This window comes from Macellibacteroides fermentans (genome assembly GCF_013409575.1).
Lineage (GTDB): Bacteria > Bacteroidota > Bacteroidia > Bacteroidales > Tannerellaceae > Macellibacteroides > Macellibacteroides fermentans.
The window spans coordinates 1-57671 of sequence record NZ_JACCCY010000002.1; the positions used below are offsets into that span (position 1 = coordinate 1).

48 protein-coding genes (1 of these 48 running past the window's edge) are annotated in these 57671 nt (G+C 43.6%); 29 read left to right on the forward strand and 19 right to left on the reverse strand.

The window, feature by feature from the left end:
* Positions 1–96: 96 nt before the first annotated feature.
* Positions 97–981 (reverse strand): TIM barrel protein, encoded by an 885-nt coding sequence (locus F5613_RS05095; RefSeq protein WP_179398966.1) that lies wholly within the window; start codon positions 979–981, stop codon positions 97–99.
* An 80-nt stretch (positions 982–1061) separates the two neighbouring features.
* Here F5613_RS05095 and F5613_RS05100 point away from each other — a divergent pair, with 80 nt between their 5' ends.
* Positions 1062–2411, forward strand: a complete 1350-nt coding sequence (locus tag F5613_RS05100; protein WP_179398967.1) for an MATE family efflux transporter — start codon at positions 1062–1064, stop codon at positions 2409–2411.
* On the opposite strand, the gene F5613_RS05105 is transcribed toward F5613_RS05100, so the two are convergent.
* From F5613_RS05105 to F5613_RS05115, 3 genes are all read right to left on the reverse strand, one after another.
* Positions 2389–3543 (reverse strand): glycosyltransferase family protein, encoded by a 1155-nt coding sequence (locus F5613_RS05105; RefSeq protein ID WP_179398968.1) that lies wholly within the window; start codon positions 3541–3543, stop codon positions 2389–2391. The genes F5613_RS05100 and F5613_RS05105 overlap by 23 nt on opposite strands.
* Positions 3540–4340 carry a UDP-2,3-diacylglucosamine diphosphatase gene (locus F5613_RS05110; protein WP_068182719.1) on the reverse strand — a complete coding sequence of 267 codons (801 nt, stop codon included), beginning with the start codon at positions 4338–4340 and terminating at the stop codon, positions 3540–3542. The genes F5613_RS05105 and F5613_RS05110 overlap by 4 nt, the downstream gene beginning before the upstream one ends.
* 149 nt (positions 4341–4489) lie before the next feature.
* On the reverse strand, positions 4490–6646 hold the full coding sequence (locus F5613_RS05115) for an elongation factor G (protein WP_179398969.1): 2157 nt from the start codon (positions 6644–6646) through the stop codon (positions 4490–4492).
* Positions 6647–6822: 176 nt separating this feature from the next.
* Here F5613_RS05115 and hemW point away from each other — a divergent pair, with 176 nt between their 5' ends.
* Positions 6823–7950 (forward strand): radical SAM family heme chaperone HemW, encoded by a 1128-nt coding sequence (gene hemW, locus F5613_RS05120; protein ID WP_179398970.1) that lies wholly within the window; start codon positions 6823–6825, stop codon positions 7948–7950.
* Positions 7951–7952: 2 nt separating this feature from the next.
* On the opposite strand, the gene F5613_RS05125 is transcribed toward hemW, so the two are convergent.
* Genes F5613_RS05125 through F5613_RS05135 form a run of 3 tightly spaced genes read right to left on the reverse strand, consistent with a single transcriptional unit; the run spans position 7953 to position 11678 of the window.
* Positions 7953–10112, reverse strand: a complete 2160-nt coding sequence (locus F5613_RS05125; RefSeq protein ID WP_179398971.1) for a S46 family peptidase — start codon at positions 10110–10112, stop codon at positions 7953–7955.
* Between the two features lie 27 nt (positions 10113–10139).
* Positions 10140–10619, reverse strand: a complete 480-nt coding sequence (locus F5613_RS05130; protein WP_179398972.1) for a CYTH domain-containing protein — start codon at positions 10617–10619, stop codon at positions 10140–10142.
* Positions 10620–10631: 12 nt separating this feature from the next.
* On the reverse strand, positions 10632–11678 hold the full coding sequence (locus F5613_RS05135) for a DUF2027 domain-containing protein (RefSeq protein WP_179398973.1): 1047 nt from the start codon (positions 11676–11678) through the stop codon (positions 10632–10634).
* A 62-nt stretch (positions 11679–11740) separates the two neighbouring features.
* Here F5613_RS05135 and F5613_RS05140 point away from each other — a divergent pair, with 62 nt between their 5' ends.
* The 10 genes from F5613_RS05140 to groL all read left to right on the forward strand — a co-directional run bounded on the left by F5613_RS05140 (position 11741) and on the right by groL (position 24256).
* Complete coding sequence (locus F5613_RS05140) at positions 11741–12958, forward strand: S-adenosylmethionine:tRNA ribosyltransferase-isomerase (RefSeq protein ID WP_179398974.1); 1218 nt, start codon at positions 11741–11743, stop codon at positions 12956–12958.
* Between the two features lie 753 nt (positions 12959–13711).
* Positions 13712–15763, forward strand: a complete 2052-nt coding sequence (locus F5613_RS05145) for a dipeptidyl-peptidase 3 family protein (RefSeq protein WP_179398975.1) — start codon at positions 13712–13714, stop codon at positions 15761–15763.
* Positions 15764–15769: 6 nt separating this feature from the next.
* A complete protein-coding gene (locus tag F5613_RS05150) occupies positions 15770–16432 on the forward strand; it encodes a DNA alkylation repair protein (RefSeq protein ID WP_179398976.1) in 663 nt (220 codons plus the stop codon).
* A 59-nt stretch (positions 16433–16491) separates the two neighbouring features.
* Positions 16492–16962 (forward strand): Fur family transcriptional regulator, encoded by a 471-nt coding sequence (locus F5613_RS05155; protein WP_179398977.1) that lies wholly within the window; start codon positions 16492–16494, stop codon positions 16960–16962.
* Positions 16963–17072: 110 nt separating this feature from the next.
* Entirely contained in the window at positions 17073–18344 is a 1272-nt protein-coding gene (locus F5613_RS05160) for an adenylosuccinate synthase (protein WP_179398978.1), read from the forward strand.
* Positions 18345–18433: 89 nt separating this feature from the next.
* Entirely contained in the window at positions 18434–19120 is a 687-nt protein-coding gene (locus F5613_RS05165) for a zinc metallopeptidase (protein ID WP_179399531.1), read from the forward strand.
* Positions 19121–19237: 117 nt separating this feature from the next.
* Entirely contained in the window at positions 19238–20596 is a 1359-nt protein-coding gene (gene hisS / locus F5613_RS05170; protein ID WP_179398979.1) for a histidine--tRNA ligase, read from the forward strand.
* An 81-nt stretch (positions 20597–20677) separates the two neighbouring features.
* Entirely contained in the window at positions 20678–22111 is a 1434-nt protein-coding gene (locus tag F5613_RS05175; RefSeq protein WP_179398980.1) for a glycoside hydrolase family 30 protein, read from the forward strand.
* 198 nt (positions 22112–22309) lie between these two features.
* A complete protein-coding gene (locus F5613_RS05180) occupies positions 22310–22579 on the forward strand; it encodes a co-chaperone GroES (RefSeq protein ID WP_068180424.1) in 270 nt (89 codons plus the stop codon).
* Between the two features lie 36 nt (positions 22580–22615).
* The gene (gene groL, locus F5613_RS05185; protein ID WP_179398981.1) at positions 22616–24256 is read left to right on the forward strand and encodes a chaperonin GroEL; all 1641 of its coding nucleotides are present in this window, start codon (positions 22616–22618) and stop codon (positions 24254–24256) included.
* A gap of 76 nt (positions 24257–24332) precedes the next feature.
* Here groL and zupT read toward each other — a convergent pair whose 3' ends face one another.
* Positions 24333–25130, reverse strand: a complete 798-nt coding sequence (gene zupT, locus F5613_RS05190) for a zinc transporter ZupT (protein WP_068180428.1) — start codon at positions 25128–25130, stop codon at positions 24333–24335.
* Between the two features lie 64 nt (positions 25131–25194).
* Here zupT and F5613_RS05195 point away from each other — a divergent pair, with 64 nt between their 5' ends.
* The 3 genes from F5613_RS05195 to F5613_RS05205 all read left to right on the forward strand — a co-directional run bounded on the left by F5613_RS05195 (position 25195) and on the right by F5613_RS05205 (position 26716).
* Complete coding sequence (locus tag F5613_RS05195) at positions 25195–25746, forward strand: RNA polymerase sigma factor (RefSeq protein ID WP_179398982.1); 552 nt, start codon at positions 25195–25197, stop codon at positions 25744–25746.
* A 78-nt stretch (positions 25747–25824) separates the two neighbouring features.
* Entirely contained in the window at positions 25825–26217 is a 393-nt protein-coding gene (locus F5613_RS05200; protein WP_179398983.1) for a hypothetical protein, read from the forward strand.
* A gap of 40 nt (positions 26218–26257) precedes the next feature.
* Positions 26258–26716, forward strand: coding sequence for a hypothetical protein (locus F5613_RS05205; RefSeq protein WP_079683726.1), 459 nt, complete (start codon positions 26258–26260; stop codon positions 26714–26716).
* Between the two features lie 217 nt (positions 26717–26933).
* Here F5613_RS05205 and F5613_RS05210 read toward each other — a convergent pair whose 3' ends face one another.
* Positions 26934–29612, reverse strand: a complete 2679-nt coding sequence (locus tag F5613_RS05210; RefSeq protein ID WP_179398984.1) for a calcium-translocating P-type ATPase, PMCA-type — start codon at positions 29610–29612, stop codon at positions 26934–26936.
* 199 nt (positions 29613–29811) lie between these two features.
* Between F5613_RS05210 and F5613_RS05215 the strand changes: the two genes are divergently transcribed.
* A complete protein-coding gene (locus F5613_RS05215; protein ID WP_179398985.1) occupies positions 29812–30309 on the forward strand; it encodes a DUF4251 domain-containing protein in 498 nt (165 codons plus the stop codon).
* Here F5613_RS05215 and F5613_RS05220 read toward each other — a convergent pair.
* Positions 30293–31249: a TIGR01212 family radical SAM protein gene (locus tag F5613_RS05220; protein WP_218858883.1), complete on the reverse strand. Its 957-nt coding sequence runs from the start codon at positions 31247–31249 to the stop codon at positions 30293–30295. The two genes, F5613_RS05215 and F5613_RS05220, sit on opposite strands and share 17 nt — an antisense overlap.
* 57 nt (positions 31250–31306) lie before the next feature.
* On the opposite strand from F5613_RS05220, the gene F5613_RS05225 reads away from it, so the two are divergent.
* From F5613_RS05225 to F5613_RS05235, 3 genes are all read left to right on the forward strand, one after another.
* Positions 31307–33481 (forward strand): S9 family peptidase, encoded by a 2175-nt coding sequence (locus F5613_RS05225; RefSeq protein ID WP_179398987.1) that lies wholly within the window; start codon positions 31307–31309, stop codon positions 33479–33481.
* Positions 33482–33485: 4 nt separating this feature from the next.
* The gene (gene lipA, locus F5613_RS05230) at positions 33486–34331 is read left to right on the forward strand and encodes a lipoyl synthase (protein ID WP_179398988.1); all 846 of its coding nucleotides are present in this window, start codon (positions 33486–33488) and stop codon (positions 34329–34331) included.
* Positions 34332–34482: 151 nt separating this feature from the next.
* Positions 34483–35667 (forward strand): hypothetical protein, encoded by a 1185-nt coding sequence (locus F5613_RS05235; RefSeq protein WP_246303358.1) that lies wholly within the window; start codon positions 34483–34485, stop codon positions 35665–35667.
* Between the two features lie 21 nt (positions 35668–35688).
* Here F5613_RS05235 and F5613_RS05240 read toward each other — a convergent pair whose 3' ends face one another.
* Positions 35689–36393 carry an SAM-dependent methyltransferase gene (locus tag F5613_RS05240; RefSeq protein WP_068180449.1) on the reverse strand — a complete coding sequence of 235 codons (705 nt, stop codon included), beginning with the start codon at positions 36391–36393 and terminating at the stop codon, positions 35689–35691.
* A gap of 49 nt (positions 36394–36442) precedes the next feature.
* Here F5613_RS05240 and F5613_RS05245 point away from each other — a divergent pair, with 49 nt between their 5' ends.
* On the forward strand, positions 36443–37822 hold the full coding sequence (locus F5613_RS05245) for a methyltransferase RsmF C-terminal domain-like protein (RefSeq protein ID WP_179398989.1): 1380 nt from the start codon (positions 36443–36445) through the stop codon (positions 37820–37822).
* Here F5613_RS05245 and F5613_RS05250 read toward each other — a convergent pair whose 3' ends face one another.
* A complete protein-coding gene (locus tag F5613_RS05250) occupies positions 37823–39913 on the reverse strand; it encodes an RNA degradosome polyphosphate kinase (protein ID WP_179398990.1) in 2091 nt (696 codons plus the stop codon).
* A 57-nt stretch (positions 39914–39970) separates the two neighbouring features.
* Here F5613_RS05250 and F5613_RS05255 point away from each other — a divergent pair, with 57 nt between their 5' ends.
* The 4 genes from F5613_RS05255 to F5613_RS05270 all read left to right on the forward strand — a co-directional run bounded on the left by F5613_RS05255 (position 39971) and on the right by F5613_RS05270 (position 44226).
* Entirely contained in the window at positions 39971–40465 is a 495-nt protein-coding gene (locus F5613_RS05255) for a metallophosphoesterase family protein (protein ID WP_068180460.1), read from the forward strand.
* 4 nt (positions 40466–40469) lie between these two features.
* Entirely contained in the window at positions 40470–41045 is a 576-nt protein-coding gene (locus F5613_RS05260) for an acyltransferase (protein ID WP_079683733.1), read from the forward strand.
* Positions 41046–41513: 468 nt separating this feature from the next.
* Positions 41514–43385 (forward strand): S41 family peptidase, encoded by a 1872-nt coding sequence (locus F5613_RS05265; protein WP_179398991.1) that lies wholly within the window; start codon positions 41514–41516, stop codon positions 43383–43385.
* Between the two features lie 226 nt (positions 43386–43611).
* Positions 43612–44226: a hypothetical protein gene (locus F5613_RS05270; protein WP_179398992.1), complete on the forward strand. Its 615-nt coding sequence runs from the start codon at positions 43612–43614 to the stop codon at positions 44224–44226.
* Positions 44227–44263: 37 nt separating this feature from the next.
* Here F5613_RS05270 and F5613_RS05275 read toward each other — a convergent pair whose 3' ends face one another.
* A complete protein-coding gene (locus tag F5613_RS05275) occupies positions 44264–45304 on the reverse strand; it encodes a glycoside hydrolase family 53 protein (RefSeq protein ID WP_246303359.1) in 1041 nt (346 codons plus the stop codon).
* A complete protein-coding gene (locus F5613_RS05280) occupies positions 45301–47481 on the reverse strand; it encodes a TlpA family protein disulfide reductase (RefSeq protein WP_179398993.1) in 2181 nt (726 codons plus the stop codon). The genes F5613_RS05275 and F5613_RS05280 overlap by 4 nt, the downstream gene beginning before the upstream one ends.
* 254 nt (positions 47482–47735) lie before the next feature.
* Between F5613_RS05280 and F5613_RS05285 the strand changes: the two genes are divergently transcribed.
* Positions 47736–48371, forward strand: a complete 636-nt coding sequence (locus F5613_RS05285) for a hypothetical protein (RefSeq protein ID WP_179398994.1) — start codon at positions 47736–47738, stop codon at positions 48369–48371.
* A 115-nt stretch (positions 48372–48486) separates the two neighbouring features.
* Here the strand turns inward: F5613_RS05285 and nadC are convergent, their stop codons facing one another.
* Both nadC and F5613_RS05295 read right to left on the reverse strand, forming a co-directional pair.
* Positions 48487–49326, reverse strand: coding sequence for a carboxylating nicotinate-nucleotide diphosphorylase (nadC, locus tag F5613_RS05290; RefSeq protein ID WP_068180470.1), 840 nt, complete (start codon positions 49324–49326; stop codon positions 48487–48489).
* Between the two features lie 5 nt (positions 49327–49331).
* Positions 49332–49703: a DUF4783 domain-containing protein gene (locus tag F5613_RS05295; protein ID WP_068180472.1), complete on the reverse strand. Its 372-nt coding sequence runs from the start codon at positions 49701–49703 to the stop codon at positions 49332–49334.
* A gap of 86 nt (positions 49704–49789) precedes the next feature.
* Between F5613_RS05295 and rlmH the strand changes: the two genes are divergently transcribed.
* Entirely contained in the window at positions 49790–50263 is a 474-nt protein-coding gene (gene rlmH, locus F5613_RS05300) for a 23S rRNA (pseudouridine(1915)-N(3))-methyltransferase RlmH (RefSeq protein ID WP_068180476.1), read from the forward strand.
* Positions 50264–50344: 81 nt separating this feature from the next.
* On the opposite strand, the gene aroC is transcribed toward rlmH, so the two are convergent.
* The 3 genes from aroC to F5613_RS05315 all read right to left on the reverse strand — a co-directional run bounded on the left by aroC (position 50345) and on the right by F5613_RS05315 (position 53309).
* On the reverse strand, positions 50345–51415 hold the full coding sequence (aroC, locus tag F5613_RS05305; RefSeq protein ID WP_179399533.1) for a chorismate synthase: 1071 nt from the start codon (positions 51413–51415) through the stop codon (positions 50345–50347).
* Positions 51416–51481: 66 nt separating this feature from the next.
* On the reverse strand, positions 51482–52087 hold the full coding sequence (locus tag F5613_RS05310; protein ID WP_179398995.1) for an FKBP-type peptidyl-prolyl cis-trans isomerase: 606 nt from the start codon (positions 52085–52087) through the stop codon (positions 51482–51484).
* Between the two features lie 49 nt (positions 52088–52136).
* Complete coding sequence (locus tag F5613_RS05315) at positions 52137–53309, reverse strand: MalY/PatB family protein (RefSeq protein WP_179398996.1); 1173 nt, start codon at positions 53307–53309, stop codon at positions 52137–52139.
* Positions 53310–53791: 482 nt separating this feature from the next.
* Here F5613_RS05315 and ilvD point away from each other — a divergent pair, with 482 nt between their 5' ends.
* The 3 genes in view from ilvD to ilvN are tightly spaced (at most 28 nt apart) and all read left to right on the forward strand, a layout consistent with a single transcriptional unit that may run on beyond the window.
* Positions 53792–55624, forward strand: coding sequence for a dihydroxy-acid dehydratase (gene ilvD / locus F5613_RS05320; RefSeq protein WP_068180484.1), 1833 nt, complete (start codon positions 53792–53794; stop codon positions 55622–55624).
* A 28-nt stretch (positions 55625–55652) separates the two neighbouring features.
* A complete protein-coding gene (gene ilvB / locus F5613_RS05325; RefSeq protein ID WP_079683741.1) occupies positions 55653–57356 on the forward strand; it encodes a biosynthetic-type acetolactate synthase large subunit in 1704 nt (567 codons plus the stop codon).
* A gap of 15 nt (positions 57357–57371) precedes the next feature.
* Positions 57372–57671, forward strand: partial view of an acetolactate synthase small subunit gene (ilvN, locus tag F5613_RS05330; protein WP_068180490.1) — the 5' portion only. The gene runs 267 nt beyond the window's last position; the window shows 300 of its 567 coding nt (coding positions 1–300); its start codon is at positions 57372–57374; its stop codon lies beyond the right edge, outside the window.

Below are 57671 nucleotides of genomic sequence, written 5' to 3' on the forward strand. Positions count from 1 at the left end.
GACAATCAGATGTGGCCTTTACCTAAATACAGAGAGTTATTGTTTATCCGATAATAAAGAAAGGGGAGTCTCAATATTACCGGACTCCCCTTTTATTTACCATTTAATATATTTTGCTTTCATGATAAAATCGTAATCGTACTTTATCGCTTCCAGGGGAGTCATATTGTATTTCTCCTGTTCTACATAATAATCTTCCAAACCTGCTTTCTTTGCAACAGCAAACAATGCTTTGAAATCAACTTTTCCTTTACCCATCTCTGTACTACCATCGCCATCCAGGTTTGCATCTTTCAAATGCCAGTTAGCGAAACGACCGGGGTATTTCTTGACATACTCATGGCACTGAAAACCGCCATGAACCATCTGGGCCGTGTCGATCTGGAAAGTAACCAGCTTGTTCTCAGTGTAATCCAGCAATACATCATATGGAATCTTACCCTCAAGCATTTTAAACTCCTCGATATGATTATGGAAAGCAAAGCGTAGTCCGTTGTTGCGTGCAATTTCTCCCACTTTGTTAAACTGATCGGCCAGCCTTTTTACATCATCAATTGTTTTTATATCTTTTGCAGGATATCCTGCCTGAACAATCCACTTACATCCTGCTTCGGCTGTATCGGCCGCATTCTGTTTCCAAAAATCCCATCCTTTGGTATCACCCATTGGAAGCAGTCTGCTTCCGGTGTGCGATCCGGTTAAGGAAGCGCCTAAATCAGAAAGGTATTTCTTAAATTCGGAAGGAGTTTTTCCATAAAACTTACCGTTACGATATCCTGCTGCTTCCAGCCGCTTATATCCGATTTCAATTACTTTGCGGATTGTTCCGTCAAAATCCTTTTGCAAATCATCCCGTACGCTATACAATTGTAAACCGATGGCTTTTTCTTTAGGTGCCGATGCAGCCATAAGATCGTTCGGTAAAACACTCAGGGCAGTTAGCGCCACACCTGTTTTTAAAAAATCTCTTCGTGTAATCATATTAAATTTATTTCAGTTAAGTCGGAAGCCATAAAGGTAGAAAATATATTCTACTTTTGCATGAAAAATTATCATATAGAATGCAAGGGACTAAAAATCTGACAAGCGGACCCATTCACCGGCAACTTTTTAATTTGGCTGTACCTATTATGGGTACCTCCTTTGTGCAAATGGCATACAGCCTCACGGATATGGCCTGGGTGGGACGTCTTGGAAGCGAATCGGTTGCCGCTATCGGATCGGTAGGTATCCTTACATGGATGACAAACTCTATTTCGTTATTAAACAAGGTAGGATCTGAGGTGAGTGTCGGACAAAGTATCGGTGCTCAGAATGCCCCGGATGCCCGCAGCTATGCATCTCATAACCTCACTTTGTCTCTTATTATCTCAATTTGCTGGGGTCTGATCCTTTTTGTCTTCGCAGAGCCTGTCATGCAGATTTACAAATTGGAACCGGCTATCACAGCAAAGGCTGTCAACTACCTGCGTATTGTTGCTACGGCCTTTCCTTTTATATTTTTATCAGCTTCTTTTACAGGAATCTACAACGCATCCGGACAGAGTAAGATTCCCTTTATGATTAGCGGAATAGGCCTTTTGCTGAATATGATACTGGATCCGCTTTTTATCTTCGGGTTCGGGTGGAATACGGAAGGAGCAGCTATTGCCACTTGGGTTTCTCAAGCAACAGTGCTTGGATTATTTATCTACCGGCTTAAGAAAAGAAAAGAGGTGCTGGGTGGTTTTGCTTTCTTTACGAAGCTGGAAAGTCGTTTTGTAAAACGCATCTTCAAATTAGGATTGCCGGTAGCCATATTGAATACACTATTTTCAATAATAAACCTTTTTATGGCTAGAACCGCCTCATTATATGGCGGACATATCGGCTTGATGACTTTAACGGCGGGTGGACAGCTGGAGGCCATTGCCTGGAATACGTCGCAAGGATTCAGTACGGCACTCAGTGCCTTTGTGGCGCAGAACTATGCCGCGGGAAAGAACGACCGGGTTTTAGGTGCTTATGCGACTACTCTTAAGATGACAGCTGTCTTCGGAACATTTTGCACGTTGTTGTTTGTGTTTTGGGGCAGCGAACTTTTCTCATTGATTGTTCCCGATCCTCAAGCCTATAAAGCCGGAGGTGTCTTTTTACGGATTGATGGTTATTCCATGTTGTTCATGATGCTGGAAATCACCACACAAGGGCTTTTCTACGGAACCGGCAGAACCATCCCTCCTGCAGTAATAAGCATTGGATTCAATACGCTACGTATTCCGCTGGCCATGCTGCTGGCTTCCATAGGTATGGAGATTACAGGAGTTTGGTGGGCAATTAGTTTAACAAGCATTGCAAAGGGAATAACCTCGGCAGCTTGGTTTGCTGTATTAAAAAGGCGGATACTCGTTACAAAGGGAGACGATGACTAATCCGGTATACCCAGTTGGTGGCAAAACGACGGAAGTTAGTCTTTACATAAGGCTCCATCAATAAATCACTTCTGAATTCTCTCATGATAAGCCAGGAGGACTGATTTACCCAATGCCGGAAAGTTTCGTTTGAACGGTGTGTGTCTGATAACGTGAGCAACTTATCCAGATCAAAGGTGCTGTTTGCCACTCCCGCGCCCGAAATCATCGCATCATGGGCATTACATACCTGCTCAATGTGAGTCGGCACCATTAATACCGGTTTGTTCAGGTACATAGCCTCACATACAGATTCAAACCCGGCTGTTGTGGCATATGCCTTGGCGCCAGCCATATATTGTACAAACTTTGCATCGTCCAATTGATGGAAACACAGTTTCTCATCTATTTCCACTGTTTGAGGGGCTCCCTTTTTATCCCAAAAAAAGTGCATGCAAACCTGTGGATGAGTTGTATGCCAAGCCTTCACCTCTTCACTGAATCCACTGTTCAGTATATATCCATGCAGATAATCACCCTGGGTGACTTTTGCTTCAATCACTTCATTCCTCAGGAGAGGCGGTACAACAACAATCCCTTTACGAGGAACTTCCCTCATTTTACGAAAAGAAAGTGCCAGCTTTTTTCTTGAGCCGATGGCTGTAACTTTGGTGAAGAATTTTAAAGAAGCCAGCGATATTTTGTTTAATTCAGGAAATTCAAACTCGGGATGCAGGAACATATATTGGTGAGCAATGCAAATCATAATTGCCTTTGGGCGAAACAATAAGTACGTGAGTCCCGTCAGCATCTCATAAAAATTGACAACAACATCCGCTTTCGTTTCTTTGATCATCTCATTGATATAGGCGATGCTACGTAAATACTTATGACCGCGGCACACGTTGTATCCCACGCTTCTTAGAATAGTAACCTGTTTGTTTTTGGCCGAAGGAAGAAAGTTGGGACTTTCAAACGGAAAAACAGGCACGCCAATCTTATCACAAAAGAAACCTGGAAGCTGGCGGGAAGGACTTTTGCCTACTAAAACGCCAACAACTTCGTGCCCCTCATTATGGAGCATCTGCTTTAAAGAAAGAGCCTGTGTAAGGTGACCTCTTCCTTCTCCCTGAATCACAAAGAGAACCTTCATATTACTTCGGGATAAAGTATTTTATTACTCCAGGTATCTTCCGATACTTGTTGCCTGCTATTATACTTAACAATCTTCCAGTCGCCAAGTTCATTTTGAACCAATGCTGTCATACTTTCCACCCAATCGCCCGAATTCAGGTACCGGATATCACCATACCATCTGTCGGCTGCCTGATGGATATGTCCGCATATTATGGCATCTGCCTTTTTCGATACGGCTAAAGCAACCAGTTCCTTCTCGAAATCCGAAATATAAGAAACCGCACTTTTCACCTTGCTCTTTATCCGTTGCGAGAGAGAGAAATAGGGCTTTCCCGATTTTTCCCTCTGCCTGTTATAAATCTTATTTACCCACAAAAGAAAAGTATAACCGATATCTCCAAGTCGGGCAAGCCATCTCATGTGTGTGGTAACCGAGTCAAATATATCTCCGTGCGTCACGTAGTATTTTTTACCGAAACTATGGAAAAGATACTCTTTTACAATGGAAACATTGTAAAAAGTCATCGGAGCCAGATGATCCAGAAAATCGTCGTGATTACCGCGCACATAGATTATCTCCGTACCTTGTTTTTCCATCATTTTCATCAGAACTTTAAAAAAATCGGTATGTTTGTTTTTCCAGCGCTTCCCTTGTTTCTGTAACTGCCAGCCATCAATGATATCTCCGTTCAGAATCAACCGGTCGCAGTTTACATGTTTCAGAAAATTGGTGACCTCTTCTGTTTTTGAATGTTCGGAGCCTATGTGGATATCCGATAAGACAATGGTAGGATAGTAAGTTCTTAATTCCATAGTGTATTTATTAGCTACACAAAAGAAACAGATCTTTATTACAGGCGCATATCAACCGGATGAAAATAAGATTAAGCTTAAGAAAAAGGAGAGACACTCTCCGCGTGTCTCTCCTTTTATGGCAGGATATCCGAAGTCCCTGATAGTTGTTAATCTTCGGCCTGACTTGCTTCGTAAGCTTTCAGCAACTTATCCTGTACATCGGCAGGAACAAGTTCGTAGCTGGCAAACTTCATTGTAAACGAGGCTCGTCCACCGGTAATGGAACTTAAGGACGTAGAATACGAAGACATCTCTTTCAAAGGTACGCGTGCAGATAATTTTTCGTAACTCTTTTCACTGCTCATACCCATAATCATGGCACGTCTTCCTTGCAAATCGCCCATTACATCACCTAAATAATCGGCAGGCACCGAAACTTCCACATCATAAACAGGTTCCAGAATTTTAGGACCGGCTTCTTTAAATGCGGTACTGAAAGCATTTCGTCCTGCAAGCATGAAGGAAATTTCATTACTGTCAACCGGGTGCATCTTGCCGTCGTAAACCAAAACTCTTACATCGCGGGCATACGAACCGGTAAGCGGACCTTGTTCCATACGGGCCATAATTCCCTTCAGGATTGCCGGAAGGAAACGGGTTTCAATTGCACCACCCACGATACAGTTCACAAATACAAGCTTTCCACCCCAATCGAGATCTATAACCTGTGTATCGCGAACGTTCATTTTAAACTCCTGACCGTTGAATCTATAGGTGTCCGGAGCCGGCATGCCTTCAAAATACGGTTCAACAATCAGATGAACTTCACCAAACTGTCCGGCACCGCCCGATTGTTTTTTATGACGATAGTCGGCTCGCGACGATTTGGTAATGGTTTCACGATAAGGAATTTTGGGTTCCAGAAATTCGATAGGAAGTTTATCATTGTTTTCGATACGCCATTTGAGTGTACGAAGGTGGAATTCTCCCTGACCCGAAACGAGCAGCTGTTTCAGCTCCTTGCTTTGTTCAACAATCCAAGTAGGATCCTCGGCTTTCATGCGAGTCAGAATCTCACTTAGCTTTTCTGTGTCAGCTTCATTTACGGCCTTGATAGCTCTCTTATATTTGGGGTTCGGGTATTTTATGAAGTCGAATCGATAATCGCAGCCTTTACCATTCAATGTATTTCCGGTACGCACATCCTTCAGCTTAACGGTGGCACCTATGTCACCCGCTACCATTTCCTCTACTTTATTACGTGTTTGTCCGGCTACTGAGAAAATTTGTGCAATTCTTTCCTTAGAACCACGGTTGGCATTCACCAAGTCGTCAGACTCCTTCACCTTTCCGGACATAACCTTGAAATAGGAAACCTCGCCAATATGGGGCTCAACAGTCGTCTTAAAGAAGAACAAGCTGGCAGGACCATTTACTTCGGGCGCCACTTCGTCGCCATCCGTTGTAACCATCTTGGGCATTTTATCTACGCAAGGAACCACATTGCCTAAAAACTCGAGTGTACGACGTACGCACATATCACGTCCGGCACACACACAGAATACTGGAAACATCCCACGGGATAATAATCCCTGTCGGATTCCTTCCCTCATTTCGTCTTCAGTCAGCGTTCCCTGTTCGAAGAATTTCTCCATCAAACTCTCATCATTTTCAGCCGAGGCCTCTACCAATGCCTGATGGAATTCCATGGCTTTATCCATTTCCTCATCCGGTATATCAAGAACTTCCGGAACGCCCCCTTCGGGCTTCCAGCGATATAATTTCATTTTCAGCACATCCACAACCTGATTGAATCCCGATCCGCATACCACAGGATACTGGATAGGAACAACCTTGTTTCCGTAACGGTCTTTCAGCTGAGCCAGCACATTGTCGTAATCTGCTTTTTCCTGATCAAGCTGGTTTACCACGAAGATTACCGGTTTAGACAGCTTCTCCGTATAGCGGAAATGGTTGATTGTACCTACCTCAACCCCGTATTGTGCATTCAGTACAATTACGGCTGTATCGGTAACGCTGAGAGCCGAAACTGCACCACCGATAAAGTCGTCCGAACCCGGACAATCGATAAAATTCAGTTTCCTACCTTGCCATTCAACACTGAAAACGGTCGAGAAAACAGAGTAACCATACTCTTTCTCAACCGGAAAATAATCTGATACGGTATTTTTCGCATCAACTGTACCGCGACGTTTTATTACCCCACCCTCGAAAAGCATTGCTTCTGCGAGAGTGGTTTTCCCAGAGCCCGAACTTCCCAGAATTGAGATGTTCTTAATTTCGTTTGTTTGGTATACTTTCATGCTATAAGGTATTAATTAGGTTTAACAATAAATCCTCTAAACAAGTATTTTCTAACGAGTCCGCAAATTATTAAAAGCAAGTGGGATAACCAATTATTATTAGCTGTTTGAGAACATAGTTATTCAGCACAAGTTTCTTTTTTTTGTTATATTTGCAAGGAAACAATACATTGAAAATGGCAGGCATTTATATACATGTTCCATTCTGCAGCAAACGTTGTACGTACTGCGATTTTTTTTCCAGCACCAACATGCAAAACAAGGAGACCTATGTAGACTCGGTTGTAAAGGAGCTGGAGCTTCGCAAGGAGTATCTTTCAGGCGAGGGGATAGGAACAATCTATTTTGGGGGAGGAACTCCCTCGCAACTGGACATACGGGCGTTCGAACGTATCTTTGAAACAATATCCCGGCTGTATCAGATCGATGACGATGCCGAAATTACACTTGAAGCAAACCCCGACGACATGACTCCGGGTTACGTAGAGGGTATCGCCACGCTTCCTTTCAACCGGGTGAGTATGGGGGTACAAAGTTTCAAGGACGAGGATTTGCACTTTTTAAACCGTCGGCACGACAGCAGACAGGCATTTAAAGCCATTGCATTATGTAAGGAGAACGGCTTTACCAATCTCAGTATTGATCTGATATACGGACTGCCCGGTCAGTCGATGGAGGATTGGCAGTTCAACCTTGCGGAAGCCATCCGGCTGGATATTCCGCACTTGTCATCCTACCACCTGATTTACGAAGAGGGAACGCCTCTGTTCAGGCAGCTTCACGCCGGAAAGGTAAAGCCGGTAATGGAAGAGCTGAGCGTGGCGATGTTTACCGAGCTGATCGATACATTGGCAGACGCCGGTTACGAACAGTACGAGATATCCAATTTTGCTAAAAATAAACTTTATTCCCGCCACAACAGCTCCTATTGGAAAGGTATCAAATATCTGGGAGTAGGGCCCTCCGCCCACTCATTCGACGGCAAGACCCGTCAGTGGAACGTGTCGTCGATGACTAAATACTTTAAAGGGATCGCGGCCGGATTTCCCGATGTGGAAATGGAGGAGCTTGACACGAAAACCAGTTACAACGATTTTATCATCACCGGATTACGAACCATGTGGGGCGTTGATCTGCATGAACTTCAAAAACTATATGGCGAAGAGCTGCTTACCTACTGTATGAAACAAGCCGCTCCTCATTTGAAGAACGGCTTGCTGGTAAATGCGGATTCTGTATTGAAGCTAACCCGCCAGGGTATTTTTATTTCCGATGGAATAATGAGTGACCTGTTGTATGTATAGATCTATTTCTGCAGATCCATTTCATCAATCAGGTACCCGGCATCCCCGTATTTGTCAATCAGGAACAATACATAGCGAATATCAACGATAATACTTCGTTGGTATTCGGGCAGGTATTGGATATCACCACCAACTCCTTCCCAGTTACGGTCGAAGTTTAATCCGATAAGCTCGCCCCGGCCGTTCAAAACCGGACTTCCGGAATTTCCTCCCGTGGTGTGGGTGTTGGCCGTAAAGGCAACAGGCATACCCTCTTCCTGAGAGCCGTAAGGGGCGTAGTTCTTCGCTTCATAAAGCTGTTTCAATTTATCCGGAACCACAAACTCCCAGTTGGTGGGATCTTCTTTTTCCATCACACCTTCCAGCGTGGTCTTGTAACCATAGTTAACAGCATCCCTTGCGTTGTAGCCACGAACCTGTCCGTAGGCCAGACGAAGTGTGGAGTTGGCATCCGGAAACAGGTTCTTTTCTCCCTGCATCTCCATAATACCCTTAACGAATGTCTTGTGCGCAGCAGCATAGCTGTCGTCAAAACCATCCAGGGCAGCCTTTAATGCAATCTTTTCAGCTTTTACAGATTTGGCAAATTTAATCATCGGATCTGCCTCAAGCGCTTTAACCGTAGGGTTGTTCATAAAGCGGTTGAAGTTCCTGTCGCTTCCAAAGATAGATTCTGCAAACAGGTAGTCTATAAACATGTCTGTATTACCCTCGAATTTTTTCTCGCAATCGATCAGACATGCCGGTTGCATAATCAAAGGAATTTCGGCAGCATAGGCCTTAAGCAAAGCTTTGGCTATCTTTTTATCCACCGCAGCCGAGTAATCCTTGTTGTTGAAGCGCTTGTATGCCATGTTCAGCAAGGTGAGCTGTTCCTTGATTGCCTTCTGGTCTTTCTTTTTCAGCGCATCGATAATCGGATCCACTTCGGTTGGAATACCGGTGAACTCGATACCCCGTATCAAAGCCTCATCCAGCATCCAGCTTCTGAAACGTAAATCCTTCCGGTCGGTTACAATCTGCTTCAGGGCCTGCATGGCTTCAATATATTCGGGTTTGTTGTTCTGCTTCGACCAAGCCGTCAGCTTGTCCTGTACATCCAGCTTCACCTTTTCAAAATTACGCTTGTTGATGGCCCAGTTGCTGCCGATGGCATTCTTATGCGCATTGGTGGAGCTGGCGTATTTGCTGGCATACTGAATCCGTACCTGCGGGTCGCGCATCATCTCTTCCAGCATTACTTTCTGACGGATGTCGCGTATTTTGATACGTACGGAATTGTCTATATCCCTTCTTTCGGCCACTTCCCACGACGTATAGAACTTGTTTGTACGTCCGGGAAATCCCAGAATCATGGCAAAGTCGTTCTCCTTTACACCGTTAAGGGAAATTTTCAGCCACTTTTTAGGCTTGAGCGGAACGTTGCTGGGTTTGTATTCCGAAGGATTGCCGCTGGCATCCGCATACACCCTGAATACAGAGAAATCGCCCGTGTGGCGCGGCCACATCCAGTTGTCGGTATCCGCTCCAAACTTTCCGATGGAAGAGGGAGGAGCACCCACCAGACGTACATCGCTGTACTTCTTGGTTGTAAACATATAATATTTGTTGCCGCCGTAGAAAGGTTTGATCTCCACGCCGGTTCCGGGATTATCTTGCAAGAACTTTCCACCCACCTTCTTTTCCGCCAGTTTGTTCAGATACGATGGCGAAAGATAATTCATCCCATTTGGGTCAGGATCGGCTTCCAGCGCTTTGGTAACGTATTCTGTAACATCGTCAATCTTATCGATCAAGGTGACTGTAAGTCCCGGATTGGGAAGCTCCTTCTCTTTGGAAGAGGCCCAGAATCCGTTGGTAAGGTAATCGTTCTCGAGCGAACTGTGTTGTTGTATCTGGCTGTACCCGCAATGGTGATTGGTTAGCAATAAACCCTGATCCGAAACAAATTCGCCGGTACATCCGCTGCCAAAGATAACAACCGCATCTTTCAGCGAAGACGAATCGGGATTGTAGATGTCATAGTCCTCTACCTGCAATCCCAGTTTTTTCATCTCTTCCAGCTTTTGCTGCCTAAGTAACGGAAGCAACCACATCCCTTCGTCTGCAACAACCGGCAGCGAAAGAGTTGTAATCGCCAAGAGCAAGAGGATTTTCTTCATATAACAAGTCAGTTTAAATTATTTATTTTATTTCTTATTTTCCCATGTACTATACGGATGTCTGGATAACATCGAGTTGTAATAACGCACATCACCTGTAACCTCCTCGCCAAGCCAGTCGGGACGGATAAAAACTTCCGAAGCCTCCTTCAGTTCTATCTCCGCCACTACCAATCCCTGGTTTTCGCCGTCAAACACATCCACTTCAAAGATATGATCGCCCGCTTTTACAAGGTGCCTTACCTTACTTATCGTACCCGGCTCACAAAGCGCCAACAGCTGGTATGCCTCCTCTTCCGTAATCTTCTTTTCAAATTCGTATCGGGTGGTTCCATCCACGTTGGATGCCCCTTTTATGGTAAGATAGCCCTCATCTCCGCGGATGCGTACCCTTACGGATCGTTCCGGCGAAGAGCAGATATATCCCTGTACGATGCGTTTGGAATCGTATACTTCAGGAAAGAAGTCGCCCCTGACCAAAAATTTACGTTCTATCTCTGTGGCCATATCCGATCCGGATTATTTAATTGTTACCATCGTGGCTCCAAATCCATATTCGCGAAAAGAAGCATCCTGGTAAAAATACTGTTTATATTTTGTTTTGAGTTCATTTTCAATCGCTTTTCGCAGTACGCCTTCTCCTTTTCCATGGATAAAAACAATTTTCTGACCTTTTACGCCGGCATATTCCTTTAAGACTTCATGGAATTTATCCAGTTGATAGTTCAGAATGGCAGTACTGTCCATACCCGCAGTGGTATCCAGTAACTGTTCGGTATGCAAATCGACCTCGATGATGGGAGCTTCTGCCTTTTTCTTTACCACAGTAGGCGTAACCTTTTCTTCCCGTACCTTTTGCTGCATGGCTTCCTGTATAGCGGCGGCCGAGATAAGCATCTGCCGTTCGGGAATATCTTGTCTGACAATGGGCGCCAGGATAGCCGGCTCATCAAAATAATCGTTATCAAGGAAACAATGCAATTTATAGAATTTTACTGTATCCAAACGCAATTCGACCGACACGGAGTTTTTCATAGCGTAGGGTTTATCCTTTTTAAATGCGATAAACTGAACACAAATCCGTTCAAGCTCGTTCAGGTCTTCTTTGCCGAACTCTTCCATGAATATCTTGGTGTTGGGTTCGATCAGGCCCTGGCTACGGCTCATCCAGCTGTTGTTTTGGCGGCTCATATAGTTGTAGAACAGGAAATAGTTGCTCTCATTCACAAAATATGCTTCGTAGCGGGTCTGCTGCATCGATTTGGGATCTATAGGCAGGTAGGCAAGAAAAACGTTGAGCCTTTCGCCTTCGGCTGTCTCTTCAACCTTCTCTGGCTGAGGTGCGGGAGCGGTTACCTGTACCTGAGGAGCCGGAGCCGACGGTCTGCCTGCACTGCTTCTGGTCATCATATTGTCGCCTACAACCACACATTCACGAATAAGAACCGGAATGTCAAATCCATCCTCATCTTCTACTATTACCTGGTCGTTTCCCTTGAATCTGCGTACAATTCCACCACCCACGCTGTTCAGGAACCGTACCTTATCGCCTATTTTAACATTCATACATTCGCGTTGTTAGTTATTATCTGGACAAAGTTCACTAATTTTGCGCAGATATTAAAGTAATGACTGCAAAAACTGAACAAATACGTATTGAGGAATTTAATTATCCTCTGCCCGACGAACGGATTGCAAAATTTCCGTTAACCAAACGAGACGAATCCAAATTGCTGGTCTACCGTAACGGTAAAATAGATGAGGCTGTTTTTAAGCAATTGTCTGATTACCTGCCGCAGGGAAGTATGCTGGTATATAATAATACCCGTGTGATACAGGCCCGCATGCTGTTTCAGAAGGAGACCGGAGCCCAGATCGAGGTGTTTTGTCTGGAACCGGTTATCCCGCACGACTATGCCCTGGTGTTTCAGCAGACCGAATCCTGCAGCTGGCTTTGTCTTGTGGGCAACCTGAAGAAATGGAAAGAGGGAGCATTGCATAAAACCATCCGGATGGATGATAAGGAAGTTGTGCTATCTGCCGAGCGGATTAAGACGACCGGCGACAGCCACCTGGTCCGCTTCTCGTGGAATAATCCGCAGGTAACCTTTGCCGAACTGCTGGATGCAGCAGGTATCCTGCCTATTCCGCCCTATCTGCACCGTGAAACCCGCGAAAGCGATCTGCAGACCTATCAAACGGTCTACTCCAAAATAAAAGGTTCGGTGGCCGCTCCAACGGCGGGACTCCATTTCACGCCCGAAGTACTGGCCGGTCTGGATGCAAAAGGCTTTACCCGCGAAGAGGTTACTTTGCACGTGGGGGCCGGAACCTTTAAACCGGTAAAGAGTGAAGTAATTGGCGATCATGAGATGCATACGGAATTTATTTCGGTACGCCGTTCTGCCATCGAAAACATACGGACCAATTTAGGACGGGTTATCGCGGTTGGAACCACTTCTGTCCGCACACTCGAAAGTCTCTATTACATGGGAAGGACGTTAGTCAACAACCCCGATGCAACATCCGAAGAGCTGGTAGTTACTCAATGGACGCCATACCACGATACCGAAGAGGTTACTGCCCATGAGGCACTTACGGCCCTGTTGGATTACCTGGATCGTAACCAGACCGATACGTTGCTTTCTGCAACGCAGATCATGATTGCGCCGGGTTACGAATTCAAGATCGTGAAGGGAATTATAACAAACTTTCATCAGCCCAAGAGCACCCTGCTGTTGCTTATTTCGGCCTTTGTAAACGGCAACTGGAAATCCATTTACAACTATGCCCTCGATAACGACTTCCGGTTCTTAAGCTACGGAGACAGCTCCTTGCTGCTATAGTTTCAAGAAAGAATGAAATAAAAATATCTGAAATTTTTCAGTACGGGTCATAAAACGAATTAAACGCGAAATCATCTGTCATCTCTCATTTATTGCCTTCAAACCCTTTGGTGGTCTGGGTTGTTGAGGATGACAGATGCGGATGACGGATGCGGTTTATCTGTCATCTCTCACAGGATATTTCCGACTCCCTGCTTTTGAACTTTCCTGATTCCCCAGCCCTGCTGCTGCAGCACATAATAGAATTATTCCTTCCCCGGTAGTCTTTTAACCTTTTCCCTTAATATATCTAGCCCGAATCCTTAAGGCACTTATTCGTTTGACAGCTGTTAAACGCAAAGTCAACAGTTGGATAACTTGCATTCAACAATTGTCAAACGCAAAGTAGACAGTTGTTAAACGAATACTTCTATTAAGGGAAAAAATTAGAAGGTTACCGGAAACAAATTACTTTCTCGGGGGATTGAACATTACTTCCTAAGATGCTTTTATTGCTTTACAGGAGATTGCTTCGCCTCCAATAACCTATCGAAATTTCAGCTTGACTGCCTTTGGATTAGAAGGCTAAACCAAATGGTTTGAAAACGATTCACACGCAATGTAAAATGAGTTTTGCCAAGCAGGCTTTTTTGTTGTAAATGTCATCGCTTTCAATATAAATATGTAAATTTGCAGTTGGTTTGCCCTTTTTTGAAACAAAGGAGCCTTGCCGCTTGTATGTTTATGTAAGATAGATAGATAAATAAGATAGATATGAAGAAAATAATGTTATCCGTTATGACAGCAATCGCTTTTACAGCTTGTACGGGAAACAAAACGGCCAGTCCCGAAAAGGCACAGTCGTTTTCCTACGAAGTAGACAAGTTCGCCGACCTGCAGATACTGCGTTACCAGGTTCCCGGATTTGAATCCCTCACATTAAATCAAAAACAGCTCTTATATCACCTCTCACTGGCAGCCATCATGGGGCGCGACATCCTGTTCGATCAGAACTGCAGATACAACCTGGCTGTTCGTCGCACGTTGGAGGCAATTACCGAAAACTATAAAGGCGACCGCTCGTCGGCCGACTATAAGGCGATGGAGGTATATCTGAAGCGGGTGTGGTTCTCTAACGGTATCCACCATCACTACGGTGAGGAAAAATTTGTACCGGGCTTCTCGGAAGAATTTTTTGTATCAGCTGTAAAAGGGCTGGACCCTAATGCTGTTCCTGTACGCGACGGACAAACAGTAGATCAGTTCCTTGCCGAATTGGTTCCGGTTATTTTCGATCCATTGGTACTAAGCAAACGGACGGTGCAAAGCGGAGATCAGGACCTCATTCTTGCTTCGGCCAACAACTATTACGGGGGTGGTATAACCCAGCACGAGGTTGAGGCCTTTTACGATAAGATGAAGGATCCGAAAGACGAAACTCCTATTTCTTACGGATTGAACAGCCGTTTGGTGAAAGAGGATGGCAAAATAGTGGAGAAGGTTTGGAAAGTAGGCGGCCTTTACACCCAGGCCATCGAGAAGATTGTGGCTGAATTACAGTTGGCTGTACCTTTTGCCGAAAACGAAAATCAGAAGAAGGTGATCGAAACATTGATCTCTTATTATAAAACCGGCGACCTGAAGGAGTTTGATGCCTATGCCGTATTGTGGGTGAAGGATACCGTTTCGGAAGTCGACTTTATCAACGGATTTACAGAAACCTACGGCGATCCGCTGGGCATGAAGGCCAGCTGGGAGTCAACCGTCAACTTCGTAAACAAGGAAGCTACCAAACGTACGATTGTTATAAGCAACAACGCGCAATGGTTTGAAGACAATTCGCCGGTGGACAGCCGCTTCAAGAAGAAAGAGGTAAAGGGTGTTTCTGCCAAAGTGATTACCGTGGCGATGCTGGGTGGCGATTGCTATCCTGCAACTCCTATCGGAATCAACCTGCCTAATGCCGACTGGATCAGAAAGGATCATGGTTCCAAATCGGTTACCATCGAAAATATTACCGAAGCATACGATAAAGCTTCGCAGGGAAGCGGTTTCAACGAAGAGTTTGTTTGGAGCGACAAGGAGCGTGAGGCGATCAAGACTTACGGATTCCTGACAGACAACCTGCATACCGACCTGCACGAATGTCTGGGTCACGGTTCGGGTCAGCTGCTGCCGGGTGTTGCTTCGGATGCACTTAAGGCGTACAGTTCTACACTGGAAGAAACCCGTGCCGACCTGTTCGGATTGTATTACATAGCCGATCCTAAATTGGTGGAACTGGGACTTGTTCCCGATGCTGAGGCATACAAGGCGGAGTACTACAAATATATTATGAACGGACTGATGTCGCAGCTGGTTCGCATCGAACTTGGCAAGAACGTGGAAGAGGCGCATATGCGTAACCGCCAGCTTATTGCCAAATGGGCGTTCGAACAGGGTAAGGCAGACAATGTAATTGAGCTGAAGAAAAAAGAGGGTAAAACCTATGTAGTGGTGAACGATTATGCCAAACTGCGTGAACTCTTTGGAAAGCTGTTGGCCGAAGTACAACGTATCAAGAGCGAAGGCGACTTTGCCGCCGGAAAGCAACTGGTGGAAGATTATGCCGTAAAGGTGGATCCCGAATTACATGCCGAGGTATTGAAGCGTTACGCTGCACTTAACCTGGCTCCTTACAAAGGATTTGTAAATCCGGTGATGAAACTGGTTAAGAACGAAAAAGGGGAGGTAACCGATGTTACGCTCGACTATACCGAAGGGTATACCCAACAGATGGTGCGCTACGGAAAGGAATATTCTTTCCTTCCTACTTACAACGACTAATTTTTTATGCAGGAAACAATTCAACAGATACGAAAACAACTCCGTTTGGCAATGAACGGAGTTGTTTCTTCCAGTATGCGTGACAAGGGAATGGACTACAAGATGAATTTCGGTGTGTCTGTTCCTAAGATAAAGGAGATTGCGTCTCAATACGAACCCAGCGAAGCGCTTGCCTCGTTGTTGTGGGAACAGGATGTACGCGAGCTGAAAATTATGGCAACACTGCTTTATCCTGCCGACGCCTTTACTGCCGAAGCAGCCAACCGGTGGGTAAGCGAGCTGAAACACCTGGAGATTGCAGAGCAACTTGTTGCCAACTTATTGCCTAAACTTCCGTTTGCCGAAGTATTGGCAACGCAATGGATTACCGATACCCGCGAATTTGTATCGGTTACGGGCTATCTTTTATTGGCACGTTTATGTACCCTGGGCAACCAGCTTACAGATTCTACTGCCGGTTTGATGGTGAATGCTGCGGCAAGTGTAGTGGAGGAGGGGCTTTCGCGCAGGCAGCGTGCCGCCAGTCTTGCACTGAAACGCTATGGTAGACAGTCGCAAACGCAGGCTGCATCGGTTTTGCGTGCGATAGAAGGGCTGCAAGCGAGCGGAGAAGCCGGCAAACTAGAAATATATAATGATATTAAATTTGAATTTGAATATTACGCCTAAGCTTTTTGCTTTTAAAATAAATGCACTAACTTTGCGATTGCGTGATGAATAAGCACTAAATGGATAAAATCTCAGCGTTACAAAAACGAGAACTGTTTACCGAATATCTTACGAGGAAAGGCCACCGAAAAACACCCGAAAGGTATGCTATTCTGGATCATGTCTGTGCAATAAACGGACATTTTGATGTAGAAATGCTTTACCAGAGTCTGGAAGGAGCCAATTTCCACGTAAGCAGGGCTACGTTATATAATACGATTGAGTTGTTGGTGGATGCACGCTTGTTGGTAAGACACCAGTTTGGTACGCAGGGAGTGCAGTATGAGTGTGCCGAGAAGGCGGCGGGCCATTTTCATCTGGTTTGTTCGCACTGCGGAAGGATTCAGGAATATAAAGACCTGGCCTTAAAGGCTTCGGTGCTTTCAAAGAAATTTACCAAGTTTACACCGGAATATTTTTCGATGTATATATTTGGCCTCTGCAGTAAGTGTAAGTATGCACTTAAAAGGAAAGAAAAGAAAGAATATTAACGACTATATTATAGTAAGGTGAAACGAGCATGTAAACAACTTTCTACGCCAAAAGCGGTGAATAAAACAGTTAGCGAGTTCCATGCCTACATATTAAAAATTTTATTCGTATGAAAGTAGATGTTTTATTAGGATTGCAATGGGGAGACGAAGGCAAAGGTAAAGTTGTCGATGTGCTTACTCCGCGATATGATGTGGTAACACGTTTTCAGGGAGGTCCCAATGCAGGACATACATTGGAGTTCAATGGTGAAAAGTATGTCCTCCGGTCCATTCCTTCCGGGATATTCCAGGGAGGAAAAGTAAACATTATAGGAAACGGGGTTGTTCTGGATCCTCTATTGTTCAAACAGGAGGCAGAGGCACTTGCTGCCAGTGGCCACAACCTGAAGGAAAGACTCTATATCTCTAAAAAAGCTCATCTTATTCTGCCTACCCACCGCATGCTGGATGCCGCTTACGAAGCAGCCAAAGGCGCCGGTAAAATCGGTACCACAGGAAAAGGGATTGGACCTACCTATACCGACAAGGTAAGCCGTAACGGTGTACGTGTGGGAGATGTGTTGCATAATTTCCAGGAGAAATATGCTGCAGCCAAGGCTAAGCACGACGCTATTCTACGTTCATTAAATTATGAATATAATATTACAGACCTCGAAAAAGAGTGGTTCGACGCGGTTGAGTATCTCAAATCCTTTACGTTGATCGACAGCGAGCATGTAATCAACAATTACCTGATCGAAGGAAAATCCGTATTGGCCGAAGGTGCCCAGGGTACCATGCTGGATATCGATTTCGGATCGTATCCCTTCGTAACCTCTTCCAATACCATTTGTGCCGGTGCATGTACCGGAATGGGTGTTGCTCCGGGCAATATCGGCGAGGTATACGGTATCTTCAAGGCTTACTGTACCCGCGTGGGCAGTGGTCCGTTCCCCACCGAACTGTTTGACGAAACCGGCGAAGAGCTTTGCGTAAAAGGTCACGAATTCGGCTCCGTTACCGGACGTAAGCGTCGTTGCGGCTGGATAGATTTGGTTGCCCTCAAATACGCCGTGATGATTAACGGTGTTACCAAGCTTATCATGATGAAAAGTGATGTAATGGATGAGTTTGAAACAATCAAGGCTTGTGTGGCTTACGATATGAATGGCGAAGAGGTTACCGGTTTCCCCTTCGAAATCGATGAAGCAGTAAAACCTGTATATGTTGAACTGCCGGGCTGGAAGACGGATATGACAAAAATGCAAAGTGAAGACGAATTCCCCGAAGAGTTCAATGCTTACCTGTCATTCCTCGAAGACGAGCTGGGTGTGCCCATCAAGATTGTTTCGGTTGGTCCGGACAGAGACCAGACAATCGAGCGATACACAGAAGACTGATATATAGCAAAATGGCAGACGTATTTCTTGCGCCTGCCATTTTTTACTTTGGCAGACTTTTTGCAGTATGGTTAGAAACATAAAATTGAATTAACATGTATTGGATTATATTTATTGGTTTTGCTCTGCTGAGCTGGCTGGTTTCCCATCGTTTGAAAAGTAAATTCGAGGCCTATTCCAAAGTGGCTCTGCCAAATGGAATGACGGGTAAGGATGTAGCCGAAAAGATGCTGCGGGATAATGGTATATATGATGTAAAGGTGATTTCTACACCCGGACATCTTACCGACCATTACAATCCGGGAAATCATACGGTGAACCTGAGTGAGAATGTGTATTACAGTAACAGTGTAGCCGCTGCTGCAGTTGCTGCCCACGAATGTGGTCACGCCGTGCAACATGCAACCGCCTATGCTCCGCTCAAAATGCGTTCGGCCCTGGTTCCGGTGGTTAGTTTTGCTTCCAACATCGTACAATGGGTATTACTGGGTGGTATCATCATGGTACAGAGTTTCCCGCAATTGCTGCTGTTCGGAATCATCTTGTTTGCTGCCACTACGCTTTTCAGCTTTATAACATTGCCGGTAGAGATAAACGCAAGCAGCAGGGCTTTAGTCTGGTTAAGCAGCGCAGGTATAACCAATGTGGCTACCCACGATAAGGCCGAAGACGCACTGCGTTCTGCCGCTTATACCTATGTGGTGGCAGCTTTGGGGTCGCTGGCTACCTTGCTGTATTACATTATGATATTTCTTGGAAGCCGCAGCCGCGACTAACAAGTTTGTTGTTGAAAATAATAAGAGGGGTTGTCCGCAAAGTCGGAACAACCCTTTTGTTTTTTTAGGCAGAAATGTACTACCTTTGCAATCAGAATAAAAAAAAGAAAAGAAATCATGCAGAAACCGTCCATTCCAAAAGGAACCCGTGATTTTTCGCCTGTAGAGATGGCGAAACGGAACTATATATTCAACACCATACGCGATGTTTACCATCTGTATGGTTTCCAGCAGATAGAAACACCGGCCATGGAGAACTTATCTACATTAATGGGTAAGTATGGCGACGAGGGTGATAAACTGTTGTTTAAGATACTGAATTCGGGCGACAGCCTTGCCGGGATAACAGACGAAGAGCTGCTTGAACGTAACCCGTTGAAGTTTGCTGCGCGTGTTTGCGAGAAAGGCCTGCGTTACGACCTTACCGTTCCTTTTGCCCGCTTTGTGGTGCAGCACCGCAATGAGCTGAGTTTTCCGTTTAAACGATACCAGATACAGCCGGTATGGCGTGCAGACCGTCCCCAAAAAGGACGTTACCGCGAGTTTTACCAATGCGACGGAGATGTGGTGGGGTCTGATTCGTTGTTGAACGAAGTGGAACTTATCCAGATAATGGACGAAGTATATCAGCGTTTTGGGATCCGCGTCTCCATAAAGATGAACAACCGTAAGATTTTGTCGGGTATTGCCGAGATTATCGGCGAGGCGGATAAGATTGTGGATATTACCGTTGCCATTGATAAGCTGGATAAGATCGGTTTGGAGAATGTAAATGCCGAACTCCGCAGCAAGGAACTGAGCGAAGAGGCGATTGCCAAATTACAGCCTATCATTCAGCTAAGTGGTACAAACCGCGAGAAGATTGCCGTATTGAAAGAGGTGCTTGCAGGTTCGGAAACCGGACTAAAGGGGGTTGCCGAACTGGAATTTATTTTCGACCGGGTGGATCTTCTGACGGTTAAGGCTGAGCTGGAGCTGGATCTTACATTGGCACGGGGACTTAACTACTATACCGGTGCCATTTTCGAGGTTAAGGCCCTGGATGTACAAATTGGCAGTATCACCGGAGGGGGACGTTACGACAACCTTACGGGTGTGTTCGGTATGGATGGAGTGTCGGGCGTTGGTATCTCTTTTGGTGCCGATCGTATATTCGACGTACTCAACCAGTTAGAGCTATACCCCGAAGATTCCCTGCTTACTACGCAGCTGATGTTTGTAAACTTCGGCGAAAAGGAGGAGGCTTACCTGCTTCCATTGGTTGCTTCGGTACGGGCGGCAGGAATCCGGACCGAGATTTATCCCGAACCGGTGAAGATGAAGAAGCAGATGGGATATGCCGACGCGAAGAAAATTCCTTTTGTAGCCCTGGTAGGTGAATCGGAGATGACCGAGGGTAAAATAAACCTGAAGAATATGATAACCGGCGAACAAAAACCGGTAACAGTACAAGAACTGATCGAAGCATTTAAATAAAATGGGAAGGCGCACTTGTTGCGCCTTTTTTTTATTTCCTTTGTTGACTTGAAATTAATTTCCCCTAAACGAATTATGAATATGAAGACCTGGATTTCTTTGTTTGTCGGACTTGCTGTCCTTTCTTCCTGTAAATTTCAGCGGAGTGCCGACTGGGTTACCTCTACAGAGAAGGCTCCCTGGGAAGTGCAGCCCGATTTGAGGGCGCTGTCTCTCGATTCTGTTGCATCGGTGGATGCGGTGATCGATCTTGACGGGAAGCAACAAAAGATGGAGGGCTTTGGAGCCTGCTTCAACGAATTGGGCTGGATTTCGCTAAGCCGCCTCGATCCGTCGCAACGAGAGGATATCATGGAGGAGCTGTTTTTTCCCGACTATGGAGCGAACTTTACGTTGTGCAGAATGCCGATCGGGGCTAACGACTTTTCCCGCGACTGGTACTCGTACAATGAAACGGACAGCGATTTTGTGATGAACAATTTTACCATTGCCAACGACTTGCAGACGTTGATTCCATTTATCAAGAATGCTCAGAAGTATAATTCCCAACTGGCATTGTGGGCCTCGCCCTGGTGTCCGCCTTCGTGGATGAAGTATAACAAGCATTATGCCTGTGCATTTACAGGTGCGGAGGTAGATACCCTGTACCGGAATGGTTTGCCTGCCGACAAGGTGGGGTATCAGGGGTTGGATATGTTTGTACAGGATTCGGCTTACCTGGAGGCTTATGCCTTGTATTTTACCAAATTTATCGAGGCTTACAGGTCTCATGGTATCGAAATATCGGCCGTAATGCCGCAAAATGAATTCAATTCTGCTCAGATTTTTCCAAGCTGCTGCTGGACGGCAACCTCGCTGGCTCATTTTATAGGTAATTACTTAGGTCCGGCTATGAAAGACCTGGATGTGGATGTGCTGTTCGGTACAATGGAACGTGCCGATGAATCGATGGTGGATACGGTGCTCACGGATCCGCTTGCCGGCGAATATATAAAAGGGGTGGGTTTCCAGTGGGCCGGTAAAGGGGCCATCAAGGGAATTCACGAACGTTATCCGGACCTTACGTTGTATCAGACCGAACAGGAATGCGGTGATGGGAAAAACGATTGGAAAGGGGCTGTGTATTCGTGGAAGTTAATGAAACATTATCTCGATAACGGAGCTTCTGCCTATATGTATTGGAACATCTCCCTCGAAAAAGGGGGAATCAGCCGCTGGGGATGGGCTCAAAACTCTTTAGTCGTTGTAGATCCGTTATCTAAAACCTATACATATACTCCGGAATATTACGTACTGAAACATGTGAGTCATTATGTACAACCCGATGCACGCAAACTTACGGTGTCTGGCAGCTACGGCAATATAATGGCTTTCCGTAATCCCGACCGGAGTCTGGTTATTGTGGCAGCCAATGAAGAAGATACGGATAAAACCGTCTCTATCCAGGTGCAAGACATGGTTTTTATGCCAACACTTAAGGCACACTCCTTCTCGACGATACAGATAAAGCAGTAAAACAGGTCGGAGGACAGGATGTGAGTCAGCCGTAACCGTCAACCTGTCAGCTTTCGTATGTGCCGTTTTTGTCGGCAGACGAAAAAATGGCAGAAAGCATCCTTAAAATTGTTTTGGCACATTATTCGCATAGATAAAGGTGTGAACGCAAAGTTTACAATACCAAATAAAATTATTAACGATTAAAATATCAAGATTATGAACATTAGACCATTAGCAGACAGAGTGCTTATTCAGCCTGCTGCAGCAGAAGAAAAGACAGTAAGCGGAATTATCATTCCAGATTCGGCAAAGGAAAAACCTTTGAAAGGTGAAGTTATTGCAATCGGTAACGGTACAAAAGACGAAGAAATGGTAGTGAAGGTGGGTGATACTGTTCTTTACGGAAAGTATGCAGGTACTGAACTTGAACTTGAAGGAGGTAAATATCTTATCATGCGTCAATCAGATATTCTGGCTATTATCTAATCATATTTATTTATACTATAAAATAGAATACATATCATGGCTAAAGAAATTAAATTTAATATGGATGCCCGCGACCTTTTGAAGAAGGGTGTGGACGAATTGGCAAATGCAGTTAAGGTAACATTAGGCCCAAAAGGTCGTAATGTAATTATCGAAAAGAAATTTGGTGCACCTCATATCACAAAAGACGGTGTTACAGTTGCTAAAGAGGTAGAACTGGCGTGTCCTTACGAAAATATGGGTGCTCAGCTGGTTAAGGAAGTTGCTTCGAAGACTAACGACGATGCCGGCGACGGTACAACTACTGCAACCGTTTTGGCTCAGTCTATCATCGGTGTTGGTTTGAAGAACGTTACTGCAGGTGCCAATCCTATGGATTTAAAACGTGGTATCGACAAAGCTGTTAAAGTAGTGGTTGACAACATTGCCGGTCAGGCTCAGGAAATTGGCGACGACTTCGAGAAAATCGAAAACGTAGCTAAGATTTCTGCCAACGGCGACGAGACCATCGGTGCTTTGATTGCAGAAGCTATGAGAAAAGTGAAGAAAGAGGGTGTTATTACAGTGGAAGAAGCTAAGGGTATCGAAACAACTGTAGATGTTGTTGAAGGTATGCAGTTCGACCGTGGTTACATCTCTCCATACTTCGTAACCGATACTGAGAAGATGGAAGCTCAGATGGAGAATCCATACATCTTGATTTACGACAAGAAGATTTCTGTATTGAAGGAATTGCTTCCTGTACTTGAGCAGACTGTACAAACAGGTCGCCCGATGTTGATCATCGCAGAAGATATCGACAGCGAAGCTTTGGCAACTCTTGTAGTAAACCGTTTGAGAGGTAACCTGAAGATATGTGCTGTAAAGGCTCCTGGATTCGGCGACCGCAGAAAGGCTATGTTGGAAGACATCGCTATCCTTACAGGTGGAACAGTAATCTCTGAAGAAAAGGGATTGAAACTGGAAGGTGCTACCATCGATATGTTGGGTACTGCCGAAAAGGTTACTGTAAACAAAGACAATACAGTGATTGTTAACGGTGCAGGCGATAAGGATGCCATCCACTCAAGAGTATCTCAGATCAAGGTTCAGATTGAAAATACAACATCTGATTATGATAAGGAAAAACTTCAGGAACGTCTGGCTAAATTGGCTGGTGGTGTAGCTGTTCTTTATGTAGGTGCTGCATCTGAAGTTGAGATGAAAGAAAAGAAAGACCGTGTGGATGATGCATTAAGTGCAACCCGTGCTGCTATCGAAGAAGGTGTTGTTCCTGGTGGTGGTATCGCTTACATCCGTGCTATCAGTTCTTTGGAAGGTTTGAAAGGCGAGAACGAAGACGAAACTACTGGTATCGAAATCGTAAAACGTGCTATCGAAGAGCCTCTTCGTCAGATTGTGGCAAATGCCGGAAAAGAAGGTGCCGTAGTTGTACAGAAAGTGAAAGAAGGTACAGGCGACTTTGGTTACAATGCACGTAAGGATATCTACGAAAATCTGTACGCTGCCGGTGTAATCGACCCAGCTAAGGTAACACGTGTTGCTTTGGAAAATGCAGCATCTATCGCAGGTATGTTCCTTACAACCGAAGCTGTTATTGCAGAAGTAAAAGAAAATAATCCTGCTATGCCTCCGATGAACCCAGGTATGGGTGGCGGAATGGGTGGTATGATGTAATTTCAGACTCCTATATAAAAAAAGAGAGGTTGTCCGTTTGGATAACCTCTCTTTTTTTGTCCTATAAAGTTTACTGCTATATAAATAGAAAGAGACTCAGTGCCATAATCACCATACCACCTACCAATCCGGAGATGGATAAGTGATGCTCTCCGTATTTCTGAGCGCTGGGCAGAAGTTCGTCTATGGAAATAAAAACCATGATTCCCGACACGGCTGCAAGTATAAAACCATTGATGGCCGGAGTCCAGAAAGGCAATAAAATAAGAAATCCGAAAAGGGCCCCTACAGGTTCTGCCATACCCGACAGGAAAGAGAGCCAAAAGGCCTTCTTTTTATTCCCTGTGGCCTGATAAATAGGTACTGATACAGCGATTCCTTCCGGAATGTTGTGTATCGCGATAGCAGCCGTGATAGGGAGTGCTATTTCCATGCTGTTTAGAGCCGACGTAAAGGTGGCGATCCCCTCCGGAAAGTTGTGTATACCGATGGATAATGCAACCAGCATACCCGTTTTTTTAAGTCCGGTTTGTTTTTTGGATAATTCTTCCACATTGTGCATCTCATGCGGGTTTTTGTCTTCGGGAATCAGGAAGTCTATTATAGTAATCATCCCCATCCCCCCGAAAAATGCAAGCAGCAGATAAAATGTACCGATGCGGTCGCCAAAACTCTCAATCAAGTTTAGTTTGGCCTGGGGCATCATCTCCATAAAAGAGACATAAATCATCACACCCGCCGAAAATCCCAAAGAGGTGGCCAGAAATTTAGTGTTTGTACGCTTTGTGAAAAAGGCAAGCATACTACCGATGCCGGTCGACAAACCTGCAACTAACGTTAAACCAAATGCTATTAAGATTGTCTCTGTACTCATAATGAATCAATATTATGCAAAGTTAAGAAGATTATTTTATATATTTACTGCCAAAATGAACAGTATGCAACAATATAATGAGGAGGAAATAGTGCTGCAACTTCGTGATCCCGCCACGCAACGAAATGCTTTTTCGAAGGTGGTTGGGTATTATGGAGAAAAATTGTATTGGCATATTCGAAGGTTGGTGCTGAACCATGAGGATGCAAATGATCTATTGCAAAATACATTTCTGAAGGCGTGGACCAACATTGATTATTTCAGAGGAGAGGCCCGGCTTTCCACCTGGCTCTACAAGATTGCCTTCAACGAATGCATAACATTTCTGAACAAGCAGCGGATGCAGAATAATGTGTCGATCGACAGTGAAGATGTTTTCTTGCTTGAACGCTTAAAAGGGGATATCTATTTTGATGGTGATGCAGTGCAGTTAAAATTGCAAGAGGCAATTTTAACTCTCCCCGAAAAACAAAGAGCGGTATTTACGCTCCGATACTACGATGAGATGAAATATGAAGATATGTCAGAGATATTCGGAACCTCTGTTGGAGCCTTGAAAGCCTCCTATCATCATGCTTTAAAAAAAGTTGAGGAGTTTTTAACAAAAGATATTTAAACCTTTAATGATTTATCTTGTCAAAGAAAGTGATATGCACGTTAAGTGACATGGAACATGTATAAACTAAAGAGAGATATGAAAGATATGAATAGTAACCTGGATAAATTTAAGGGCGATAACCCCTTTAAAACCCCGCAAGGGTATATGGATGGCTTGAATGATCTCATTATGAGTCAGCTTCCCGTAAAAGAATCAAAAAAAGCAATTCAGATTACTTTTGCTCAACGGGTACGTCCGTGGTTATATCTGGCTGCAGTTTTTGCAGGCTTGGGTTTATTTTTTAAAGCGGTTATCGGTCCCGATTTTATTGGAAAGCAAAATACGTCCGACAGCTTGTATGTTCAGTCCTCTGTTTCGGAAGGAACGATGTCTGCTTTATCTTCTGCAGAAGACAAGGAATACCAGGAATACATTGAGAACAAGTACGCTAATTATGTGCTTGAAGGGGAATTAGGCTATTCTGAATGAAAATAAACTTATAAAGTTATTATTTGAAAAAAAAGTTTGTATGAATAGAATATTTTTTATTACATTTGTCGCGTTATCGCTTTTTATGTCTTTTTCTGTGAGTGCACAGGATACCGGAAAGCGGAAACATTTTGACAGGGAGGCATTTCAAGCGAAAAGAAATGCATTCATTATGGCCGAGGTAGGCTTAACTCCAGATGAAGCAGCTTTGTTTATACCCTTAAGTGACGAACTTAAGAAAAAGAAGTTTGAATTAGGCCGTTCCTACCGAAAGTTTGTAAATGAAATCCGGTCAAAAAAGAATCCGACTGATGCCGAATACACCAGAGCTGTAGATGACTATCTGGATCTATGTATCGAAGAGGCTAAGTTGGAAAAAGAATATGCAGAGAAATTCAAGAAAATCATTTCTCCTGAAAAGCTGTTTAAATATCAGGGTGCCGAGTTAAAGTTCGCACGGGAGTATATGAGAAGTTCGAGAATGGAACGTAAAAATTGAGATTTTGTTAAGAAAAATATTATCATTATTTGTGTTTTTTGTTTAGATTTAGTTTTGGCGTTTAAGTTAAGGGAGGGGTGGCGACGTGAGTCGGTTCCCCTTTTGTTTTTTTCTCCCTTAATGATTCCGGAACAGTCAAAAAGAAAATCCTGTATAGTCGCCGTTAAAAGCAACTATACAGGATTTATATTTAACCTGTTTTGGGATATAATATACTTTATTTCTTCCCAAGCAGGCGGATTATCTCACCAATCCATAGTACGATGGAGGTGCCGGCGATAATATATCCCCAGTCGGCCCAACTCAATGGAACTACACTGAACATTTGTCCCCCGAAGGTTACAATCAGATATTGTCCGATAAGAATTAGCAGTGCAACAGAAAGGAACCCTTTGCTTTCCTTCAATTCGGCGAAAGCCGACTTATTCGTGCCGAATGCTTTGGCGTTGAACATATTCCAGAACTGAAGCAATACGAAGATTGAGAAGAACTGAGACAGTTCGTAGGCGGTTAATTCTCCATCCGTGTGGTTGAAGTAAATCAGTACGGCCAGGAGGAATACCACAAATAAGATACCTACACTGAAAATACGGTTTGCCATTCTGCGGGAGATGATAAAGTCGCCTTTCGGTCCGCTTTTACGGGGTTTGTTCTTCATCACCCGTTCGTTGGGCGGTAGCGAAGCCAGAGCTCCGGCGGCAAACGTATCCATAATCAGGTTTACCCATAACATCTGCGTAACAGTAAGAGGCGATTCGGTGCCGAGGAAAGATCCTACCAACACAATCACACAAGCAACAACATTGATTGTAAGCTGGAACAAGATGAATTTCTGTATGTTCTGGTACAATGAACGTCCCCACATCACAGCACGGGTGATACTCATAAATGAGTTGTCGATGATGGTGATGTCGCTCGCCTCTTTGGCTACCGATGTTCCGTCACCCATAGATAATCCAACCTGAGCTGCCTTTAATGCTGGGGCATCATTGGTTCCATCACCCGTAACGGCCACAACGGCATCTTTCTGCTGGAGCAATTGAACCAGACGCTGTTTGTCGGTCGGTCTGGCGCGGCACATAATTTTCAGATCTAGTACCCGGTCTAAGGCCTCCTCGTCGGTCAGCGCCTCAAATCCCGGACCGGTTATTATGTTGCGTTCCGTATCATTCTCATTCCATATACCTACCTGGCGGCCAATCTCTTTGGCTGTACCCGGAGTATCGCCGGTAACAATCTTAACATCGATACCTGCATTCAGACAGCTTTTAACAGCGTCGGGAACATCCGAACGTACCGGATCTGAAATAGCCACAAAACCAAGGAAAGTAAGATCTGCGTTTTTAAGACGGCCATTTTCAAAGAATGATTCCACTTGCTCGTCTTCCACCAGCTGATAGGCGAAACCAAGGGTACGCATGGCCTGATTCTGGTAATCAAGCAGCTGTTTTTCGATGGAAGCTTTGCAGGATTCGACAGAAGCGTAACTTCCGTTTATCGCCACCCGGTTACAATTCTGCAACACAATCTCGGGAGCACCCTTTACGTATAGTACATTTCTGCCCAGTTGAGGCGATTTAACCAACGTTGCCATATATTTCCGCTCGGTGGAGAAGGTGAGTTGTTCAATTACTTTTGCCTCTTCACGCAGCGACTGATAATCTTCCTTGTTGCTGTTTAACCATAAAAGTAAGGCCGCTTCCGTAGGGTTACCCATAGTTTTGGGCTTTTCTTCACTCAAATCGAGAAAAGCGGTAGAGTTTACGGCGATACCCTCTTTAATAAGCCGGCTCACCTCATCGTTTGCCAGTTTCTGATCTGCCAGATTAAAGAAATTGGTCTGATAGATCTGCATCTGATTTTGAGTAAGCGTTCCTGTTTTATCTGTACAGATTACCGTAGTAGCCCCCATTGTTTCACAGGCGTGCATCTTGCGTACCAGATTGTTGGTCTTCAACATCCGGTTCATGCTCAAAGCCAGACTTAAAGTTACACTCATCGGTAATCCTTCGGGAACCGAAACCACAATCAGTGTAACTGCAATCATGAATATATTCAGAATCTCGCCTACCATATCCATCAGCGGAAGGTCTGGAGTGTTTATAAATAGCTTGATAACCAGTCCGAAGAAGGTCAATCCGGCAATGGTATATCCTGCCTTGCTGATAATCTTAGCCAGACCGGCCAGCTGGATCTGTAAAGGTGTCTGCACATTGTTGTCGATCTGAGATCCTTCGTACACCTTACCGTATCCGGTATTGTCGCCCACCTGATCAACAATCATGATACCGTGACCGTCAACTACCGTTGTTCCGCGCATTACGACATTGGAGGGATAGGTTGCTTCCGTATCAAATTCGGCTTTGTCCACCGTTTTATCAATAATTGGTTCACCTGTAAGCGTCGATTCGTTTATCTGAAGCGAGATAGCCTCCTGTAAAGTTCCATCGGCAGGAACCTCTTCGCCTGTCTGTAAAATAACGACATCCCCTACAACCACCTCTTTACGTGGAATTTCAGTAATGGATCCGTCGCGGATCACTTTAACCATGATGTCGTCGTTTACCGTATTCAAAATATCGAAGGCTCGGTTCGCCTTGAGTTCAAAAAAGAAGGAAACGCAGCTGGCAAGTATGATTGCAAAGAAAATGCCGATGGGCTCCAGAAAGGCACTAAAGCCTTTGGCTTCAGGTCCCCAGCAGTGTACACCTGCAATAATAAGCGATAGTGCCCATGCAACCAGTAAGATGCGAATAATAGGGTCGTCGAACTTTTCCAGAAATTGGCTCCATAAAGAGGCTTTGGCCGGAGGTGTGAGTACATTTTCGCCGTTTGCCTCGCGACTGGCGATAACCTGCTCTTTTGTCAGCCCTTGAAAATGCTGTTTTGTATCCATTTATACTTTATTAATTTCTATATAATACAGGGAACAAATTTCGTAAAGTTATTCGTATCTGCAAAATGACAACCCTTAAATCCATTAAAATATCTTTTGTTTTTTTATAGGGTATATTTCATTCTTTATTAACTAAACCTAAACAAAACAGGGTGCTAAATTGTCTTATCTTTATAGTAATATTGAAAATATAAGAGGTATGAAAAAGAAACAATTACTTTTTGTATTGATGGTTGGTTTGGTTGTCCTCGGCGGATGTGCAACCACTCAATCGGGAAAGGAATCAAAAGAGCTTACTGAAACGCGGGTGAAAGAAAGTGTAGACAACAGAGCTTTCAAGATATCCGTTGATCGGGTGGTACCCATGTCCGGTCGATCCAGGAATGTAACAAGCAACTATTCGCTGACTGTAAGAAACGATTCGGTGTTTTCTTATCTCCCTTACTTCGGACAAGCATACAGTTTACCTTATGGCGGAGGAGTGGGTATGACCTTTGATGCGCCACTTACGGAGTATAACCAGCGATATGATAAGAAGAACAATGCGGAGATCACATTCCGTACCCGGTCGGCTGATGATACGCATACTTTCCGGATACAGATTTATCCCAATGCTTCAGCCACAATTCAGGTAACGAGCATAAACCGACAGGGAATTACGTACTATGGAACCGTCGATCTTAAAGAAGGGGAGTGAAGGTGCGCCCTTGATAGGCTCCGCGTTCTTCCATTCTTTTCAGGACTTTTGCTGTGAACTCATAGTTCTTTAATCCCCAATCGGGTGCAATCAGCAGCTCTTTAGGGGATTGGGATACAAAACGTTCGATGGTGATGGCGGGATTCATCCGTTCCACAAAATCAATTACCAGATCGATGTACTCGTCGACAGTAAACAGATGGAAATCTTCCGGATTTTCACGGTACTCCAATGCCATTTTAGTCTTCCGGATCAGCTGAAGCTGATGCAGTTTAACAGTGGTGAGCGGCAAGGCGGATACCACATCGGCATGATGCAATATCTCTTCGCGGGATTCGCCGGGCAACCCCAAAATCAGATGGGCACCAGTGTAAATCCCTTTGGCTGCAGTCCTCCGGATGGCCTCTTCCGATTCGGCATGGGTATGTCCGCGGTTGATACGCTCCAGCGTTTTATCCAGGGTGCTTTCCAGTCCGTATTCAACCATTACAAATGTCTTCCGGGATAGTTCGGCAAAGTAATCCAACAGCTCATCCGGCATGCAATCCGGGCGTGTTCCTACAATCAGTCCAACTACATCCGGATAACGTAAGGCATTTTCGTAAATAACTTTAAGCCTTTCGAACTCATCGTATGTATTGGTATAGGCCTGGAAATAGGCCAGGTATTTCATGTCGGGATATTTGCGTCCAAAAAACTGTACGCCTTCTCCCAGTTGTTCTTTTATTCCTTTGTCGGTGTGACAATAATCCGGGCTGAATGTCTGGTTATTGCAATAGGTACAACCTCCCCATCCTTTTGATCCATCGCGGTTCGGGCAGGTAAATCCGGCGTTCAATGATATTTTTTGTACCTTGTACGGGAACAGATCCCGCAGGAAATCGCCTAAGTCGTTATACGGTTTACTATTTTTCACAATGCAAAGATAGAAAATAGTCATTGTATTGCGGTGCCTTTTCACTAACTTTGCATGATATTATTAAAAAAGAAAAAATTCATGAAAGGATTGAGACTATGTTTGTTGCTTTCATTGGTGATGGTTGGAAGCCTCTCTGCACAGAACGGAAGCAAACAGGTTAGCTTGAAAGATATAACAGACGGTAAGTTCCGTCAGGTGTCGGCAATAGGTGATATGCGTTCCATGCCCGATGGCGAACATTATACGGCCATGAACAGCGAACGCTCCATGATTATCAAATATTCGTATCGTACCGGAAATCCGGTGGATACCCTGTTTAATGCGAAAACCGCCCGCGAATGTACCTTCAAGGACTTTGAGGGGTATATGATCAGCAGTACCGGACACCGTATTCTGGTATGGCGCGACAGCGAACCGATCTACCGCCGTTCATCTAAAGCCGTAATTTACGATTACGATGTACGACGTAATTTTGTTAAGCCTCTTACCGAGTCTGCCAGTAAGCAGATGATTCCTATCTTCTCCCCAGACGGCAGGATGTGTGCTTATGTACGCGACAATAATATCTGGATTAAAAAATTTGATTTTGATACGGAAACCCAGGTTACCAAAGATGGCGAGTTAAATAAAATACTGAACGGAACAACCGATTGGGTGTACGAAGAAGAGTTTGCAGTAACAAACCTTATGGCCTGGTCGCCCGACAATGAGTATCTTGCCTTTGTAAAAACGAACGAAACTGAAGTGCCTCAATACCACATGCAGATGTTCAATAATGAGCTGTACCCCGGTTTTTACACCTATAAGTACCCCAAAGCAGGCGAGAAAAATTCCGTTGTCACTCTTCATTCCTATAGTGTGTCTACGAAAGACATCAAGGAATTGAAACTGCCTGTGAATGAAGAAACGTATATCCCCCGTATCACTTTCACAACCAAAGCAGATCAGTTGGCAGTTATGACCCTGAACCGTACCCAAAACGTGTTCAATATGTATTATGCCAATCCGAAAAGTGGTGTATTCAGACTGGTTTTAAGGGAAGAGAACAAGGCTTATGTTGATTCCGAATATCTATCCTCCATCCAGTTTTTTGAAACAGGATTCACCTATTTGAGCGAGCAGGACGGATATGCGCATATTTATCTTTATTCTCCTACGGGCGTAATGCAGCGTCAGGTAACCAAAGGCAACTGGGATGTAACCCGTTTCATCGGCATGGACGAGGCAACAAAGACCATCTATTACCAGTCGGCCGAAGAGAGTCCGCTGCGCAGATCGGTTTATAAGATAGATGCCAAAGGTATAAAAACTAAACTTACACCGCTGTCGGGTACTAACAGTGCCGACTTTAGCGCTAATTTTGCCTATTATGTGAATAAGTATTCCAATGCAAATACACCCATGCAGATTTCTGTGCATGAAGCAAAAAAGGGTACCACCCTTCGTGTGCTGCAGGATAATAAAGCGCTGAAAAACCGTTTGGCAGAACTTTCATATGCTAAGAAGGAATTCTTTACCATACAGACCGAATCTGGTTACGAGTTGAATGCATGGCGGGTGAAGCCGGTCGACTTCGACGAAAACAAGAAATACCCGGTGCTTATGGTACAATACAGCGGTCCGGCTTCGCAGGAGGTAACGGATAGCTATGGATTTGATTGGGAATACTACCTTGCTGCCAGGGGAATTATGGTGGTAAGTGTGGACGGACGCGGTACCGGAGCCAGAGGCGAAGGATTCCGTAAATGTACCTATATGAAAATGGGATTGCTTGAAAGTCAGGATCAGGTTGAAGCTGCCCGGGCTCTGGGTAAGCTTTCGTATGTGGACAAGAACCGGATCGCTATCTGGGGATGGAGCTTTGGGGGATACAATACCCTGATGTCCATGAGTACCGGCAACGGAACATTCAAGGCTGGTATTGCTGTGGCTCCGCCGACCGACTGGAAATATTACGATACCATTTATACCGAGCGTTTTATGCGTACGCCTAAAGAAAATTTTGAAGGCTATGCGGCAACCTCGCCTATTAAACTAGCAGATAAATTGCAGGGAAAATTGCTTCTGATTCACGGATCGGCCGACGACAACGTACATGTTCAGAACAGCATGGAGTATGCCGAAGCTTTGGTGCAAGCCAACAAGCAATTTGATATGCATATTTACAAAGATAAAAATCACAGTATATATGGCGGTAACACCCGTTTCCATCTGTATACAAAAATGTCTGAATTTTTATTTAACAACCTTTAAAACAATGGCAGAACATATAAGAAAGCCGGACTGGCTTAAAATACGTTTGGGTGGAAATGAAACTTTCACCCAAACCAAACGTATAGTCGAATCACATGGTTTACACACCATATGCACCAGTGGTAAATGCCCGAACATGGGTGAATGCTGGGGGAGGGGTACGGCTACTTTCATGGTTGGAGGAGAAATTTGTACCCGTTCGTGCAAGTTTTGCAATACGCTGACAGGGAAACCATTGGCGTTGAATCCTGAAGAGCCGGCAAACGTAGCTAAGTCTATTCAGTTGATGAAGTTGAAACATGCTGTAGTTACGTCGGTCGACCGCGACGACCTGCCCGATCAGGGTGCGGGTCACTGGGTGAAAACCATTCAATCCATCAAACAACTGAACCCGGAGACTACGCTTGAAGTCCTGATTCCCGATTTTCAGGGAAACCTGGAGTTGGTTGATCTGGTTATCGAAGCGGCTCCCGAGATTATTTCTCACAATATGGAGACCGTCAGACGGCTGACTCCCCAGATACGGAGTGCCGCCAAATACGATGTGAGTCTGAAGGTCTTAAACCGCATAGCGACTAAAGGAACTGTTGCCAAGACAGGTATAATGGTTGGTCTGGGTGAAACCGATGAGGAGGTCTACACCCTGATGGATGATGTGCGTGCTGCCGGGGTATCTGTACTTACAATCGGACAATACCTGCAACCATCACGTAAACATATTCCGGTTTCAGCCTATATCACTCCCGAACATTTTGAAGAATATAAATCGATAGCTTTGTCAAAAGGATTCACCCATGTTGAGAGTGGTCCACTTGTACGTTCATCTTATCATGCAGAAAAGCATGTATGAAGCAATAACCTTTATCTGATTATGTTTGTTATATAATCAACGGAGAAATGAATAAGCGCTAATTCCAGTGCGCACTATAGGATAAAAACCATATACTTCATTATCCCTTAATTAGATAAATGGAAAATGTTAAGATGAACACAAGTGAGTTATGAATAGAATAGAAACTAGAAAAAGTTTAGATAATCAGGCTTGGGGATTATTGCCAATGTTATTATTTATGTTTATTGATAATTTTATTGATTATCACTATTCATTTATAATTGCCTTGACGCTAAGTTTTGTATCCATGTACCTTTATACGGCATTGATGAAAAGGAAGACGTATCAATTCCTATTGTTGGTTTCATCCATCTCATTGATATTGTTTTCTGTATTTCTTTATTTGCCTTTAGGTAAAGCCCTCTATCCTTATTCGTCGCTTATCAGCGAACTGACCATGGTGATGGTTCTCACATTTGTGGGTTTCTCCCGGCGTTCGCTGTTGCGAAGAGTAAGAAATTCGGGTCATCCCTTGTTCCATCGTACTTTGTTACGTTCGTCGCTGAATGAATTTATTTTTTTGGCGCAGGTAGTGCAAAATATGTTTATCCTTCATCTTTTTGTAATTCTTATTTACAATGTGTTGCCTTATGACTGGCATACTCCGGGCAGAACTGTATTTTTGTATGATCAGCTTGGTGTTATAATCGGTGTTTGTATTTTTTCGTATGAGCATGTACGTGTAAAAATAATGAAAGGAAGTCTGAGGAAAGAGATGTGGATTCCTGTACTTAACAATGAAGGAAAAGTTGTTGGTTGCATTGCTCGGTCGGTAAGCCGAACAGTTAAAAAGAAATACTATCATCCCATTGTACGTGTGGCTGTAATCCATGATGGAAAGTTATACTTGACCAAGCGTTCCCCTGATAGCTATGTAGATCCTGATACGTACGATTATCCATACGAACGCTATGTTTTATATCGTCAAAAGATTGAGCATAGTGCGCAGGATGCCATAGGCCGACTGAAAGGCAAACCCGGTGTTTCGGTGCGATTCTTAATCCGCTATAAGTACGAAGATGAAAAGATTAGACACCAGGTTTCACTTTATGTGGTATGTGTTCACGACGAGAAGCTGATGTCCGAGTATGTGCGTGAAGGAGGCAAACTCTGGCTTACGGCTCAGATTGAGGAAAATCTTTCCAAAGGGGTATTTAGTGGTTACTTTGAGAAAGAATTTCCATACCTGCAGAACACCATCCTGTTTGCTGAAAACTTCTGCTGTCAGCAACCTACTTCCTTTTGTGAAGAAAATATAGCCGAAGAATCAATGGAGAGTGCAAGTATGGTTTGATGCCTCGGCCAATAAATCCGTCTATTTATAGATAAGAAATATAGTAGGCTTCTTTGATAGGTCCGGAATCTTGCCGGCCCATTCTTTTACCGGTTTTGTTTTAATATATTCATCCTCGCAGGTAATGTTTGACGCGATACATAATTTGGTGGAAGGGCGGCAGGTGCGAACCAGCTCTTCTGCCAATTTGTTATTCCGGTAAGGCGTTTCGATAAACAACTGTGTTTCGTGCTCGCTGTAAATACGCTGTTCAATTTGCTTGATTTTATTGGTGCGTGCAACGGCATCGATCGGAAGGTAACCGTGAAAAGCAAAACTCTGGCCGTTAAAACCCGAAGCCATCACAGACATTATGATAGACGAAGGTCCCACCAACGGAACTACCGGATAGTTCTTGCGTTGTGCAACGGCGACCACATCGGCTCCCGGATCGGCTACAGCCGGACAACCCGCCTCCGAAATTACACCCACAGACAATCCTTTACTGAGCGGCAGCAGGTAATCTGCAACCATTTCGGGAGAAGTGTGTTTATTCAACTCATAAAAAGTAAGCTCGTCGATTACAATCTCCGGGGCCGTTTTCTTTAGGAAACGACGGGCTGTACGTACATTTTCCACAATAAAATGGTTGATAGACCGAATAATATCTTTGTTATATTCCGGCAAAACCTGCCGGTGATCTGTATCACCCAGTGGAACCGGGATAAGAAAAAGTGACGCTTGCATACCTATATTTTTTTGCAAAAGTACTAATTTTACCCCAAATATACGTGCAATGGCATTTCCACCGGAATTTATTACGAGAACAAAGGCAATATTGGGAGCCGAATACGAGCAATTGGAAGAGGCATTATCAGCCGATGCGCCAGTCAGCATCCGCATGAACCGAAAAAAGAGTGACTATACTCCTGCAGGCGAACCCGTACCGTGGAGCCATACGGGATACTACCTTCCGGAACGATTGTCCTTTACATTCGATCCGCTTTTCCATGCCGGTCACTATTATGTGCAAGAGGCCTCTTCCATGTTTCTGGAGCAGGCCGTCCGTCAGCTTATAAACGAACCCGTAACTTGTCTGGATCTCTGCGCATCTCCTGGGGGCAAATCTACCCTTCTGCTTTCTACATTGCCGGAAGGAAGCCTTCTTGTGAGCAATGAAATAATACGGACGCGTAGTCACATCCTGGCCGAGAATCTCAGTAAATGGGGATATCCCGCCTCAATTGTTACCAATAACGACCCCACAGAGCTGGGCGAATTAACCCATTTTTTTGATGTGATTGTAACCGATGTTCCTTGTTCCGGAGAAGGAATGTTTAGGAAAGATGCCGGCAGCATGGACGAATGGAGTCCGGCTAATGTAGAATTATGTGCCGGCAGACAGCGCCGGATACTAAACGATGTATGGAATGCCCTTAAACCCGGTGGGCTCCTGATATATAGTACCTGTACATACAACACAGAAGAGGATGAAGAGAATGTGCAGTATATTGTCGAACAACTGGGTGCCGAACCTGTGTCATTGGATATACCGGACACGTGGCAAATTTCGGGTCCGCTTAAATACAACCATCCTGTTTATCGTTTCTTCCCCCATAAAACCAAAGGAGAAGGATTCTTTCTGGCCGTTTTGCGTAAAGACGAGGGCGAAATAATCCGTCCGCGCCAGTCGAAAGACAAAAAAGGGAAAGATAAAACGAAAGCCCCAGCGGTTCCTGTTCAGGCAGAAACGTGGATACAGCATAAGGACCAGTATCAATTTGAAGTGCGAGGCGAGACTGTACGGGCCTTTCCTAAAGAATATTACCCACTGTTACAACAACTGTACAGCTTATTGAAGGTGATCGGTGCTGGCATAACACTGGGTGAGGTAAAAGGCAAAGACCTTATACCGGATCAGTCCTTAGCACTTTCGTATCACCTAAACCGGGAGGTATTCAGCAGTTGTGAAATAAATTGGGAAGAAGCTATCAGGTACTTGCGTAAAGAGGCTCTTGTCTTGCCTCCGGATCTACCCAGAGGATATGTGTTGCTTACCTATAAAGGGGCTGCTCTGGGATTTGTAAAACATCTCGGTAACAGAGCCAATAACCTATATCCGCAGGAATGGCGAATTCGTTCGGGTTATCTGCCAGATAAGGTCAGACTACTCTGATCATCGCTGTTTATCCAGAGCATACCGGTCTCTCAGGTAGTTGTAAATACATACCTGGGCCCGTGTCTTTACGGGATTATCGTCACGTTTATAGATATTGTTCAAGTGTTGGTCTATGCGGCAAGCCTTTACATTATCCTTCAGTTGAATACGAAGGATATCGATAATCTCCTCTTTGTGTATCGGATCCAGAATAGGGAAAGCTGTCTCGATGCGGCGGTTCAGGTTCCGTTGCATCCAGTCGGCCGACGTCATATACAAATCTTCTGCACCGTCGTTGTAAAAATACCAGATGCGGGAATGTTCCAGAAACATATCTACAATCCGGGTAATACGTATGTTTCTACTATAAGGCTGGTCAGGCACGAGGCAGCAGATGCCACGTACAATCAATTCAATCTCCACTCCCTGCTCGCTGGCATTGTAAAGCTCATTGATCATGTTCTTGTCGTGCAGTCCATTCATCTTCAAAATAATCTTTCCCTTTCTGCCCTCATTAACATGTTGTATTTCGCGGCGTATCATTTCAGTAAGGGTGGGTACCATATTGAATCGGGCTACCAGTAAGTGCGAAAAAGTAGCTTCGCATATCCGTCCTTCCAGTATGGCAAAAACCTTGTTGATGTCGTTCACCAGCTCTGTCTGCGCAGTAAGGAGTGCAATATCCGAATAGATCTTAGCCGTTTTCTCATTGAAGTTTCCGGTACTCAGATAAGCCAGATGCTTTCGCTGCAAGCCCTCTCTGGTATCCTTCCGAATAATAATGGCAATCTTGGCATGAACCTTCAGTCCGGGAATACTGTAAATGATCCGGATGCCCGCCTGTGTCATCTTTTCGGCGGTCAGCATGTTATTCTCCTCGTCAAAGCGAGCCTTCAGTTCAACAAATACAGTCACCTTTTTCCCATTCTGCGCCGCGCTGATAAGTGTATTTATCACTGCCGAATTTTCGGCAACGCGGTACTGTGTAATCTTTATCTCATCCACTTTCGGATCGAAAGCCGCTTCCATCAGCAGACGGATCAGGTAGTCGAACGACTGATATGGGAAGTGAAGCAATACATCCTGCTTTTTGATAGCTTTTATAACCGATCCGATTTCGTCCAGGTAAGGAATTCGCATGGGTAACAATGGCTTGCTCTCCAGCTCTTTTCCCCTTGGATTGGGTAATTTATTCAGATCCTGCAAATTAAGATAACGCCCGCCCACTACAAGATCGTCGGGAACAATCCCAAATGCGTCACAAATAAACGAAAGGAAGTCGGAAGGCATAGCCCGGTCGTACATGAACCTGCTAAGTGCCCCAATTTTACGTTTCTTGACTTTCTTACGTATCTTCTCCAGTATATTACCTGCCTTTTCGTCTTCAATATAAATATCCGCATCCCTCGAAATCTTGATGCTATAACAACTGTCTATTATATATCCCGGAAATACACTCTGCAGGTTGGCCCTGATTATATCGTCTATAAACATTACGTAATGCTTTCCCTCGTGTTCGGGGAGTTCGATAAATCGGGGTACTTTGGCATAGGGAATCTTCATCAGCGCATAGTAATATTCCGGAACATAGTCCGGATCATTGAGCCGCTTACTGCGTTTTATCATACGGATGACCAGGTAAAGCCGGCGGTCGCGGATAAAGGTCCGTATCTCACCAGCCTGTATCATTACGGGCGATAGAAATGGAAATACCTCTTCGTTAAAGAAGTTATGAACAAATTCCTCGTGAAACGGCTGGGGTACACAGTTCTGATAGAGAAAGATATTCTCTTTATTCAGTGCCGGAAGCACCTGCTCCGTAAAGATACGGTAATATTCGCGCTGCTGTCTGTTTACCTCCTGCGTAATCTCCTCCAAAGTCTGTTCCGCCTCAGCATAACTTTCATCGGCATACTGCTTTTTCATGATTACACCCCGGTGTTCTGCTACCCTTATTTCGTAGAATTCTTCCAGGTTAGAGGAATAGATGGACAAAAACTTTATTCGTTCATACACAGGAAGAGTTTCATCTTCCGCCTCCAGTAGTACCCGGTAGTTGAAAGACAGCCAGCTGATATCCCGTTTAAAGTATTTGTATGAATTTTCCATAGTTAGACACTTGTTGTCCGTAAATATAGGTACTTTTGTGATAACAACGATACGGAAATGATTAAAATTGGACTTCTTTCGGATACACATGCCTGGTGGGACGACCGCTATGTAACTTATTTCTCCGGGTGCGACGAGATTTGGCATGCAGGAGACATCGGTTCAGAAACCCTTGCCTTGCAGCTAGCCTCAATTAAGCCATTCCGGGCGGTGCATGGAAATATAGACGGATATCCGCTTCGTATACAATACCCCCGGGTGCTTCGGTTTAAGGTTGAGGAGGTTGAGGTACTGATTACACATATCGGAGGATATCCCGGCCGTTATGCTCCGGAGATTAGGGAAGAGCTGTTCTCCAATCCACCCCAACTTTTTATTGCAGGCCATAGTCATATCCTGAAAGCTCAGTATGACCCCAAACTTCAATGCATGCACCTTAATCCAGGAGCCGCCGGTAAGAGTGGATTCCATAAGGTCCGTACATTGATGCGTTTTGTAATAGACGGTAAACAACTAAAAGACCTCGAAGTAATAGAACTTGGTAACGAATAAACATATGGATAACTTTAAGGCACACGAAACCGCCGTGATCGACCCGGGTTGCATAATCGGCGAAGGAACTCAAATCTGGCATTTTAGCCACATTATGACAGGGAGTAAACTAGGTATGAACTGTAACATCGGTCAGAATGTGGTTGTTTCGCCCGGTGTTATTCTTGGAAATGGAGTAAAAGTTCAGAACAATGTATCCATCTACACAGGTGTAACGTGCGATGACGATGTTTTTCTCGGACCATCGTGCGTGTTTACCAATGTGATTAATCCGCGTAGTTTTATCAGCCGGAAAGATGAATTTAAAGCAACGCATGTCGGCAAAGGAGCAACTATCGGGGCCAATGCTACCATTGTCTGTGGCAATAATATTGGGAATTACGCACTGGTGGGTGCCGGCGCAGTGGTTACCCGTCCGGTCCCCCCCTTTGCTCTGGTAACCGGTAATCCAGCCAGACAAACAGGTTGGGTGAGTAAATACGGCCACAAACTGGACTTCGATTACAACGGACGGGCCTGTTGTCCCGAAAGCGGTGAGTGGTATCGCTTTTCCGATGGAGTTGTTATAAGTGAAGGATAATATTCTAGAAGGTACAGTCTCCTTTATTTTTCAAAGATATATGATTGCAACTCCAAACATATATCTTTGAAAGCAATTTTCATATAGATTTATCAATTATTCCTCTTGATAAATTCTTAACTACATTTGATATAAAAAGTCACGAGAAACCATACAAAAAGTATATACATTTTGCATTAAAAGTCCCCACAAATATTCTCTATTATTTTCTGAAAAGAAAATTAATTTAAATACACCCGAAACTTAAACAGAAGAGATTCCTTTTTCTTTTGTCATTGCTTTTTGATTATTCTATTGCAAAGACGTAAAATAATCAAATAAATATTGTTTAACTTTTGGTATATGATATATATACGAAATAGTAATATATTTGCCCAATTACTAAATCAACTTGTTAAGTAAAAGCATCTGCTACATTCTAATGAAGTAGAATCAGAATAAGTTATTACTAATATTATAAATGTCAAAATGAAAATCAAAGATATAAAAAGGGATGTACTAAAGAGTGTTTTGTTTTTTACGTTATGTATTGTTCCGCTATCTGGTATAGGCAATACTAACACATCCTGGGATAATAAAACACTTTCTAACGAAGAAATTGAGCGAATTCACGGATTATCCCGTATATATGGATATGTGAGATATTTCTATCCGAATGAAAATCTTAAAAGTCTTGATTGGTTTAAATTTTTAATATATTCTATTTCACAGATTGAACAGAGTAAATCTGATGAAGATTATAATCAAATACTTTATAAACTGTTTACACCGATATGTCCTCAAATCAGGATAAATGAATTAGGTAACCTATCTTTAAATAAGATGGATATTAGTCAGTCATTTTATATTGTAGAAAACAAAAATGAATCCAGTGGAATTGTTAGTAATATTAGGCATATTTCAGAGTTTAGAAGCTTTTATCCAAGTCCAGATTCTATTTATAAATATAAAATAAATTCTAAACTAATTGTTGGATTTCCAATTGCAGTTTCCAGTTTACCCCTAAAATCAAAGGAATTAACATCTTTGATATCAAAAACGAATCGGATTAAATTAAAACTTTTTTCCAAATCATTATTGGGGACCTTGGTGTCCGGAGGCTCAGAGTTATCTTTTATTAAATCTTACGAAGCCCGATTGGCTAATGAAATAATGAGATACAATATTGTTCAGCATTTTTATCCTTTTTATTTCGAAGACAAATTAAACGAATCATGGGAAATATCATTTCAAGAATATTACAACAAAATTGCAAATTGTAAGAATTTAAAAGAGTATTATGATCATGTATGTAATTTATTAAGTCTGTTGAAGGATTCGCATGCCGATCCTAATTTTTCTGTTTCAATGGGTTTGGCGGCTACTTATGCTTCTTCCTACTACCCGGAAATAGAAACAGTCCTACATGGTAATAAATTGTATGTTAAGAATGTAGGTGAGTCAAATAGACAAAAGATTCAAGCAGGTGATATTATTACAAGCATTAATAATGAGAGCGTAGATGATGTAGTTGCTAATAAGTTGAAATATATTTCATATTCAAGAAAGGAAACTGGTCTAAAAAAAATATTTGCAAGTAAATTATTTGAAAGCTATAAAAAAGATTCAATAATAACATTAGCTTTAGTAAATAATCGTTTTGACAATCAATCTGTGTCTTTAACTACTAATTTGGCAAATCCTTATCACCTGGATACGGTTTTTATAAAACATTATAATGATTCGATCTTTTATATTAATCTTTGCTGCATAAATGGTAAATATGAAACTATTAAAGAACGTATAAGTGAAATAAATAATAATAAAGGAATAATATTTGATTTGAGAGGCTATGCTCAACCCTATGCTTTAAGTATTATCGCTAATATTATTGATACTACGGTATCTTTGGGAAATTTAAAACAGCCGGTTACCTATTATCCTGATCATTTAAGGGAAAGCTATATCTCTGCCGAGAAATGGCACATAGCCCCTTTTAATTCAAATTTGAGTGACGAATATGCCAAACTATATCAGTATCAACCTCCTGTTAATACCAAACTGAAGGGACCTTATGTTTTTCTTATGGATGCTTCTTCTATAAGCTTCACAGAAACATTACTTGATATTGTTAAGGCATATAAATTAGGTCCAATAATTGGAGAGAACTCTGCTGGATGTAATGGAGATTTGATGTTTACTAAATTACCAATAGCATCATTCACAATGACTGGATGGAAGTTTATAAACAGAGATAATACCCAACATCACAGTGTCGGAATTATACCTGATAAATTTGTAACTAATTCAAGTCTGGTTGATCTGCAACTAGACACGGCGATTAAATATTTGCTGAAATAGGATTAAACTATCATATATGAATCTTTTTAGATTTCTCTGAATAGGTTTTTAGTGTGATTGTATTAAATGAAGAGTTGTTTCCGACTATCATTAATATATTATCAAACAATTGTTAATAATAACCAATCATTACTAATACTCTTTTTGTTAAGGAATAACCAATTATCTTTGTGAATTATCAATTATCATTTGTCCTTTTATTTATTAATTATATACCAACTAATCAATGAAAAAGATGAAACGTATTTTATTCCTTTTATTCCTGACATGTAGTGTATGTTTGGTTACTGCGCAGAAACAAGTAAAATCGGGTTTACTTATTAATGGAGGTTCGGGTACTGTTAATCCGAATTTTAAATTGCCTTTAGAAGATGGAATAAAGTTTACTGAAGCAGATTATAAAATGAATTTATCATTAGGCTATAGATTTCGCTTTCTAAATTCTTTCTCAGTACCTTCTGTTTTTATTGATTGGGATAGTTATATTGGAATGAAGTCATGGAACTCAAAGTATAGAAGATCGTTTTTGGAACCGCCTACAAAAGAAATATCAACACAATATTATTTTATAAGTACCGGAGCATCTCTAAATTACAGACTTTATAAAGGTCTGAGCCTTGGCGTTGGCTTAGAACCTTCTTTTGTGTTTTTTCAGGAAGGAGAAGATAATACGAGAAAGTTTGACGCACCTCTTCTCGGGAAACTTGCCTATGATTTTGGATTTATGGAAATAGGCGTAAATTACAAACATGGGCTTACGAACATGATTAAATCTGATCTAATCAATTCGGGGAAATTCCGAGATTGGCAAATATCCATATTTATTCCGTTAAGCAAATAAATAAAGAAGTAAGTAAGAATCGATACAGTTCGATTCCTTACTTAAATGCATCCAGGGCTTGGGTTGGTCTGCCGTTATCACCCCAACAGCTGAGGGCATATTTGCTCCAGCTGCGAGCTCCCTGGGGTTCCCAATAAAAGACACCTTTTCCTTTGTTTGAGGGAACTTCAGTGACTTTACTTATTACGGCTTTAAGCATGTCGTAAGTATTCTGAACCTTGGTGTCTTCGCCACCTACTTCTACAACCATAACATCCTTATGGAAGCGACTTACCATGTCGTTCATATTGTTGCCTAAATCGTCGATCGACAATGTATAGTCGGGTTTACCTTCTAGCCAGTAGGGGTAGTAAGACATCCCGATTATATCATATTTAGCTCCGTATTTTGTGGCATTGTCGAACCACCAGCGAAAACGTTCGTTGTTATTGCCCTGATCCACATGGAGGATCACCTGCGAAGAGGGTGAAACCTCTTTAACGGCATCATAGCCTTTGTTTAGCAGTTCCACCAGTTGAGGCCAGTTATCGGTACTTCCTTCCGGATAAACCATTCCGGAGGGAATTTCATTCCCTACCTGTACCCATTCGGGGGTCACTCCTGCCTCTTTAAGTGCTGTCATCACATCGGCGGTATAGGTGTACAAAGCCTCCTTCAATTGCTCGAAGTTCAGCCCTTCCCATGCTTTAGGCTTTGTTTGATGCGCCGGATCGGCCCAAGTGTCGCTGTAGTGGAAATTAATCATAATACGCATTCCTGCTTTTTGAGCCCTGACAGCCATTGCAACGGTTTCATCTTTGCTGCAATGCCCGCTGTGAGGGTTATCTGATGGATCCACCCACGTACGGAGACGCACGGAATTTATCCCGTGATCTTTTAATATCTGGATACAGTCCTCTTTAACCCCGTTGTCGTTATAAAAAATATATCCGCTTTTTTCCATTTGGGGAAGCCAGCTGATATCAGCCCCTTTAGCAAAGGCACTGCTATCAGAGTCGGTTTTTCCTTCCACTTTGTTACAGCTCATCAACGAAATAAGCCCGGCTACAAGGAGCCAAAGTTTTGCTTTCTGCTTCATGGTTGTTTTGTTAAATACTTTGGTAATTCAAATTCAAAGTTATGCATTTGAAAGTCATCATTCCATACTTTACCCTCTTTATTAATAACAATATAACGTGGGATACCGTTGAATTTAAACAATTGTCGGAGATAATTCATTTCATCTGCACTAATCCGATGAATATTTTTCAACTCTTGTTCGGCTACAAATTTATCGTAGTCGTTACGGGGAGATGTCCGGTCGTCGGTTATAAAAACAAAATCAAAATCCGGATTTCCAGCGTATTTGGCTCGCGTATCTTTCATGTTTTTGATACCACCAACACACGGTCCGCAGGTAGTTGCCCAGAAGTCAACAAACAGAACCTTCCCTTTCAGAGGATCAATAATTTTACGAAAGATGTTTGTTCCTTTACCTTCCGGAAGGTCATAGGCTGTTTTTTCATCCGACGGAAAAACTAAACCATAGATCCGTCTGGCTTCATTTTTAAGGAATGGATTGGTAATCCCTTCAGAAAAAGTAGTTAAGTATATGTCGGCATACTCTTTTTTAAATTTTTTGAGTGAGTAATTCAAGGAACGAACTTTGGCAATTTCATATACAAGATTTGGTTCCAGATGAAGACTATTAACCAGCAAAGAATCTTTGGTTCTCCATTGGATAAGTTCTTTTTCATGCTCTGAAACATCCTTTATTCCCTCCTTTCTATAGGAATCCAATTGTGTTTTGACTTTTTTATAGATTGCCTGGGTAAAATCTTCTTTCTTTTTATATTCGGCCTCTATTTCCGGAGTTATTTCAACAAATCTTAATTCATCCAGCCAAATTATATGCTTTGTTTCTTCAGGTGTAAGCAGATGATCTTCTTTTATATTTTTCAAATACTGGTAAAAGCTAATTGATGGAGTGACATATCGTTTGTAAAATGATTGCGAAAGAGGGGTACAATACTCGAAACGGTTTATGAAAGTACTGAATTCCGGAGATATCAATAATTCTTCATTCTGAAGGTCAATTGCTTGCAGAAAATCATAGAAATCCGACGGTAGAGGTGTTTGTAAGGCCGCATTTTCTTTGTTTGCTCTAGCGCTGTAACTTCGGTTACTTTCATAATCAAACAAGTAGCTTGCCCACGTTAGCAGAATGTTGTTTTTGAGTATACGCACAGCTTTAGGAGATAAGGATTTTTCTTTTGCTGATAAATCCAGATTAGACAAATTCTCATCCTTCAAAGCTATTTGCTGCTTTAGTAATTCATTTGGATCCAGTTTATCTCCCATTTCGTACAGTTGTCTGTAGTCCGGAAGTTTAAGGGTGAAGCTGTTTAACTCCCTATTTAATGATGCTAAAGAACCAAGATATTCGATTCTTTTATAAATATAAGGCATATTCCTTTTCCTGTCAGCTTCAAGAAATTCGGTCCAATCCAGAATCAATCCAACCGTTTCTCCTGGTTCAATGTAAAAAGGAATCCAGCTTTGCCTGAATGTTATGTTGGTGCAAATAGGATGATTAATTTCAAAGTCGGCTTTAAAATAACCATCGGAATCGATTTGGGCAACTATGGGATAGTCTTCGCGAGTTAATACATTGCCAATATAAAGAATACCGGTTGTGAATCCTGCTCGCGGATCATAGCCCTTTATGTATCCTCTCAAGCGGGCAGTATCTTTACGAAAGAAGGGTGGGTTTTCTGCAGGACTTTTCTTTGGACTCTCTACTTCTGTTTTAACTTTGCGAATCATTTGTGCCGATTTCAAATCTTTTGTATTATCCGGGCGGGCTTTTTTGTCAAGGTTGATTCCGAAGAAATCAGGAGTTTCGCCTTCACCGAAATTGATTTTCTTTACAGATTTATTGATTGGAGGAAAAATAAGGACCAATGTTGTATCACCTGATTCAGGCATATAAGTCTCCTTTCCGAACTCAGTTCCCTCAATTCCAGTAGCAAGAAGTTTTTCACCGGAGGGATCAGCCTGAATATAGGCATCACGTCCAAACTTTATCCACCATCCAGGAATAAATGTACAATGTAATGTAAGTCGGGTTTCCTTATTGGTAAGCTGTACTTGCTCAATATGGTAAATTCCGACTTTTGTAAAATCGACCGATGGGTTTGTTATCTTTCGGTTTTTTGCCGGTAAAAGGGTTGCAATACAAAGAATAGCAAGGGAAAGTGCAATTACTCTTTTCATGGTTTACATATTAAAGTTGAAAATAAATATAGATTCAATGCTTAAAAATAATCTCTACTTTCTTTATTGAAGAAAGTTTCTTTACAAATATATATAATTATTTAATTTATATTAGTTGATTAACTTTTATTTTGTAATTCTAGGTAACAATTAATTTATGATCATTTGACTCGGGGATGATGATTTAAATGTTATTTGAAAATGAAATATTAAAGAGAGATATTCGTTATTTATTGTATAAAGACATATGTGATATGAAAAAAGTAATAGTTTGTCTTCTGCTAGCCCTGTCAAATTTTTCTTTGCTCTCCTCTCAGGTGATTAAAATTGAAAATGGTCTTTCAATTTCATCAATGAATTCTACTAAATTCAATTTGTTGAATGATAATCTTTATACATATTCGGTATTTGTAGGATGTGACTATCTGGAGCATCGTTATTTTTATCTATCAAGCGGAATTGGCTACATTCAGAAAGGAGGGGTAGATAATGTTATTCAATTAGATGAAAATACTCACCCACTGAATACTATTTCGATGAAAGGGAAATGGGATTATCTGCATTTAAACACAAGTTTTAGAATTAAGTATCCTTTTAAGAAAAACCATTTATATATAGGTGCCGGACTAAAAGCAGATGTTCGGACAAGTTCGACAGATAGCAATCACTCTTATTTGCATGAGGGTTATAAAATGGCATCAATTATTCCAGGAATGAAAATTGAGATGGGATTTAATAGAGAGATGAAGAGACTGATTATAGGTGTCAATGCATCCTATTTGATTGATTTCAAAAATGCTGGGAAAAGTATTCTTCTCATTGATGGAGCACACAATAACCTTAGTGCATCAAATGCCTTATTGTCGTTTACTTTAGGATATAGGTTGTGATTGAATTGGTTGAACCAATTATGGAAGGCTGATTGAGATAGGTAATGAAGGGGGGGTGAAATAAGAAAGCGGATTCCGCTAACAGAATCCGCTTTTAAGTATGTGTTTGTATTTATTAGAAAGCCTTCAAACTCATGTCCAGACTCTTTACAGAGTGGGTGAGGGCACCAACCGAGATATAGTCGACGCCACATTCTGCATAGTCACGCAGTGTTGCGAAGGTGATACCTCCCGACGATTCGGTCTCGAAACGGCCGGCAATACGGCGAACCGCCTCCTTGGTATTTTCGATGTTGAAATTGTCAAGCATGATACGGTCAATACCACCTACACGCATGGCCTCTTCAAGCTCGTCGAAATTACGTACTTCAATCTCAATTTTTAAATCCTTGCCTTTTGCTTTCAGGTAATCCTGGGCACGGGTAATTGCCTGAGTGATTCCACCGGCAAAATCAACGTGATTATCCTTAAGTAAAATCATATCGAAAAGTCCGATGCGGTGATTTACGCCTCCGCCAATCTTTACAGCCTCTTTCTCTATCATTCGCATACCCGGAGTTGTTTTACGGGTATCCAGTACACGTGTTTTGGTTCCTTCCAGCGCTTTTACGTACTTACGGGTAGTGGTGGCAATACCGCTCATTCGCTGCATAACGTTCAGCATCAGGCGTTCGGTCTGCAAAAGCGATTGAACTTTACCTTCAACCGTCAGCGCAATGTCTCCCACCTTCACTTCCGTACCGTCCTGGATAAATACAGTAACCTTCAGACTTGGGTCGAAATGATGAAAAATACGTTTTGCCATTTCAACACCTGCCAAAACACCGTCTTCTTTAATGATTAACTGAGACCTGCCCATGGCGGTTTCAGGTATACAGGAGAGGGTAGTATGATCGCCGTCGCCCACATCTTCGGCAAAAGCCAACTTAATAAGTTCGTCTATCAATTGATCCATATATGCTATTCTATTCTGATTGATTGAATTAAAATTGAATCACCTGCAATTTTGTAGGTAATGTTCACGCGGTAACTAAACTGACCGCAAGACAGTTTTCCAACATAAAAGCCGGTAGTCTTCTTTTCCGCCTGATGCACCACCGTAAAGCCGCTGGGCTTATTGGCAGAAAAGAAATTGGACAATAATTGGATGGCTTCCGAGCCCGGACAGCTTTTCGTTAGCGAAGGCAGTGACAGGTCCACCTCTTTGTCCATATTATTTTCCAGAGCAGAGGCATTCCCGTTGGTAAAAGCTGTAGCAATAGGATTCACATTTGCGGCATAAAGACCCAGTGAAAGAACCAATAATGCCAACATCATAGTTATTCTTCTCATATGCTTTCTTCCTTTTTGCGTTATAGCGTACAAAGGTATGTATTTTTAGTGTAACTTAGCCCCTTAAACAGGTTAAATATAGGTAGATGAAGATTTCACTTATTGTAATTGGTAAAACGGATGCCTCCTATTTTGTGGATGCAATTAACGAATACAAGAACAGATTGGTTCATTATATCCCTTTCGAGATGGAGATTATTCCGGATATAAAGAACGTAAAGAATTTAAGGGAAGAACAACAGAAGGAGAAAGAAGGCGAGCTGATTTTAAAGATGTTACAGCCCGGAGATTACCTGGTTTTGCTTGATGAACATGGTAAGTCTTTTACCTCCATGGAGTTTGCAACCTACCTCGAGCGGAAGATGCATGTAGTATCCAAGAGGTTGGTCTTTGTGATTGGAGGACCTTATGGATTTAGCGAGGCAGTCTACAAAGCCGCTTCCGAAAAGATATCGCTTAGCAAAATGACCTTTTCACATCAAATGATACGGCTTATTTTTGTGGAGCAGATTTACCGGGCCATGACCATCCTTAACAACGAACCCTATCACCACGAATAAAGACAAAAACTAAAAACCGGTCCGCATCCCCTTTCAATCGAAGAAGTTGCGGACCGGTTCCTTTTTCCTGTTAACTATCAATTATCCTCTTGTCTTCTGTATAAGCAGATAGTCTAGAATAGTCATAGCCGCCATAGCCTCCACGATGGGTACGGCTCTGGGTAAAACACACGGATCATGTCTTCCTTTGGCTTTCAGAATCGTATCTTCGCCAGTTTTGGTAACGGTTTGCTGTTCCATCAGAATGGTAGCCACCGATTTGAATGCAACCCGGAAGTAGATATCTTGTCCATCTGATATACCACCTTGTATTCCGCCGGAATAGTTGGTATGGGTATTGAATTTACCGTTGTCGTTATAAAACCGGTCGTTCCGTTCGGAGCCACGGTAAAGCGCAGCCTCGAAGCCATCACCATATTCAAATCCCTTAACGGCATTGATGCTCAGCATGGCACTTCCCAAAGCCGCATGGAGCTTCCCGAAAACCGGCTCACCCAATCCTACCGGAGTACCTTTAATAACACACGTAATAACACCACCGATGGTGTCACCCTGCGATTTTACCTCGGCAATCAACTCCTCCATCTCGGCCGCTTTTTGCGGATCCGGACAACGAACCGCATTGCTTTCGGTAAGACTCAGGTCGTAAGCCTGGTACGATTTATCCAGTTTAAGAGAGCCTACCTGCGAAGTGAAAGCCTGAATGTGAACACCCTCCTGCATAAGTACAAGTTTGGCAATAGCACCAGCCACGCAACGGGCGATGGTTTCGCGGGCCGACGAACGTCCCCCTCCACGATGGTCGCGTATGCCGTATTTGGTCTGGTAGGTATAATCGGCATGCGATGGCCGGAATACCTCTTTCATATTGTCGTAATCGGCCGAATGCTGGTTGTCGTTCCAGATAATAAATCCGATGGGAGTACCTGTGGTTTTCCCCTCAAATACACCCGAGAGGAATGTCACCTCATCGGCTTCCTTCCTGGGAGTCGTGATTTTGGACTGCCCCGGTCTGCGTCTGTTCAACTCGTTCTGGATAAAGGTCATATCCAGTTCAATACCAGCCGGACAACCGTCTATAACTCCGCCTATACCGGCTCCGTGCGATTCGCCAAACGAAGTTAACCTGAATAAATTTCCGAAAGTGTTCATCATAATCCGTAGTATGGTAATTAAAAAGGGCAGCCTTACGGTTGCCCTCTAGTAACTATTTCTTAATTAGTGACAGCCGCAACCGCTTCCGCAACCGCCTTCTTCCTTTTCTTCACCGCTACCGCAGCCACAACCGCCGCTACCGCAGCCGCCGCCTTCGCCGCTACCACAACCGCAACCACCTGCAGGAGCAAGTAATTTAGCCAGTTCTTCTGCAGTAGGCTCATGTACGTCAAGTACTTCACCTGTAAAATGCAAAGTTTCGCCAGCCAATGGGTGGTTAAAGTCCATCTTGATTGTATCTTCTCCAACTTCCAGTACAGAACCGTTCAAACGGTTACCGGTAGAATCCATCATAGGAACTGTGTTACCTTCCTGAATCATTTCGTCGTCGAATTTACCATCCACTTCAAAGATATGTTTTGGAAGATCAAGAACATGTTCTTCATCATATTCGCCATAGGCATCGGCAGGAGACAGAGAAAAGTCAAACTTTCCGCCAACTTCCAGACCAGCCAAAGCTTTTTCGAATGCAGGGAGCATGGAGTCCGTGCCAAAAATAAAGCTAAGAGGGGCTTCAACAGATGCTCTTTCCATCAATTCCTGTTCTCCGCCTTCACCAACGTTAAGGTCGTAAGTAACCGAAACGAACTTATTTGCTGCAATTTTCATTTGTTTTTATTTTAATGTATATTCAAAAAATGTTTGCAAAGATACTAAATTATTTTTGTTCAACCGCTTTCTTTAATCGGTTCAACGACTCTTCTATAACAGAACGGGGGCATCCAATGTTCATGCGCATGTAGCCTTCACCCTCCTTGCCGAAAATGCTTCCGTCGTTCAACGCCAGACCTGCTTTATCTTTGAACAACCTCGTAAGTTCGGGTTGCGACAAGCCAAGACCTTTGCAGTCGAGCCAGATCAGGAAAGATGCCTGGGGCTCGTAGGCTTTTATCTGCGGGAGTTTGTTTTTAAGGAAATTATCTACAAAACGCACATTTTCCATAATGTAGGTCCGCATCTGTTGCAACCATTCCGCTCCGTACGTATAAGCCGCTTTGGTGGCTTCGTAGGCAAAAATAGTGCCGTCGTTGTACTCACCCGCTTCCAGAAAACCGTAAAACTCTTTGCGCAGTTCCGGATTGGGAACAATGGCATACGAAGTTACAATGCCTGCAATATTAAAGGTTTTGCTTGGAGCCATGAATGTGATGCTGATGTTGGCAGCAGTTTCGGAAGCATTGGCAAAAGGCAGGTGCGGATATTGCGGGTAGGTGAGTTCAGCATGAATCTCGTCCGAGATCACCAATACACCATGACGTGCGCAGATATCTGCCAACTTCGACAAGGTTTCCTTGTTCCAAACAATTCCGGCCGGATTGTGAGGGTTGCAAAGAATCAATACCTTGCATCCTTCTATAACCGATTCAAGCTGTTCGAAATCCATCTGATAAACCCCTTCTGTAAGTTTCAGCGGATTGTATACAACGGTACGCTTCATCTTCTCGGGAACCAAACGGAACGGATGGTACACAGGCGACTGAATCAGAACCTTATCGCCGGGATTTGTGAAACATTGCAGCGCAAAAGCAATCCCTTTAACGATTCCCGGAATATAGGAGAGAGATTCTCTGCTTATTTTCCAATTATGCTTATAGTCAACCCAATTGATAATGCTGTTGTAATAATCATCGTCGGCAAATGTATACCCGAACACTTCATGCTTGCATCGCTCCTTCAGAGCGTTGACAATAAAATCGGGGGTGCGGAAATCCATATCCGCCACCCACAGAGGTGTAAGGTCCGGATTGCCGTAGCGTGCCTTCAAGGAATCTACTTTTATACAATTTGTACCTCGCCTGTCAACAATTTCATCAAAATTATATTGTTTCATACGTCTAATAATTAAGTAAAGGAGACATACAATCGCAGTTAATACGATTCATAATCTCATTAAACCGGCCAAAGATACAAATTAATTGTTTTCTGCTTAATGATTTAACAGACATCCTGTCTTTTTAACTCCCTGTTAGTATCCTTTTAGCTTCTATATCGGGGCAAAGAGAGCTGTTTTTATATTAAAATGGAATATAAAAGAGTGGTATTATTTATAAATGAAAGAAAAAGTAATAAAAAATGATGAATTCTTTGTAAGAACAAAATATTGTTCTACATTTGCGCCATCGTAATATAGATTAAAAAGCGAAATATGATTAACAGCATTCTACATAGCATTATTCTCGTGGTGGTTCTTCTAGTCATTAGAAGATAAGAGAAAGGTGTGTAAAGAATTGCGTGTTGTAAGAAATTCTTAAAGCCTTTCTCCGTTGAGAAGGGCTTTTTTTATAAACAGAAAAGGAAAGGAAACGAAGGATAATGAAAAATCAATTAAGAAGTTCATATAGTACTCAGGGCCGCAGAATGGCTGGAGCACGGGCCTTATGGCGTGCCAATGGTGTGAAAGAAGAGCAATTTGGCAAACCAATTATCGCAGTTGTCAATTCATTTACCCAATTTGTACCTGGTCACGCCCACCTGCATGAAATTGGTCAGCAGGTAAAAAAGCGGATCGAAGCATTGGGCTGCTTTGCTGCCGAATTCAACACCATCGCCATAGACGACGGAATCGCTATGGGACACGACGGGATGTTGTATTCCCTTCCTTCCAGAGACATCATTGCAGATAGTGTGGAGTATATGGTTAATGCCCACAAGGCCGATGCCATGATCTGCATCAGCAATTGCGATAAAATTACTCCGGGTATGCTGATGGCCACCATGCGGCTGAATATCCCAACCATCTTTGTGTCCGGCGGACCAATGGAGGCGGGCGAGCTGGATGGTCAGGCGTTAGACCTGATCGATGCCATGGCAGATGCAGTGGACGAGACCGTGAGCGACGAACGGGTAAAACGAGTGGAACATGCCGCTTGTCCCACCTGCGGAAGCTGCTCGGGTATGTTTACCGCCAACTCCATGAACTGCCTCAACGAGGCACTTGGACTGGCACTGCCGGGTAACGGCACCGTTGTGGCAACCCATGCAAACCGGAAACGATTATTTGAAGATGCGGCCGATCTGATTGTAGAGATGGCCTATAAATATTACCGCGATGGAGATGCAACGGTATTACCCCGTTCCATTGCGACACGTACGGCATTCTTAAACTCCATGGCGCTGGATATAGCGATGGGAGGATCAACCAACACAGTATTGCACCTTTTGGCTATCGCCCACGAGGCTGAGGTGGACTTCACCATGAAAGACATCGATGCCTTGTCGCGTACAACACCGGTTATATGTAAGGTAGCTCCCAGTTCGTCGTACCATGTTCAAGACGTAAACCGTGCTGGAGGAATTATGGCCATCATGCAGGAGCTTATAAAGGCCGGTCTGGTGGATGGCAACGTACACCGTGCCGACGGACGAACATTGAGCGAAGCCGTGGAGGCGTTGAGCATAACCAAAGCCAATCCCGATCCTAAGGCTGTAGATCTGTACAAGAGCGCTCCGGCAGGAAAATTCAACCTGGTAATGGGTTCTCAATCTTCTTCCTATAAGACATTGGATACCGACCGCCAGCAGGGATGCATCCGCGATGTGGAGCATGCCTATGTAAAAGATGGCGGATTGGCCGTGTTGTACGGAAACATTGCCGAAGGCGGATGTGTTGTAAAAACAGCCGGTGTAGATCCCAGCATATTTAAATTCAACGGACCAGCCAAAGTATTTGATTCGCAGGATGCCGCTTGCGAGGGTATTTTAAGAAATCAGGTAGTGGCCGGCGATGTGGTGGTGATAACCTACGAAGGGCCCAAAGGCGGACCGGGTATGCAGGAGATGCTTTATCCTACCACCTATATAAAAGCAAGACATTTAGGAAAAGAGTGTGCGCTGATAACCGACGGACGTTTTAGCGGAGGAACCTCCGGCTTGTCCATCGGCCATATCTCTCCCGAAGCTGCGGCAGGCGGAGCGATTGGACTGGTTCGTAACGGCGACACGATCGAAATCAATATCCCCGAACGATCCATTCGGGTAAAACTATCAGACGAAGAGCTGGCAGCACGCAGAAATGAGGAGGAGGCACGCGGCCCCAAAGCCTTTACACCGCCTGCTCGTCAGCGTACGGTATCCAAGGCTTTACGAGCCTATGCTAAAATGGTAAGCTCCGCCGATCAGGGAGCGGTTCGAATTGTAGAAGATTAAAAACGCAGAACAAAGAAGCTATAATGGTATGGAGACAAAAAAAATAACCGGATCGGAAGCCTTTTTGCGCACATTGATTGCCGAAGGCGTTGATACTATTTTCGGGTATCCCGGGGGGGCTATTATTCCAGTATATGATTGCTTGTATGATTTCAGAGATCAGATAAGACATATTTTGGTGAGACACGAACAAGGGGCGACCCACGCAGCCCAGGGCTATGCCCGTGTGAATGGCAAAGTGGGCGTAGCGATGGTAACCAGCGGTCCGGCTGCAACCAATGCCATAACAGGTATTGCAGACGCCATGATGGACAGCACACCGATTGTAGTTATCACCGGTCAGGTTGCCTCACCTTTGTTGGGAACCGATGCGTTCCAGGAGACAGATGTGGTAGGTATTACACAACCTATAACCAAATGGTCGTATCAGATACGCAAACCCGAAGAGATTGCCTGGGCTATTTCAAGGGCATTCTATATTGCATCGACAGGCCGTCCGGGTCCGGTTGTAATCGACTTTGCCAAAGATGCACAGAATGCATTGGTAGACTATACCTACGAAAAGGTAGATTACATCCGCAGCTATCAGCCTGTTCCCGACCTGGATATGGACCTGATTGCCGAAGCGGCTGAGCTGATCAACAATGCAAAGAAACCCTTTGCACTGGTAGGACAGGGCGTTGTGCTTGGTCATGCTGAAAAAGAGTTGATGACATTCCTGCAGAAGGCAGACATACCAGCTGCGGCAACTGTACTGGGGCTGTCGGCCATGCCTACGGATTTCCCGCTTAATAAAGGGATGCTGGGTATGCACGGGAATGTTGGTCCGAATCGTAAAACAAACGAATGCGATGTGCTTATTGCTATCGGTATGCGTTTCGACGACCGGGTTACCGGCGATCTTAAAACCTATGCCAAACAGGCAAAAGTAATCCACTTTGATATTGATATTTCCGAAATAGGGAAGAATGTTATTCCCGCCGTGCCGGTGCCGGGCGACGCCAAGGAAACGCTGGCAGCCATCACCGAATTTGTAAAACCAGCCAAACACACCGATTGGGTAAATTCGTTTATCCCGGACGAGCAGGAGGAAGACGAAAAGGTAATTCAGGACGAGCTATATCCCAAATCAGGCAAATTGCGCATGGGCGAGGTTATCCGCAAGGTATCCGAAGCAACCAACAACGATGCGATTCTGGTTACCGATGTAGGTCAGAACCAGATGATGGCCGTTCGTTACTTCAAATACAAACAGACCCGCAGCGTGGTTACCAGCGGCGGACTAGGTACGATGGGATTCGGATTGCCTGCCGCCATAGGTGCCAAAGTGGGAGCACCCCACCGCGAAGTATGCATGTTTACCGGCGACGGAGGCATGCAGATGACAATCCAGGAGCTGGGAACTATCATGCAGGAAAAGCTGAATGTTAAGATGATCATCCTGAATAACAATTTCCTCGGGATGGTACGTCAGTGGCAGGAGCTGTTCTATAAAGAGAGATATTCGGCAACCATTATGGAAAACCCCGATTTTGTGGCGATCGCCTCGGCTTACCGGATTGCAGCCCGCCAGGTTGAGAAACGCGAAGAGCTGGACGATGCCATCCACGAAATGCTTTCGCACGACGGACCCTACCTGCTGGTAGCCGAAGTGGAAGAGAGGGGCATGGTATATCCTATGGTTCCTGCGGGAGGTTGCGTTACGAATATAATCATGGGTGACAATCAATAATCGGGAGGAATTGCTATGGCAGATAAAACATTATATACCGTTACTATATTTTCTGAGAACACCGTGGGGTTGCTTAATCAGATTACGATTATCTTTACCCGCAGGCAGTTGAACATCGAAACATTGTCTGTATCCCCTTCGGCTTTGGAGGGTATCCATAAGTTCACAATCACCACGTTCTCGGACGAGTACACCATCGACAAGGTGGTTAAGCAGATCGATAAGCGGGTAGACATACTGAAGGCCTTTTACAATACCGACGAAGACCTTGTGTTTCAGGAAATCGCCCTGTATAAGCTAAGCACAGAGCTGTTC

Excerpts from the sequence above, each read along its gene's own strand:
- F5613_RS05095 (WP_179398966.1), bottom strand. The coding sequence starts at position 981 with ATGATTACACGAAGAGATTTTTTAAAAACAGGTGTGGCGCTAACTGCC.
- F5613_RS05100 (WP_179398967.1), top strand. The coding sequence starts at position 1,062 with ATGCAAGGGACTAAAAATCTGACAAGCGGACCCATTCACCGGCAACTT.
- F5613_RS05105 (WP_179398968.1), bottom strand. The coding sequence starts at position 3,543 with ATGAAGGTTCTCTTTGTGATTCAGGGAGAAGGAAGAGGTCACCTTACA.
- F5613_RS05110 (WP_068182719.1), bottom strand. The coding sequence starts at position 4,340 with ATGGAATTAAGAACTTACTATCCTACCATTGTCTTATCGGATATCCAC.
- F5613_RS05115 (WP_179398969.1), bottom strand. The coding sequence starts at position 6,646 with ATGAAAGTATACCAAACAAACGAAATTAAGAACATCTCAATTCTGGGA.
- hemW (WP_179398970.1), top strand. The coding sequence starts at position 6,823 with ATGGCAGGCATTTATATACATGTTCCATTCTGCAGCAAACGTTGTACG.
- F5613_RS05125 (WP_179398971.1), bottom strand. The coding sequence starts at position 10,112 with ATGAAGAAAATCCTCTTGCTCTTGGCGATTACAACTCTTTCGCTGCCG.
- F5613_RS05130 (WP_179398972.1), bottom strand. The coding sequence starts at position 10,619 with ATGGCCACAGAGATAGAACGTAAATTTTTGGTCAGGGGCGACTTCTTT.
- F5613_RS05135 (WP_179398973.1), bottom strand. The coding sequence starts at position 11,678 with ATGAATGTTAAAATAGGCGATAAGGTACGGTTCCTGAACAGCGTGGGT.
- F5613_RS05140 (WP_179398974.1), top strand. The coding sequence starts at position 11,741 with ATGACTGCAAAAACTGAACAAATACGTATTGAGGAATTTAATTATCCT.
- F5613_RS05145 (WP_179398975.1), top strand. The coding sequence starts at position 13,712 with ATGAAGAAAATAATGTTATCCGTTATGACAGCAATCGCTTTTACAGCT.
- F5613_RS05150 (WP_179398976.1), top strand. The coding sequence starts at position 15,770 with ATGCAGGAAACAATTCAACAGATACGAAAACAACTCCGTTTGGCAATG.
- F5613_RS05155 (WP_179398977.1), top strand. The coding sequence starts at position 16,492 with ATGGATAAAATCTCAGCGTTACAAAAACGAGAACTGTTTACCGAATAT.
- F5613_RS05160 (WP_179398978.1), top strand. The coding sequence starts at position 17,073 with ATGAAAGTAGATGTTTTATTAGGATTGCAATGGGGAGACGAAGGCAAA.
- hisS (WP_179398979.1), top strand. The coding sequence starts at position 19,238 with ATGCAGAAACCGTCCATTCCAAAAGGAACCCGTGATTTTTCGCCTGTA.
- F5613_RS05175 (WP_179398980.1), top strand. The coding sequence starts at position 20,678 with ATGAAGACCTGGATTTCTTTGTTTGTCGGACTTGCTGTCCTTTCTTCC.
- F5613_RS05180 (WP_068180424.1), top strand. The coding sequence starts at position 22,310 with ATGAACATTAGACCATTAGCAGACAGAGTGCTTATTCAGCCTGCTGCA.
- groL (WP_179398981.1), top strand. The coding sequence starts at position 22,616 with ATGGCTAAAGAAATTAAATTTAATATGGATGCCCGCGACCTTTTGAAG.
- zupT (WP_068180428.1), bottom strand. The coding sequence starts at position 25,130 with ATGAGTACAGAGACAATCTTAATAGCATTTGGTTTAACGTTAGTTGCA.
- F5613_RS05195 (WP_179398982.1), top strand. The coding sequence starts at position 25,195 with ATGCAACAATATAATGAGGAGGAAATAGTGCTGCAACTTCGTGATCCC.
- F5613_RS05200 (WP_179398983.1), top strand. The coding sequence starts at position 25,825 with ATGAAAGATATGAATAGTAACCTGGATAAATTTAAGGGCGATAACCCC.
- F5613_RS05205 (WP_079683726.1), top strand. The coding sequence starts at position 26,258 with ATGAATAGAATATTTTTTATTACATTTGTCGCGTTATCGCTTTTTATG.
- F5613_RS05210 (WP_179398984.1), bottom strand. The coding sequence starts at position 29,612 with ATGGATACAAAACAGCATTTTCAAGGGCTGACAAAAGAGCAGGTTATC.
- F5613_RS05215 (WP_179398985.1), top strand. The coding sequence starts at position 29,812 with ATGAAAAAGAAACAATTACTTTTTGTATTGATGGTTGGTTTGGTTGTC.
- F5613_RS05220 (WP_218858883.1), bottom strand. The coding sequence starts at position 31,249 with ATGACTATTTTCTATCTTTGCATTGTGAAAAATAGTAAACCGTATAAC.
- F5613_RS05225 (WP_179398987.1), top strand. The coding sequence starts at position 31,307 with ATGAAAGGATTGAGACTATGTTTGTTGCTTTCATTGGTGATGGTTGGA.
- lipA (WP_179398988.1), top strand. The coding sequence starts at position 33,486 with ATGGCAGAACATATAAGAAAGCCGGACTGGCTTAAAATACGTTTGGGT.
- F5613_RS05235 (WP_246303358.1), top strand. The coding sequence starts at position 34,483 with ATGAATAGAATAGAAACTAGAAAAAGTTTAGATAATCAGGCTTGGGGA.
- F5613_RS05240 (WP_068180449.1), bottom strand. The coding sequence starts at position 36,393 with ATGCAAGCGTCACTTTTTCTTATCCCGGTTCCACTGGGTGATACAGAT.
- F5613_RS05245 (WP_179398989.1), top strand. The coding sequence starts at position 36,443 with ATGGCATTTCCACCGGAATTTATTACGAGAACAAAGGCAATATTGGGA.
- F5613_RS05250 (WP_179398990.1), bottom strand. The coding sequence starts at position 39,913 with ATGGAAAATTCATACAAATACTTTAAACGGGATATCAGCTGGCTGTCT.
- F5613_RS05255 (WP_068180460.1), top strand. The coding sequence starts at position 39,971 with ATGATTAAAATTGGACTTCTTTCGGATACACATGCCTGGTGGGACGAC.
- F5613_RS05260 (WP_079683733.1), top strand. The coding sequence starts at position 40,470 with ATGGATAACTTTAAGGCACACGAAACCGCCGTGATCGACCCGGGTTGC.
- F5613_RS05265 (WP_179398991.1), top strand. The coding sequence starts at position 41,514 with ATGAAAATCAAAGATATAAAAAGGGATGTACTAAAGAGTGTTTTGTTT.
- F5613_RS05270 (WP_179398992.1), top strand. The coding sequence starts at position 43,612 with ATGAAAAAGATGAAACGTATTTTATTCCTTTTATTCCTGACATGTAGT.
- F5613_RS05275 (WP_246303359.1), bottom strand. The coding sequence starts at position 45,304 with ATGAAGCAGAAAGCAAAACTTTGGCTCCTTGTAGCCGGGCTTATTTCG.
- F5613_RS05280 (WP_179398993.1), bottom strand. The coding sequence starts at position 47,481 with ATGAAAAGAGTAATTGCACTTTCCCTTGCTATTCTTTGTATTGCAACC.
- F5613_RS05285 (WP_179398994.1), top strand. The coding sequence starts at position 47,736 with ATGAAAAAAGTAATAGTTTGTCTTCTGCTAGCCCTGTCAAATTTTTCT.
- nadC (WP_068180470.1), bottom strand. The coding sequence starts at position 49,326 with ATGGATCAATTGATAGACGAACTTATTAAGTTGGCTTTTGCCGAAGAT.
- F5613_RS05295 (WP_068180472.1), bottom strand. The coding sequence starts at position 49,703 with ATGAGAAGAATAACTATGATGTTGGCATTATTGGTTCTTTCACTGGGT.
- rlmH (WP_068180476.1), top strand. The coding sequence starts at position 49,790 with ATGAAGATTTCACTTATTGTAATTGGTAAAACGGATGCCTCCTATTTT.
- aroC (WP_179399533.1), bottom strand. The coding sequence starts at position 51,415 with ATGAACACTTTCGGAAATTTATTCAGGTTAACTTCGTTTGGCGAATCG.
- F5613_RS05310 (WP_179398995.1), bottom strand. The coding sequence starts at position 52,087 with ATGAAAATTGCAGCAAATAAGTTCGTTTCGGTTACTTACGACCTTAAC.
- F5613_RS05315 (WP_179398996.1), bottom strand. The coding sequence starts at position 53,309 with ATGAAACAATATAATTTTGATGAAATTGTTGACAGGCGAGGTACAAAT.
- ilvD (WP_068180484.1), top strand. The coding sequence starts at position 53,792 with ATGAAAAATCAATTAAGAAGTTCATATAGTACTCAGGGCCGCAGAATG.
- ilvB (WP_079683741.1), top strand. The coding sequence starts at position 55,653 with ATGGAGACAAAAAAAATAACCGGATCGGAAGCCTTTTTGCGCACATTG.